Annotated in this window: 57 protein-coding genes, 2 tRNA genes and 1 other RNA gene (2 of these 60 only partly in view); 12 read left to right on the top strand and 48 right to left on the bottom strand. The window is 69.1% G+C overall.

Translation table 11 applies throughout. The features are described from left to right. The 9 genes from DC434_RS13345 to ffs all read right to left on the bottom strand — a co-directional run. Positions 1-709 carry the 5' portion of a DNA polymerase III subunit gamma and tau gene (locus DC434_RS13345; protein ID WP_116635768.1) on the bottom strand. It extends 1,550 nt beyond the left edge of the window, so the window shows 709 of its 2,259 coding nt (coding positions 1-709); the start codon lies at positions 707-709; its stop codon lies beyond the left edge, outside the window. A 46-nt stretch (positions 710-755) separates the two neighbouring features. After that, positions 756-3,269, bottom strand: a complete 2,514-nt coding sequence (locus DC434_RS13340; RefSeq protein WP_116635767.1) for a glycosyl hydrolase family 65 protein — start codon at positions 3,267-3,269, stop codon at positions 756-758. Then, positions 3,266-4,024, bottom strand: coding sequence for an HAD-IA family hydrolase (locus tag DC434_RS13335; RefSeq protein ID WP_116635766.1), 759 nt, complete (start codon positions 4,022-4,024; stop codon positions 3,266-3,268). Before DC434_RS13335 ends, DC434_RS13340 begins: the two co-directional genes overlap by 4 nt. A gap of 105 nt (positions 4,025-4,129) precedes the next feature. Next, entirely contained in the window at positions 4,130-5,350 is a 1,221-nt protein-coding gene (locus DC434_RS13330; protein WP_116635765.1) for an acetate kinase, read from the bottom strand. Continuing rightward, positions 5,347-7,473, bottom strand: a complete 2,127-nt coding sequence (gene pta, locus DC434_RS13325) for a phosphate acetyltransferase (RefSeq protein ID WP_116635764.1) — start codon at positions 7,471-7,473, stop codon at positions 5,347-5,349. Before pta ends, DC434_RS13330 begins: the two co-directional genes overlap by 4 nt. A gap of 9 nt (positions 7,474-7,482) precedes the next feature. Beyond that, positions 7,483-8,226, bottom strand: a complete 744-nt coding sequence (locus DC434_RS13320; RefSeq protein WP_243408929.1) for a hypothetical protein — start codon at positions 8,224-8,226, stop codon at positions 7,483-7,485. Continuing rightward, entirely contained in the window at positions 8,223-8,843 is a 621-nt protein-coding gene (locus DC434_RS13315) for a rhomboid family intramembrane serine protease (protein WP_116635956.1), read from the bottom strand. The genes DC434_RS13320 and DC434_RS13315 overlap by 4 nt, the downstream gene beginning before the upstream one ends. A gap of 120 nt (positions 8,844-8,963) precedes the next feature. Then, positions 8,964-10,454 carry an HNH endonuclease signature motif containing protein gene (locus DC434_RS13310; RefSeq protein ID WP_116635763.1) on the bottom strand — a complete coding sequence of 497 codons (1,491 nt, stop codon included), beginning with the start codon at positions 10,452-10,454 and terminating at the stop codon, positions 8,964-8,966. A 266-nt stretch (positions 10,455-10,720) separates the two neighbouring features. Continuing rightward, positions 10,721-10,817: signal recognition particle sRNA small type (gene ffs, locus DC434_RS13305), an RNA gene on the bottom strand. A gap of 144 nt (positions 10,818-10,961) precedes the next feature. On the opposite strand from ffs, the gene DC434_RS13300 reads away from it, so the two are divergent. The 4 genes from DC434_RS13300 (at position 10,962) to DC434_RS13285 (ending at position 15,735) form a co-directional block, all read left to right on the top strand. Continuing rightward, positions 10,962-11,951 (top strand): MoxR family ATPase, encoded by a 990-nt coding sequence (locus tag DC434_RS13300; protein ID WP_116635762.1) that lies wholly within the window; start codon positions 10,962-10,964, stop codon positions 11,949-11,951. Positions 11,952-11,963: 12 nt separating this feature from the next. Then, entirely contained in the window at positions 11,964-13,154 is a 1,191-nt protein-coding gene (locus DC434_RS13295; protein ID WP_116635761.1) for a DUF58 domain-containing protein, read from the top strand. Next, positions 13,141-15,405: a DUF3488 and transglutaminase-like domain-containing protein gene (locus DC434_RS13290; RefSeq protein ID WP_116635760.1), complete on the top strand. Its 2,265-nt coding sequence runs from the start codon at positions 13,141-13,143 to the stop codon at positions 15,403-15,405. Before DC434_RS13295 ends, DC434_RS13290 begins: the two co-directional genes overlap by 14 nt. 99 nt (positions 15,406-15,504) lie before the next feature. Then, positions 15,505-15,735 carry a hypothetical protein gene (locus tag DC434_RS13285; protein WP_133192804.1) on the top strand — a complete coding sequence of 77 codons (231 nt, stop codon included), beginning with the start codon at positions 15,505-15,507 and terminating at the stop codon, positions 15,733-15,735. Positions 15,736-15,792: 57 nt separating this feature from the next. Here the strand turns inward: DC434_RS13285 and DC434_RS13280 are convergent, their stop codons facing one another. From DC434_RS13280 to DC434_RS13235, 13 genes are all read right to left on the bottom strand, one after another. Next, positions 15,793-16,683 carry a rhodanese-related sulfurtransferase gene (locus DC434_RS13280; RefSeq protein ID WP_116635758.1) on the bottom strand — a complete coding sequence of 297 codons (891 nt, stop codon included), beginning with the start codon at positions 16,681-16,683 and terminating at the stop codon, positions 15,793-15,795. A 60-nt stretch (positions 16,684-16,743) separates the two neighbouring features. Then, complete coding sequence (locus DC434_RS13275; protein WP_116635757.1) at positions 16,744-17,478, bottom strand: hypothetical protein; 735 nt, start codon at positions 17,476-17,478, stop codon at positions 16,744-16,746. Next, positions 17,475-18,203, bottom strand: coding sequence for an ABC transporter permease (locus tag DC434_RS13270; protein ID WP_116635756.1), 729 nt, complete (start codon positions 18,201-18,203; stop codon positions 17,475-17,477). The genes DC434_RS13275 and DC434_RS13270 overlap by 4 nt, the downstream gene beginning before the upstream one ends. Beyond that, a complete protein-coding gene (locus DC434_RS13265) occupies positions 18,200-18,916 on the bottom strand; it encodes an ATP-binding cassette domain-containing protein (RefSeq protein WP_116635755.1) in 717 nt (238 codons plus the stop codon). Before DC434_RS13265 ends, DC434_RS13270 begins: the two co-directional genes overlap by 4 nt. A gap of 12 nt (positions 18,917-18,928) precedes the next feature. Further along, positions 18,929-20,602, bottom strand: coding sequence for a daptide biosynthesis intramembrane metalloprotease (gene mpaP / locus DC434_RS13260; protein WP_347707150.1), 1,674 nt, complete (start codon positions 20,600-20,602; stop codon positions 18,929-18,931). Then, a complete protein-coding gene (gene mpaM, locus DC434_RS13255; protein WP_243408928.1) occupies positions 20,589-21,374 on the bottom strand; it encodes a daptide-type RiPP biosynthesis methyltransferase in 786 nt (261 codons plus the stop codon). The genes mpaP and mpaM overlap by 14 nt, the downstream gene beginning before the upstream one ends. A gap of 106 nt (positions 21,375-21,480) precedes the next feature. Next, positions 21,481-21,600: an MpaA3 family daptide-type RiPP gene (gene mpaA3 / locus DC434_RS20455; RefSeq protein ID WP_341944813.1), complete on the bottom strand. Its 120-nt coding sequence runs from the start codon at positions 21,598-21,600 to the stop codon at positions 21,481-21,483. Positions 21,601-21,636: 36 nt separating this feature from the next. After that, positions 21,637-21,762: an MpaA2 family daptide-type RiPP gene (gene mpaA2, locus DC434_RS20430; RefSeq protein ID WP_279303212.1), complete on the bottom strand. Its 126-nt coding sequence runs from the start codon at positions 21,760-21,762 to the stop codon at positions 21,637-21,639. Between the two features lie 40 nt (positions 21,763-21,802). Further along, positions 21,803-21,937, bottom strand: coding sequence for an MpaA1 family daptide-type RiPP (gene mpaA1, locus DC434_RS20425; protein ID WP_279303211.1), 135 nt, complete (start codon positions 21,935-21,937; stop codon positions 21,803-21,805). Positions 21,938-21,942: 5 nt separating this feature from the next. Next, a complete protein-coding gene (mpaC, locus tag DC434_RS13250; protein WP_116635753.1) occupies positions 21,943-23,127 on the bottom strand; it encodes a daptide-type RiPP biosynthesis dehydogenase in 1,185 nt (394 codons plus the stop codon). Beyond that, a complete protein-coding gene (gene mpaD, locus DC434_RS13245) occupies positions 23,124-24,383 on the bottom strand; it encodes a daptide-type RiPP biosynthesis aminotransferase (RefSeq protein WP_116635752.1) in 1,260 nt (419 codons plus the stop codon). The genes mpaC and mpaD overlap by 4 nt, the downstream gene beginning before the upstream one ends. Then, entirely contained in the window at positions 24,380-25,429 is a 1,050-nt protein-coding gene (mpaB, locus tag DC434_RS13240) for a daptide biosynthesis RiPP recognition protein (RefSeq protein WP_116635751.1), read from the bottom strand. Before mpaB ends, mpaD begins: the two co-directional genes overlap by 4 nt. Before the next feature lie 366 nt (positions 25,430-25,795). After that, positions 25,796-26,539 (bottom strand): DeoR/GlpR family DNA-binding transcription regulator, encoded by a 744-nt coding sequence (locus DC434_RS13235; RefSeq protein WP_243408926.1) that lies wholly within the window; start codon positions 26,537-26,539, stop codon positions 25,796-25,798. A 32-nt stretch (positions 26,540-26,571) separates the two neighbouring features. Between DC434_RS13235 and DC434_RS13230 the strand changes: the two genes are divergently transcribed. Continuing rightward, entirely contained in the window at positions 26,572-26,928 is a 357-nt protein-coding gene (locus DC434_RS13230) for a DUF4406 domain-containing protein (RefSeq protein ID WP_165808068.1), read from the top strand. Positions 26,929-26,979: 51 nt separating this feature from the next. After that, positions 26,980-27,067, top strand: a tRNA-Ser gene (locus DC434_RS13225). 45 nt (positions 27,068-27,112) lie between these two features. Here the strand turns inward: DC434_RS13225 and DC434_RS13220 are convergent. From DC434_RS13220 to DC434_RS13185, 8 genes are all read right to left on the bottom strand, one after another. Continuing rightward, positions 27,113-27,721, bottom strand: a complete 609-nt coding sequence (locus DC434_RS13220) for a GNAT family N-acetyltransferase (protein ID WP_116635749.1) — start codon at positions 27,719-27,721, stop codon at positions 27,113-27,115. Positions 27,722-27,750: 29 nt separating this feature from the next. Beyond that, on the bottom strand, positions 27,751-28,383 hold the full coding sequence (locus DC434_RS13215) for a phosphatase PAP2 family protein (RefSeq protein ID WP_243408925.1): 633 nt from the start codon (positions 28,381-28,383) through the stop codon (positions 27,751-27,753). 31 nt (positions 28,384-28,414) lie between these two features. After that, positions 28,415-29,779 (bottom strand): multidrug effflux MFS transporter, encoded by a 1,365-nt coding sequence (locus tag DC434_RS13210; protein ID WP_243408924.1) that lies wholly within the window; start codon positions 29,777-29,779, stop codon positions 28,415-28,417. Positions 29,780-29,969: 190 nt separating this feature from the next. Continuing rightward, positions 29,970-31,124, bottom strand: coding sequence for a cystathionine gamma-synthase (locus DC434_RS13205; RefSeq protein ID WP_116635747.1), 1,155 nt, complete (start codon positions 31,122-31,124; stop codon positions 29,970-29,972). 54 nt (positions 31,125-31,178) lie between these two features. Beyond that, a complete protein-coding gene (locus tag DC434_RS13200) occupies positions 31,179-32,567 on the bottom strand; it encodes a cystathionine beta-synthase (protein ID WP_116635746.1) in 1,389 nt (462 codons plus the stop codon). 143 nt (positions 32,568-32,710) lie between these two features. Then, positions 32,711-33,697, bottom strand: coding sequence for a carbohydrate ABC transporter permease (locus DC434_RS13195; protein ID WP_116635745.1), 987 nt, complete (start codon positions 33,695-33,697; stop codon positions 32,711-32,713). Continuing rightward, positions 33,697-34,836, bottom strand: a complete 1,140-nt coding sequence (locus DC434_RS13190; protein ID WP_116635744.1) for a sugar ABC transporter permease — start codon at positions 34,834-34,836, stop codon at positions 33,697-33,699. Before DC434_RS13190 ends, DC434_RS13195 begins: the two co-directional genes overlap by 1 nt. 101 nt (positions 34,837-34,937) lie before the next feature. Next, on the bottom strand, positions 34,938-36,257 hold the full coding sequence (locus tag DC434_RS13185; protein WP_116635743.1) for an extracellular solute-binding protein: 1,320 nt from the start codon (positions 36,255-36,257) through the stop codon (positions 34,938-34,940). Between the two features lie 287 nt (positions 36,258-36,544). Between DC434_RS13185 and DC434_RS13180 the strand changes: the two genes are divergently transcribed. Continuing rightward, positions 36,545-37,549: a LacI family DNA-binding transcriptional regulator gene (locus DC434_RS13180; protein WP_116635742.1), complete on the top strand. Its 1,005-nt coding sequence runs from the start codon at positions 36,545-36,547 to the stop codon at positions 37,547-37,549. A gap of 69 nt (positions 37,550-37,618) precedes the next feature. On the opposite strand, the gene rplL is transcribed toward DC434_RS13180, so the two are convergent. The 3 genes from rplL to DC434_RS13165 all read right to left on the bottom strand — a co-directional run bounded on the left by rplL (position 37,619) and on the right by DC434_RS13165 (position 40,555). Further along, complete coding sequence (rplL, locus tag DC434_RS13175; protein ID WP_116635741.1) at positions 37,619-38,002, bottom strand: 50S ribosomal protein L7/L12; 384 nt, start codon at positions 38,000-38,002, stop codon at positions 37,619-37,621. Between the two features lie 47 nt (positions 38,003-38,049). Further along, positions 38,050-38,538 carry a 50S ribosomal protein L10 gene (gene rplJ / locus DC434_RS13170; protein WP_116635740.1) on the bottom strand — a complete coding sequence of 163 codons (489 nt, stop codon included), beginning with the start codon at positions 38,536-38,538 and terminating at the stop codon, positions 38,050-38,052. A gap of 226 nt (positions 38,539-38,764) precedes the next feature. Further along, positions 38,765-40,555, bottom strand: a complete 1,791-nt coding sequence (locus DC434_RS13165; RefSeq protein ID WP_116635739.1) for a glycoside hydrolase family 15 protein — start codon at positions 40,553-40,555, stop codon at positions 38,765-38,767. A 46-nt stretch (positions 40,556-40,601) separates the two neighbouring features. On the opposite strand from DC434_RS13165, the gene DC434_RS13160 reads away from it, so the two are divergent. Together DC434_RS13160 and DC434_RS13155 are read left to right on the top strand one after the other, a co-directional pair. After that, positions 40,602-41,963: a glucose-6-phosphate dehydrogenase gene (locus tag DC434_RS13160; protein WP_116635738.1), complete on the top strand. Its 1,362-nt coding sequence runs from the start codon at positions 40,602-40,604 to the stop codon at positions 41,961-41,963. A 73-nt stretch (positions 41,964-42,036) separates the two neighbouring features. Next, positions 42,037-42,717, top strand: coding sequence for a YqaJ viral recombinase family protein (locus DC434_RS13155; protein ID WP_116635737.1), 681 nt, complete (start codon positions 42,037-42,039; stop codon positions 42,715-42,717). A 10-nt stretch (positions 42,718-42,727) separates the two neighbouring features. Here DC434_RS13155 and DC434_RS13150 read toward each other — a convergent pair whose 3' ends face one another. From DC434_RS13150 to DC434_RS13125, 6 genes are all read right to left on the bottom strand, one after another. Further along, the gene (locus tag DC434_RS13150; protein ID WP_116635736.1) at positions 42,728-43,237 is read right to left on the bottom strand and encodes a hypothetical protein; all 510 of its coding nucleotides are present in this window, start codon (positions 43,235-43,237) and stop codon (positions 42,728-42,730) included. Next, the gene (locus DC434_RS13145; protein WP_116635735.1) at positions 43,234-43,875 is read right to left on the bottom strand and encodes a hypothetical protein; all 642 of its coding nucleotides are present in this window, start codon (positions 43,873-43,875) and stop codon (positions 43,234-43,236) included. Before DC434_RS13145 ends, DC434_RS13150 begins: the two co-directional genes overlap by 4 nt. Then, positions 43,872-44,489: a signal peptidase I gene (locus tag DC434_RS13140; protein ID WP_116635952.1), complete on the bottom strand. Its 618-nt coding sequence runs from the start codon at positions 44,487-44,489 to the stop codon at positions 43,872-43,874. The genes DC434_RS13145 and DC434_RS13140 overlap by 4 nt, the downstream gene beginning before the upstream one ends. Positions 44,490-44,522: 33 nt before the next feature. Further along, entirely contained in the window at positions 44,523-45,146 is a 624-nt protein-coding gene (locus DC434_RS13135) for a SipW-dependent-type signal peptide-containing protein (RefSeq protein ID WP_116635734.1), read from the bottom strand. A gap of 7 nt (positions 45,147-45,153) precedes the next feature. Next, positions 45,154-45,789, bottom strand: a complete 636-nt coding sequence (locus DC434_RS13130; protein WP_116635951.1) for a SipW-dependent-type signal peptide-containing protein — start codon at positions 45,787-45,789, stop codon at positions 45,154-45,156. 188 nt (positions 45,790-45,977) lie between these two features. Then, positions 45,978-46,856, bottom strand: a complete 879-nt coding sequence (locus DC434_RS13125; protein WP_116635733.1) for a LysR family transcriptional regulator ArgP — start codon at positions 46,854-46,856, stop codon at positions 45,978-45,980. A gap of 71 nt (positions 46,857-46,927) precedes the next feature. On the opposite strand from DC434_RS13125, the gene DC434_RS13120 reads away from it, so the two are divergent. Continuing rightward, entirely contained in the window at positions 46,928-47,596 is a 669-nt protein-coding gene (locus tag DC434_RS13120) for a LysE/ArgO family amino acid transporter (protein ID WP_116635732.1), read from the top strand. A 10-nt stretch (positions 47,597-47,606) separates the two neighbouring features. Here DC434_RS13120 and DC434_RS13115 read toward each other — a convergent pair whose 3' ends face one another. From DC434_RS13115 to DC434_RS13090, 6 genes are all read right to left on the bottom strand, one after another. Continuing rightward, positions 47,607-48,419 carry an amino acid ABC transporter ATP-binding protein gene (locus tag DC434_RS13115; protein ID WP_116635731.1) on the bottom strand — a complete coding sequence of 271 codons (813 nt, stop codon included), beginning with the start codon at positions 48,417-48,419 and terminating at the stop codon, positions 47,607-47,609. Further along, entirely contained in the window at positions 48,406-49,077 is a 672-nt protein-coding gene (locus tag DC434_RS13110) for an amino acid ABC transporter permease (protein WP_116635730.1), read from the bottom strand. Before DC434_RS13110 ends, DC434_RS13115 begins: the two co-directional genes overlap by 14 nt. A gap of 3 nt (positions 49,078-49,080) precedes the next feature. Continuing rightward, positions 49,081-49,902, bottom strand: a complete 822-nt coding sequence (locus tag DC434_RS13105) for an amino acid ABC transporter substrate-binding protein (RefSeq protein ID WP_116635729.1) — start codon at positions 49,900-49,902, stop codon at positions 49,081-49,083. A gap of 172 nt (positions 49,903-50,074) precedes the next feature. Beyond that, positions 50,075-50,761: a 50S ribosomal protein L1 gene (gene rplA / locus DC434_RS13100; RefSeq protein ID WP_116635728.1), complete on the bottom strand. Its 687-nt coding sequence runs from the start codon at positions 50,759-50,761 to the stop codon at positions 50,075-50,077. 11 nt (positions 50,762-50,772) lie between these two features. Then, entirely contained in the window at positions 50,773-51,204 is a 432-nt protein-coding gene (rplK, locus tag DC434_RS13095; RefSeq protein ID WP_116635727.1) for a 50S ribosomal protein L11, read from the bottom strand. Between the two features lie 191 nt (positions 51,205-51,395). Continuing rightward, entirely contained in the window at positions 51,396-52,403 is a 1,008-nt protein-coding gene (locus DC434_RS13090) for a WYL domain-containing protein (RefSeq protein ID WP_165808067.1), read from the bottom strand. 87 nt (positions 52,404-52,490) lie between these two features. Here DC434_RS13090 and DC434_RS13085 point away from each other — a divergent pair, with 87 nt between their 5' ends. Then, a complete protein-coding gene (locus tag DC434_RS13085; protein ID WP_116635950.1) occupies positions 52,491-52,886 on the top strand; it encodes a VOC family protein in 396 nt (131 codons plus the stop codon). An 82-nt stretch (positions 52,887-52,968) separates the two neighbouring features. Here DC434_RS13085 and nusG read toward each other — a convergent pair whose 3' ends face one another. The 3 genes from nusG to DC434_RS13070 form a co-directional block, all read right to left on the bottom strand. Then, positions 52,969-54,000, bottom strand: a complete 1,032-nt coding sequence (gene nusG / locus DC434_RS13080) for a transcription termination/antitermination protein NusG (RefSeq protein WP_116635725.1) — start codon at positions 53,998-54,000, stop codon at positions 52,969-52,971. Positions 54,001-54,042: 42 nt separating this feature from the next. Next, entirely contained in the window at positions 54,043-54,315 is a 273-nt protein-coding gene (gene secE / locus DC434_RS13075; protein WP_116635724.1) for a preprotein translocase subunit SecE, read from the bottom strand. 40 nt (positions 54,316-54,355) lie between these two features. Next, positions 54,356-54,428, bottom strand: a tRNA-Trp gene (locus tag DC434_RS13070). Positions 54,429-54,599: 171 nt separating this feature from the next. On the opposite strand from DC434_RS13070, the gene DC434_RS13065 reads away from it, so the two are divergent. Beyond that, positions 54,600-55,705, top strand: the 5' portion of a protein-coding gene (locus DC434_RS13065) for an HSP90 family protein (RefSeq protein WP_116635723.1). Its footprint extends 739 nt past the window's final position; 1,106 of the gene's 1,845 nt are visible here — the first part of the coding sequence; it begins with the start codon at positions 54,600-54,602; the stop codon falls past the right edge of the window.

The following is a 55,705-nucleotide window of genomic DNA, read 5'->3' as shown; positions in this document are numbered from 1 at the left end:
TCTCGGAGCCGGCCGGGGCGTCGGAGCCGGCGATCAGCTGGTCGAGCAGCGACAGGGTGTCTCGCGGAGACCCTCCGCCGGCACGGACCACGAGCGGGAGCACGCCCTGCTCGACGATCACGCCCTCTTCGCCGCAGAGCTTCGCGACGTACTCGAGCATCGCGGCGGGCGGGACGAGACGGAACGGGTAGTGGTGCGTGCGCGAGCGGATCGTGCCGAGCACCTTCTCGGGCTCGGTCGTCGCGAAGATGAACTTCACGTGCTCCGGCGGCTCCTCGACGAGCTTCAGCAGCGCGTTGAACCCCTGCGGCGTCACCATGTGCGCCTCGTCGAGGATGAAGATCTTGTAGCGGTCACGGCTCGGGGCGAACGTCGCCCGCTCGCGGAGGTCGCGCGCGTCGTCGACGCCGTTGTGACTCGCGGCGTCGATCTCGACGACGTCGAGCGATCCCCCGCCGGCGCGGGAGAGCTCGACGCAGCTGTCGCAGGTGCCGCAGGGCGTGTCGGTCGGCCCTGCCGCGCAGTTCAGGCAGCGGGCGAGGATGCGCGCCGAGGTCGTCTTGCCGCACCCGCGCGGCCCGGAGAACAGGTAGGCGTGCCCGACACGGTCTCCGCGCAGCGCGGTCATCAGCGGATCGGTCACCTGGGACTGCCCGATCATCTCGCCGAACGTCTCGGGTCGGTAGCGGCGGTAGAGGGCTGTGGTCACCTCAACAGCCTACGGCGTGCCACCGACACTTCGGCGGGTCACCTGATCAGTCGATCGGCTCGATGATCGGGATCGTCGTCGTGATGACCGGAACGGATGCCGAGAGCCTCGTGCCGTCCTCGCGCAGCGCGTCGGCGAACTGCCGCAGCGTCGGGCGTCCGGGGATCAGCGGCCCCTGGTCGGCGAGCGGGACCACGATGGCCTCGTCGGTCGTCGCGATGTAGGCGACGTCCCGCACGGTGAACGCGACGGGCGCCCCGCTGCGCACCCGCAGCCGGAGCTGATCCTTCGTCACCGTGACCTGCAGATCCGATCCCTGCCACTGCAGCGGGAACGACAGCGAGGGCCAGTCCGCCGGCAGGCGCGGATCGAAGCTGAGCTCGCCCGCGTAATCGCGCATGCCGCCGAAGCCGCAGACGAGCGCCGTCCACACCCCGCCGGCGGAGGCGACGTGCACACCGTCGGCGGCGTTGTGGTGCAGATCGTGCAGGTCGACGAACAGCGACTGCTCGAAGTACCGCTGGGCGAGGTCCTGATATCCCACCTCGGCGGCGAGGATGGACTGCACGACCGCCGACAGCGTGGAATCACCGGTCGTCAGCGGGTCGTAGTAGTCGAAGTCGGCCCGCTTCTCCTCCGGGGTGAAGTGGTTGCCCTGCAGGAACAGGGCGAGCACGACATCCGCCTGCTTCAGCACCTGGAACCGGTAGATCACCAGCGGGTGGAAGTGCAGCAGCAGCGGGCGCTGATCGGCCGGCGTCTGGGCGAGGTCCCAGACCTCGCGCTCGAGGAAGAGCGAATCCTGCGGGTGGATGCCGAGGCTCTCGCTGTACGGGATGAACATGGCCTCTGCGGCGCGCTCCCACGCCTCCGCCTCGCCCGAACCGAGACCCGTGCGCTCGACGAGCCGGGTGTAGTCCTCGGGATACGTCTCCTGGATCTCCCGCACGATCCGCGCCGCATAGCGGAGGTTGTACCGCGCCATCACATTCGTGTACAGATTGTCGTTCACGACCGTCGTGTACTCGTCGGGGCCGGTCACGCCGTGGATGTGGAAGGTCTCGATCGTCTCCCCCGCGCCGGGCTCCTCCATCAGCCGCGAGCCCCGCCAGAATCCGAGGGTCGCCCAGAGACGGGCCGTCTCGATCGCGATGTCCGCGCCCTCGCGACGCAGGAAGTCCTCGTCGCCCGTGGCGCGCACGTACTTGCCGAGCGCGAAGCTCACGTCGGCGTTGATGTGGTACTGCGCGGTGCCGGCGGCGTAGTAGGCCGATGCCTCCTCGCCGTTGATGGTCCGCCACGGGAACAGCGCGCCGGCCTCGTTCAGCTGCGCGGCCCTGCGGCGGGCGGCGGGCAGCATCTGCACGCGGGCGCGGAGGGCGTTGCGCGCCCACTGCGGCGACGTGTACGTGAGGAACGGCAGCACGTAGATCTCGGTGTCCCAGAAGTAGTGGCCGCTGTAACCCGAGCCCGAGACGCCCTTGGCCGGCACGCCGGTGCCGTCGGCGCGCGCGGATGCCTGCGCGAGCTGCAGCAGGCACCACCTGGTCGCCTGCTGGATGTCGTCGCGGCCGCCGATCTGCACGTCGCTGCGCTCCCAGAACGCGGCGAGCCATTCGGCCTGGCGGCGGAACTGCGTCTCGACGCCCTCCACCGCGACCCGGTCGAGCGAGCGCCGGCAGCGGTCGACGAGCTCGCGCGGCGGCACACCCCGCGAGGTGTGGTAGCTGACGAGCTTGGTGATCCGGATCGGGACGCCGGCCTTCGCCTGCACGCGGAACACGTTCTTGGCGATGTCGGGTTCGACGAGCTGACGGGCGCTGTACTCGTTGTCGGTCTCGATGATGTGGTCGGCGACCACCGCGACCGTCATGCCCGAGTCGGCCACCTGGTACGACAGCGTCGCGCGCAGGCCGTCCTGCCAGTACTCGGCGGGCTCGAGCACCCGATCCGCGATCTTCTCGGCCTTGCGAGGGTCGAAGCCGGCCTTCTTCTTCTGCGCCGCCACCGGCGTTCCGGCATAGACGTTGCCGCCGTCCTGCCGGTTGAGCAGCTGGCAGCTGATCGTCACCGGGGCGTCGGAGTTCTCGACCGTGACCTCGAGGCGGAGGATCGCCAGGTGCCGCTCCTCGAAGCTGACGATGCGCTCGTCGCGGATGCGCACGCGCTTGCCCGACGGGGTCTCCCAGACGACGAGTCGCTCCAGGACGCCGGTGCGCATGTCGAGGGTGCGCTGGTACTCGCGCACGTCGGCCTCGTCGAACGACATCGGCTCGTCGTCGACGTAGACGCGCATGATCTTCGCGTCGGGCGCGTTGACGATGGTCTGCCCCACCTCGGCGAAGCCGTAGGCCTGCTCGGCGTGGCGGATCGGCCAGGTCTCGTGGAGCCCGTTGATGAAGGTTCCGTGCTCGTGGGCGCCGCGGCCCTCGATGTGGTTGCCGCGGAGGCCGAGGTAGCCGTTGCCGACCGAGAACAGCGTCTCGCCCACGCCCTCCTCGGAGTAGCTCGTCTCGATGAGACGCCACGGGTCGACGGGGAAGCGGTCGCGGTCGATCATGCGGTCTCCGGGTTCTCGGTGCGGGTCTCGGAAAGGAAGACATCGAGGTCGTCGACGACGACGGTGGCCCCGGCGTCGCGCAGCGCGTCGGCGCCCGTGCCGCGATCGACGCCGACGACCGTGGCGAAGCCGGCTGCGGCGGCGGATGCGGCGCCCGACGTGGCGTCCTCGACGGCCACGGACCGGGCCGGGTCGACGCCGAGGGCGGCGGCGCCCGCGGCGAACATGTCGGCGGCGGGCTTGGAGGCGAGGCCGTCGCGCTCGGCGACGACGCCGTCGACGACGATCCGGAAGAAGTCACGGAGCCCTGCGGCCCCGAGCACCTCCTCGGCGTTCTTCGAGCTCGACACCACGCCGAGGGGCACACCGGCGGCGTGCAGCTTCTCGACGAGGGCGAGGGATCCGGGGTACGGCGCGATGCCCTCGCTGCGCAGCGAGACCGCGAAGGCGGCGTTCTTGCGGTTGCCGATGCCGCAGATCGTCTCGGCGGCGGGATCGTCGTCGACGTCGCCCCAGGGGACCTCGACGTTGCGGCTCTGCATCAGGCTGGCGACGCCGTCGTAGCGCTTCTTGCCGTCGACGAAGTCGAAGTAGTCGGCGTCGGTGTACGCAGGGGTGATGCCCCAGCGTGCGAAGACGTCGTCGAACACGACCTTCCATGCCCGCATGTGCACCTCCGCCGTCGGCGTCAGGACGCCGTCGAGGTCGAAGAGCACACCGTCGGCGTGGAGCAGATCGGGCAGGGCTTCTGGCACAGGAGCCTCCAGGAGAAGGGCGATGAGGGTTCGGCACCTCTCCGTGCCACTGTGCAAGCGTAATGCGGTGCGGCCCGGCGGGGTAACCCCTGACACGGCATCCGCTCAGAGGAGCCCTGCGGTCTGGCGGGCGATCTGCAGCTCCTCGTTCGTCGGGACCACGAGGACCGTGACGGGAGACGCATCGGCGGAGATGCGACGGATGCCGCGCTCGCGAGCCTCGTTGCGCGAGGGGTCGATCTCGACCCCGGCGAATCCGAGGGTCGCCAGGGCATCGGCTCTCACGCGCGCCGCGTTCTCTCCCACGCCCGCCGTGAAGGAGATGACGTCCACCCCGCTCAGCTGGGCGATGTAGGCGCCGGCGTACGCGCGGAGTCGATGGATGTAGACGTCGAAGGCGAGCGTCGCAGCATCGTCTCCCTCGTCCACACCGGCGAGGATGTCGCGCATGTCGCTGCGACCGGCGAGGCCGAGGAGCCCGCTGCGGCTGTTGAGCAGGCGGTCGAGGTCGTCGATCGACAGCCCGGCGCGCCGCGACAGGTGTACGAGGGCGGCGGGATCGAGGTCGCCGGATCGGGTGCCCATCACGAGGCCCTCGAGCGGGGTGAGGCCCATCGACGTCTCGACCGAGCGACCGCCGTCGATCGCGGTGACCGAGGCGCCGTTGCCGAGGTGGAAGACGATCTGCCGGAGGTCGGCGAGATCTCTGCCGAGGAACGCTGCCGCCTTCTCGCTCACGTACTGGTGGCTGGTGCCGTGGAAGCCGTAGCGGCGCACCCGGTGCTCGGCGGCGAGCGCGGCGTCGATCGCGTAGGTGAAGGCGGCCGGCGGCAGCGTCTGGTGGAAGGCGGTGTCGAACACGGCGACGTGCGGCACGGCGGTGAACACGGCCTTCGCCGCACGGATGCCGGCCAGGTTCGCCGGATTGTGCAGCGGCGCGAGCACCGCGAGCTCGTCGATCTGGCGTTCGACGTCGGCGTCGATCAGCGTCGGGGCGTAGAACCGGGCGCCGCCGTGCACCACGCGATGGCCGACGGCCACCGGCGGGCGCTCCTCCAGCGACGGGCCGTGCGCCGCGAACTGCTCCAGCATCACGGCGAAGGCGGCGTGGTGGTCGGCCACCGGCAGCTCGGACCGGTAGGTCGCATCGAGCACGGTCGGCACGGCATCCGCGGTCGTCTCCGGCCGGACCGTGTGCGAGACCGGGCTGGCGTCCTGGCCGATCCGCTCGATCAGGCCGTTCGCGAGCTCGCCCTCGGTCTCGACGTCGATCAGGCTGTACTTCAACGAGGAGGATCCGCTGTTGATCACCAGGATGGCGCTCATGCCGCGCCCTCGTCCGCGCTCTGGGCCTGGATGGCCGTGATCGCCACCGTGTTGACGATGTCGTCGACGAGAGCCCCGCGGGAGAGGTCGTTGATCGGCTTGTTGAGGCCCTGCAGCACCGGGCCGATGGCGACGGCGCCGGCGGAGCGCTGCACCGCCTTGTACGTGTTGTTGCCGGTGTTGAGGTCGGGGAAGACGAAGACGGTCGCCCGGCCCGCCACCGCGGAGTCGGGGAGCTTGGCTTTGGCGACGGCGGCGTCCGCCGCCGCGTCGTACTGGATCGGGCCTTCGACGAGCAGCTCGGGAGCCCGTTCGCGCACCAGGGCGGTGGCCGCACGGACCTTGTCGACGTCGGCTCCGGATCCCGACTCCCCCGTCGAATACGAGAGCATCGCGATGCGCGGCTCGATGCCGAACTGGCGGGCCGTCGCCGCCGAGGACACGGCGATGTCGGCGAGCTGCTCGCTCGTCGGGTCGGGGATCACGGCGCAGTCTCCGTAGACGAGCACGCGGTCGGCGAGCGCCATGAGGAAGACGCTGGAGACGACGTTCACGCCCGGCTTCGTCTTGATGATCTCGAACGACGGCCGGATCGTGTGCGCCGTCGTGTGCGCGGCGCCCGAGACCATGCCGTCGGCCAGGCCGAGGTGCACCATCATCGTGCCGAAGTACGAGACGTCGGTCACGGTGTCGGCCGCCTGCGCCAGGGTGATGCCCTTATGCGCCCGCAGGCGGGCGTACTCGGCGGCGAAGCGCTCGACCAGTTCGGGATCGGTGGTGCTGACGACCCGGGCCGCGGTGATGTCGACGCCGAGCTCGACGGCCCGCGCCCGCACCGACCCCTCGTCGCCGAGGATCGTGAGATCCGCGACCTCCCGGGCGAGCAGCGTGGCGGCGGCACGGAGGATGCGGTCGTCGTCGCCCTCGGGGAGGACGATGTGGCGCCGGTCGGCGCGCGCCCGCTCGATGAGGCCGTACTCGAACATGAGCGGCGTCACGACCCGCGATTCGGCGAGCCCGAGCTGCGTGGTCAGCTCGGCGATGTCGACGTGCGTCTGGAAGAGGCCGAGGGCGCGATCGTAGCGGGCTCGCGAGTCCGGCGAGATCACGCCGCGGGTGCCCATCACCCGCACCGCCGTGTCGTAGGTGCCGAGGTCGGTCGTGATGATCGGCACCGACGACGAGAAGCCGTCGAGGAGCTGCACGATCGGCTCCGGAAGAGGGAACGGTCCGTTGAGGATGATGCCGGCGATGCGCGGGAACGTGCCGGACGAATCGGCGAGCAGCGCCGCGAGGAGCACCTCGGTGCGATCCGCCGGGATCACCACGACCGCCTCCTCGGTCAGGCGCGGGAGCACGTTCACCATCGACATCCCGGCGACGACGATCGTGAGCGCCTCGCGTCCGAGCCTGTCGTCGTCGCCCTTGAGGAGCTTCCCGTCGACGGCGGCGAGGATGCTGCGGATCGAGGGCGCGACCAGCGCACGGTCCTCCGGGATCGCCCAGACGGGCGTCCCTGCCTCCGGAAGCGCTCCGGAGACGTCGGCGACGATGTCGTCGAGGGCGGCGGGATCGGCGCGGTTGACGACCACCGCGAACAGCTCGGCGCGCTCCTCGGCGAGCTCCGACAGCGCGAGGGCGGCGATCTGGCTGACGGCCGACGCGGTGCGCGCGGTCGTCGTGCCGAGCTGCTCGGCCTGACGCTGCTGATCGCGGCCGCTGAGCACGAGCAGCACGGGAGATCCGAGGTTCGCGGCGATCCGGGCGTTGTAGCCGAGTTCGGCCGGGCTCGCGACGTCGGTGTAGTCGCTGCCGATGATCACGACCGCGTCGCACTGCGCCTCGACCGCCTTGAAACGCGCGACGATGGTCGACAGCGCGGCGTCGGGATCGCCGCGGACGTCGTCGTAGGTGACGCCGATGCAGTCGTCGTAGTCGAGATGCACGCCGTCGTGGGCGAGCATCAGGTCGAGGATCTCGTCGCGCTCGGTGACCGACCGGGCGATCGGGCGGAACACGCCCACCCGCGGCGACACGCGCATCAAGGCGTCGAGCGCCCCGAGGGCGATCGTCGACTTTCCGGTATGGCCTTCGGCCGAGGTGATGTAGATGCTCCGCGCCACGGGTTCAGCTTAGGCGGGGTCTGCCGTGCACGCGCCGGACAGGGTGTCGACGATCGCAGTGGCGTCCTCCTGGAAGCGCGCGTAGTAGTCGCGGTCGGTGTTGATCTGCACGCGATGGATCGCGTGCGAGGGCGGCAGCTGCTGCCAGTCGGGCACTCGTCCGAGTCGCTCGTAGAACATCGTCGCCGCGGTGGCCGGATCCATCCGCGCCTCGACCGTGCCCCACCACTCCTGCTGCTGGAACAGGCCGATGCTGGTGGTGGGCGTGCCGTCGGGGTTGGTGAATCCGCGGGTCTCCCAGTCGCCGTAGTCGATGTTCTCGAGGCTGCTCTCCCCCATCGCCGTCATGACGCCGAGGATCTGCCCGTCGCGTCCGAACCCGAGGGCGGATGCCGTGCGCACGATGGTCGCGGCGTTCTCGAGCTGCTCGCCGCTCCAGCCTTCGATGCCCGCCTCCGGGAAGGTCTTCGGGTCGTCGAGGCAGATCGCCGCGGGATCGCGGGCGAGCCCGAGTGGGATCAGCACCAGGAGCGCGACGGCCGCCGCGACCGCTCCGGTCGAGATCAGGATGCGACGCAGCATCCGCCGACGACGCAGGCGGATCACCGCCTGACGGCGGGCTCCGGGCTTCCGATGCTTGGTCGCCCTCTTCCTCGTCGTTCCCCGCGCGGCGGTTCGCGCCGCGGCGGCGCGGGGCTTCGAGGTCTTCCGAGGTCGCGCCCTTCGCTGCGGGTTGGCCCGACCGCGGCTCATGGGGTCAGCATTTCGCGATCCGTTCGGCGACGCCGCCCGGCGAACGCGGCGACTCCTCCGCCGACGGCGCCGAACAGATGGCCCTGCCAGGACACGCCTTCCGCCGCCCCGAAGACACCGGCGAGCATCGATCCGCCGTAGAGGGCGATGACGATGAGCGCGATCACGGCGTAGAGGATGCGGTGCGCGACGCGGCCGGGAGCGAAGACGCGCATCACGACATAGCCGAAGTAGCCGAACACCAGGACGGAGGCGCCGACCGTCAGGGTGCCGGGCGCGTTGACGAGCCACGTGCCGAGTCCGCCGACGATCGCGACGATCGACGTGACCGCCCAGAACCGCCGTGCACCTTCGACGGCGACCAGGCAGCCGAGCACGAGGAAAGGCACGGAGTTGGCGATGAGGTGAGCCCAGTTCGCGTGCAGCAGCGGGCCGAGCACGATGCCGCCGAGACCGGTGACGTCCCAGGACCGCAGGCCGAATCCGGTGAAGGAGCCGGGCAGGATCGCGTCGAGGGTCTGGACGAGCCACATCAACGCGAGCAGCGCGACCGGCGACACGAAACGGCCGAGAGCGTTCGAGGTGCTCTGGGTGTTCGGGCTGTTGCGGGGCGGCATGACGGTCACCTGCTGATTGTCGCAGGCGTACCCCAGAGACGACTGGGCACGGCAAGCCGATCGGTCGCATCGCGGTCGAGCGCGCGGCAGCGACGTCGGGCGCGGATGCCAGGTTCGGGTTCAGCTGCCGGCGCGGATGTGGGTGAGGCGGGTGGGGATGCTCGGTCTCGGGGCGCGCCATCTCCCGTGGGGGTCCCACCAGGCCGGTCCGCGGATCTCGGGGACGCCGGCGTCCATCCGGATCTCCCACCCCGACGTGTCCAGCGACCGGTGATGCCACCAGCACAACGCGACCCCGTTATCGGTATGGGTCGGCCCACCCCGCGCATGCTCGACCACGTGATGGATCTCACACCACGACGCCGGGACATGACACCCGGGGATCAGGCACTCCTTGTCGCGAGCGAGGATCGCCCGCCGTTGATGCACCGGGAACACCCGATCGGTGACACTGATGCCCACGATCCGTCCCTCGTCGAAAAGGACACGTTGGATCGACCCGGCACAGGCCGTGTGCGCAGCAACATGCAGCCCGACCGGGGCGAGGGACCCGGCGATCCGCGCCCACCCGGTACCGGCCGCGACATCCTTCGCCTCCACGTGCACGACCAGCGTCGGCGACGCTCCACCCAGAGTGGGCATCTCCTCATGCCGCGCCGCGATCCCCAGCGCCGCAGCGAGCGCGTCGTGCCGCTTCTGTCCCGCACTGCGCCGATCAAACGCCTCCGGCTCATCGGCGGCCGAGTCATTCCGGTGCGGCTCATCCGTGCGCGCTGCGTCCCCTGGGGGCTGATCGGAGTCCTGGAACTGCACGCCGGGCATCGGGGGTCCGTCGGTCTTCGGGTTGCATTGCGCGTCGATGATCGCCTGCAACTGCGCCGCGACATCCGGGAGCAGATGCCCGCGGATCGCATGCAACCCGTCCTTCAACCGGCCGATCGTGAGGGACCGCTGATGCCGCGCGCCCTGCTCCGACGGCTCCGGACCGTCCGGGTCCAACACCATCGCCAACACCTGCGCGAACTGCCGCAGATCCTCCGGCGTCGCCGCGGGCGCGTCATCCGCCTCGGGTGCAGCGTCGATGTCGCTGTCATCCGCGTCGGTCTCGACATCCCGCTCCGCTGCACGGCACCCGCGGGCGTAATCCGCGAGCGCGGCATCCGCTTCCCAGAGAATTTCGCGCCCGAACCGGTGCGCGGCCCTGTCGATCGGCGTGATCGCCGCAAGGAAACCCGCGACCCCGACCACACCGTCGAGCAGCGCTTCCCGCAACGCCGGATACCGGGCAGGCAACCGCTCCCCTGACGACGGGCTCACGTCCCGGCGCACCGCATCCGCGACCTTCCCGACCCGCGTCGCCCCGGCCACATCCACCCGCAACACCCGCTGCAACAACTCGTTCTGCCCCCGACAGCCGAACGAGTGCGAGAAATCCGGATCCGCGGACGCGGTCGTCTCGACCACCACCGCCTCGATACGCCGGAACGCCGCTCCCGCGATACGCAGCACATCCATCCGCTCCGCGTCAGGCAGACCCGCCAACCCGTCACCGGACAGCACAGAATCGAGCTCGGCGACGACCCGATCCAAGATGTCCGTGCGGCTGTTCATAACCCCCAGTCAACCTGGGGCCACCGACATTCAGACCCATAAAAGACCCCGATCAGAATGCTTTTCCGGTATATCAGAATGCAGTTCCAGAGCCTTCGCTTCGTCTCCGCCCGAGCAGACGACCACCGCCGAAGCCGCGACAGCACAGACATGGCTCGTCGACGCATTCAAAGACCCACGACATCCGGCACCTCCACGATTTCGGAATCGGGGGAAGATGCCGCGGACGCAGGGACGCACATGGCATCGACCCGCTCGAGGGCAAAGAAAATGACCCTCCGCGCACCCAGCAGAGCCCGGTTACCCTTGCTGCGTTTCCGCCCTGGGGGAATTGGCCTGGATGCCGCCACGCGGAGAGCCGAGATCCATCCTAACCCGACGCGCACGAACCCCCGAATCGTGGGGCGACCGCGTCCGCATCCTCAGGGAAAGCTGCCAGAGCGCCGACCCCTCCGCAGGGTTACGATCGAGTAACGCGCACCGAGGCGCCAACGCGAGAGGGAACGCATGCCAGAGAACTCCCCCCGGATCCCGGCGATGATCGACGCCGACGCGTTCGCCGCGCAGACCTCGGCGATCCTGTCGTCGATCGGCCAGGTGATCGACGGGAAGCCGGATGCCGTGCGCAGCGCTCTCGTCTGTCTGCTGGCGGAGGGCCACCTTCTCATCGAGGACGTTCCCGGGGTCGGCAAGACCATGCTGGCTCGAGCCCTCGCTGCGAGCGTCGACGCGACGGTGCGCCGCATCCAGTTCACCCCCGACCTGCTCCCCGGCGACGTGACCGGCGTCTCGGTCTACAACCCGGTCGACCGCGAGTTCGAGTTCAAGCGCGGAGCGATCTTCGCGCACATCGTGATCGCCGACGAGATCAACCGCTCCTCCCCCAAGACGCAGTCCGCCCTGCTCGAGGCGATGGAGGAGGGCCAGGTCACGGTCGACGGCGCCACGCATCCGCTGCCGAAGCCGTTCCTCGTGGTCGCGACGCAGAATCCCCTGGAGATGGAGGGCACCTACGCGCTGCCGGAGGCCCAGCGCGACAGGTTCATGATGCGCATCTCGATGGGGTATCCGGATGCCGCCGCCGAAGCCCTCATGCTCCGCCAGCGCGATGTGGTGAATCCGCTGGCCGCGGTCTCGCCGGTGGCGAACGCGCTGTCGATCTCGCAGCTGATCGCCTGGGCCCGGTCGGTCCATGTCGCCCCGGCCCTCGAGGAGTACGCGGTCGCGCTCGCCCAGGCCACGCGCTCCGACCCGAACCTCCACCTCGGGGCGAGCCCCCGCGCCACGCTGCAGCTCGTCCGATCGGCCAAGGTCTGGGCAGCACTCGACGGGCGCGACTTCGTGATCCCGGACGACATCACCGCGCTGCTGATCCCGGTGCTCGCCCATCGACTTCTTCCCGCACGCGGTGCGCATCGCGCCGGCGCGCAGCCCGTCGAGGCCGCTCTCACCCAGATCGTGGAACGGGTGCGCGTCCCCGTCGCGACGCGCTCCTGACCGGGACCCCCGATGCGCCGCCGCCGAACACTCACCGCACGGGGCACGGGTGCGCTCGTCGCGGCGCTGGGGTGCATGATCGCCGCCAACCTCGTCGGCGCGCGCATCCTCCTCTATCTCGGCCTGCTGCTCGCGCTGCTGACGCTGTTCTCGGTCATCGCCGTCCGCGTGCCCCGTCGCTCCGGCACCGTGACGCGGCGCATCTCCACCGACCTGCTCACCGTGTCGGAGGCGTCTCGGGTGACCGTGCGCTTCACCCTCCGCGCTCTGCGGGTGCCGCGCGGACTCTGGCATGATGTGCTGCCCGATGCGGTGACCGGCGATTCCGGGGGCGAGTATCCGCCGGAGACGGGACAGCTCAGCTATCTGATCACCGGAGTGCGCCGCGGCGTCTGGCCTCTCGGACCGCTGATGCTGCGCACCGTCGACCCCTTCGGCCTGGCGCAGCGCGAGCAGTCGTTCGGCGACACCCGGAGCATCACCGTCGTGCCGGAGATCTTCACGCTCCCACCGCTCGCCGTGCGCGTGGGAGCCGCCGGCGGCACCGCGCACACGTCGTCGAGCCGTCTCGGTCAGGGCAGCGACAACCTCTCGCCGCGCGGCTACATCCCCGGCGACTCCATGCGCCGCATCCACTGGCGGGCGACCGCGCACCGCGGGCAGCTGATGGTGCGGCAGGAGGAAGAGGAGTCCAGCCCGGATGCCGTGGTCGTGCTCGACCGCAGCGGTCGACGGTGGGACACCCCGGGTGCGCACGCCGACCCGGCCTTCGAGACCGCGGTGTCGATGTGCGCGTCGACGGCCGTGCACCTGGCCGGCGAGGGATACAGCGTCGACGTGATCGACAGCGCCGGCGCGCTGCTCGGCACGCTGCGCGGCCACGAGGACGATCGCGACGGGCTGCTGGTGGCGCTGGCCATGGTCGCGCCGCGCGGAGAGAGCCGGGACCTCGCCACGCTCATCGGGGGAACGCCGCCGGGGCCGCTGGTGTACATCACGGGTCGCCTGGACGAGGAGGACGCCGCCCTGCTCCGTCCGTCCGGAGCGACAGCGCCGATGCTGTTCAGCACCGAGCTCCTCGACGGCGCCACGGCCGCCGCCACTCAGCACGGCTGGACCGTGTCGCCCCTGGGAGCCGACGTCGCCGAGGCCTGGGAAGACGCGGTCTCCGCGCGGATCGGTGTCGGTGATGTTCCGCGCTGAGCGAGCGGCGACGGCGAGCGCGCAGCCGACGACGCCGCCGCGCTGGCACCGCGAGCACGAGGACCCGGCGCGTGTGGTCGCCACGGGGGCACTCGCCGCAGTGGCCTCCTTCGTCGCCCTGTGGCCGTTCACCTCCGTCATCGATCCGGGCGCGTGGTCGTTCACCGTCGTCATCGTCGTCGTCGTGGTGGCGGGTACCGGGATGCTGATGCGCCACCTCCTGCGGCGGCGGCCGCCGTGGCTCGGCGACGTGCTGACATTCGCCGTCCAGCTGGTGGTGGCGGTCGCCGTGGTCACGCAGCTGGTCGCCGGCGACACCGCGTTCCTCGGCATCTTCCCGACCTCGACGACGCTGACCCTCTTCGGCGCCCTCGGCGCCGCCGCCTGGGAGCAGGTCGTCTTCGGAACAGCACCGCTCGACCCCTCACCCGGGCTCGCGGCGGCCATGGGCTCGGGGTTCGCTGTCATCGCGATCCTCCTGGATCACCTCGTCGCGCACCGCTCCGCCGTGATCGCGGCGCTGCTGACCGGAGTGGTCGGCGCGATCCCGATGATCGTCACGCTGGGCGAACCCCACGTCGTCTGGTTCGTGATGCTCGGCGTGCTGGTCCTCATCCTGTTCCGGTTCACCGCGCGGCGGCATCCGCTCTCCCCGAGCCGCTCGTCCACGTCGATCGCCGTCACCGTCGGCGCGGCGGCCCTGGCGGCGACCGTCGTGATCGCCCCCGCGCTCCCGGTGGCCGCGAACCTCGCGGGAACCGGGGTCGGCGTCACGGTCGACGCCTCCCTGCGGCTCGGCGACGATCTGCGCCAGCCGAACCCGGTCGAGGTGCTCACCGTGGCGGCGAAGGGCGAGATCGCCCCGTACCTGCGCCTCACCACCCTGTCGCGCTTCGACGGCCGCGTCTGGCAGCCGGATCGCGGCGATCTGCAGTCGCAGGACGAAGGCTTCGGCGACCCGGAGTGGAGCCCGGACGTCGCGACCGAGGAGCAGACGACCTCGATCCGCATCCTCCGCATGTCGAGTTCCTGGCTGCCCGTGCCCTATCCGGCCACCAGCGTGCAGGGTCTCACCGGCTCCTGGCGGGTGTCGGTCGACAACCGCACCCTCGTCTCGCGCAGCGCGGATGCCGCGGGCAACGACTACACGGTCGGATCGACGCGAGTGACCCCGACCCTCGAGCAGATCCGCGCCCTCGATGCCGCGCAGCCCGTCATCGATCCCGACGCGGAACCGGTCGAGCTGCCCGAGATCATCGCGGCTCTCGCAGACGAGGTCACAGCGGAGGCCGGCACCGACTACGACCGGCTCGTCGCCCTGCAGACCTGGTTCCGCTCCGAGTTCATCTACTCGCTGGAGACCCCGGTCGAAGAGGGCTTCGACGGCACCGGCGCGGAAGCGGTCGCCCAGTTCCTCGATGAGCGATCGGGTTACTGCGTGCACTTCGCGGGGGCGTTCGCGCTCATGGCGGAGAGCCTCGGGATGCAGACGCGCATCGTCGTCGGCTACCTGCCCGGAGCGCTGACCGACGAGAAGCGCGGCGAGGAGTCCGTGTTCTCGGTGTCCAGCGATCAGCTGCACTCCTGGCCGGAGGTGCTGTTCCCCGGCGTGGGGTGGGTGCCGTTCGAGCCCACCGCCTCGCTCGGTGTTCCGACGGCCTTCCGTGCCGGCGCGGTCGAGGGCGGCGGGACGGGCGGACCTTCCGCTCCCGCACCGACGACGGCTCCGCAGGCCGAGGAGTCCGCAGGACCCGAGATCGAACGCGGCGACGCGGCGGACGATGCCGGAACCGGCGGAGAGCTGCGCCGACTCGACCCGTTGCCCGTGGTGCTCACGGCGGTGGGAGCGATCGTGCTGCTGCTCCTCCCCGCTCTGATCCGCCGCATCGAGCGGGTGCTGCGTCTGCGCCGCGCGGCACGGGGCGACGCGGCGGCGGTGTGGGCCGAGCTGCGCGACACCCTGATCGATCTGCAGCTGCCGGTCTCGGATGCCGACACCCCGCGGATGCGTGCGGCTGACCTCATCCGGGACAGCGCCGTCGATCCGGAGGCGATGAGCCGGCTGACCGATGCCGTCGAACGGGCGAACTACGCGCGCACCGGTGCGGCGCCGATCGACCTCGCCGCCCCGTTGGGTGTCGTCCTCGGACGCCTGCGTCGCAGCGTCGATCGTCCGACGCAGGTGCGCGCCCTGCTCTTCCCCCGCTCGCTGTTCGCGACGAGGAGCACGGCGGGGGCGGTTGCGGCCTGAGAAGGAACAGTTCACAGACCGCTCTGTGCGCCGCGTCGGTCGAGCGCTCCGGCGCGATGTATGCCGAGATATCGCTGCGCGTTTCGTAGCCTCGCTCCTATGAAGAAAAACGGGAGATGGTCGCTGTTCGGTGGGCTCTTGTTCTTCGGCATCGGTGTCTACATGGTGATCCGGGGCGTCGGGCCCGAGGTGCACTCGTACGTCGCGGCCGTCCTCGTCTTCGTCGCGGCAGCCGCGTGGATCACGCGATTCATCGTCGACGTCCGAGAGGCGGAGAAGGCATCGAAGGCCGAGAAGGCGAGCGAGTCAGAGACGGCACGCGAACCGTAGAAGGTTGCGCGGCTGTCGCTGTCAGCGCGTGCCGGTGTGGACTGCCTGAGCGGTGCGTCAGGCCGCGTGCGCGGCGCAGGGCACGGACTCGCAGTCGGCGCAGACGACGAACTGGGCTCGGCAGGAGAGATCGGGGCAGTTGGCCGTGCGCTTGGTCGCTGCGCCGCAGCCGACGCATTCGCCGACGATCTGCGCATGCTCGGAGAAGTCGATCGAGCCACGCTTGTCGAAGACGTAGAGCGAGCCCTCCCACAGGCCTTCGTCGCCGTACTTCTCGCCGTAGCGGACGATCCCGCCTTCCAACTGATACACCTCGCCGAACCCGCGCGCCGTCATCAGGCTGGACAGCACTTCGCAGCGGATGCCACCGGTGCAGTACGTGACGACGGGCTTGCCCTTGAGATCGTCGTAGGCGCCGGAGTCGAGGAGCTCGACGAAGTCCCTCGTGGTCTCGGTGTCGGGAACGACCGCTCCTCGAAAGCGACCGATCTGCGCCTCGAGGGCGTTACGCCCATCGAAGAAGACGACGTCGTCACCACGCTCGTCCACGAGCTCGTGCAGCGCTTCGGGCGTGAGCCTCGTTCCTCCGCCGATCACGCCGCGCTCGTCGACCTTCAGCTCACCTGGGGCGCCGAAAGACACGATCTCGTCGCGCACCTTGACGCTGAGCTTGGGGAAGTCGACGCTGCGCCCCTCGGCATCCAGCCCGGTCCCCTCGCTCCACTTGATGTCGGCGCCCGTGAACGGCGCGTAGGAGCGGAAGGAGCGCGACCACTTCTTCAGCGCACGGACGTCGCCTCCGAGTGTGCCGTTCACGCCGTCCTTTGAGATGATGAGGCGCCCGCGCAGGCCGAGTGCCTCGCCGAGGTCGCGCTGCCAGAGGCGGATCGCCTCGGGGTCGGCGAGGGGCGTGAAGGCATAGAACAGGACGATCTTCGGGGTTGCCACCTAGGGATCCTACGTCGTGTCCCCCGGCCGGTCCGAACGCTGGGACGCTGCGCGGCTGCCTCATCTCACGTCACGGTTCATGAACGAGAGCCACCCTGCCAGGAGAGCCGCCGTCACCCATCCGGCCGTCACGAGGACGGCCGTGGAGCCGTCGAGACTCTCTCCCGGCATGATCCCCACGGCAGCGACGTCGAATCGAAGGGCCTGCAGCATCGCGAGAAGGGGCAGATAGACGGCCCCGGCCTTCCATAAGATCGCGACCAGAAGCCCAGCACCCATCGACAGGGACGCGGCGAACAGAGCCACGAGATGAGCCTGTACGACGATTCCGAGCCCCATCCCCCAGAGCCCGGCGATGGCGCCGAGCGCGAGCGTGGATCCGACCGCTGTCCCGTCCAGCGCGATGCCGCCGATCGCGAAGGCCAACGCCGCGTGACCGCCGGCGAGTCCCGCAAGAGCCACGACCGCCCCGCCGAGGGCAGAAGCGGGCGCCCTGACGAGGAGAGTCACCCACCGGGGCTGCAGCATCAGACGCTGGGCGACGACACCGTCGCGCCGATCAAGGGTGTAGCGGAAGGAACCGTAGACGGACGCGAGGACTGCGCCGTACGTCGCGAGCACGGCGGTGAACGGCGCGGTGAGTGCTGTCCGGACGTCGGCCGGCGCCTCGGCGAGTTCCGGCGGGATGCTGGTCGCCAAGGAGAGAGAGACCGCGAACGCCGCCACGACGACCCACAGCAGGACGATGTCGCCCGCGAAGGTGCGCGCGTGGGCTCGAAGAGCCTGGCCGATCACCCCACCCTCCTGCGGCCCCGGACCCACGCGATCGCGACCAGCCCGGCGGTCCACGCGAGGCCGACGCCGAGGGCCGGGAGGAACTCGAGCAGGCGGGCCTGATGTCCCGGCACACTCAAGGCGGCGATGGCCATCCCCGGCGAGAACCTCGCCACCTCGGGCGCGGTGCGCAGCAATGCGAATTCCACTGCCATCGGGAAGACCAGGACGATGGCGGCGGTGACGTAGTAGTTCCGGGTGATCCAGCCGACAGCTCCTCCGATGAGTGCACCGAGAATCGCACCGACCAGAGCACCCGCGTACACGCGCCACGCATCCTGTGTGAGAGTGAGCCCCAGCCCGTTCTGGGCCAGGATGAGCGATACACCTGCTGTCCAGATCACGAAGATACCCGCGGACAACGCGATGGCGATGGCGGCACCCGCCACGAGCTTTCCCGAGAAGGCGCGACGGAAGCCGACTCCGGTGAGCGTCCTTTCGATCGAGCCGTAGTAATACTCACGCGTGACCCCGTACGCACCTACGAACGCCGCGGAGATCCCGGACCAGGCGAGCGGCTCCAGAAGTCGAGCGGTGGCCGCGCCGGAGTCGAGCCCGGCGAGAGCCAGGCGCGAACCGTCGGAGAAGAGCACGAACGCCGGGATGAGGAGCGCGACAAAATAGACGGCCAGGATGGAGAGCCCGCTCAGGGAGCGCAGGACCTCGCTCTGGATCACACCTCTCATGCCGACACTCCTTCGACGAGATCGAAGTACTTGCTCTCCAGCGAGTCGGATTCGTTCGTGACGAGGTCTTCCAGTCGCCCGGCGAAGAGCGCACGTCGCTTGATGACGACGACCTCATCCACGACCTGTTCCAGCTCGGCGAGCTGATGGCTGGCGATCAGCACGGTGCCGCCGCGCGCGGCATAGCCGAGCAGGAATCTACGCAGCCAGCGGATTCCGTCGGGGTCCAGCCCGTTCGCCGGCTCGTCCAGAACGAGTGTGCGAGGCGAACCGATGAGAGCGGCGGCCAGACCGAGGCGCTGCGCCATCCCCGTCGAGAACGTCTTCACGCGACGACGGGCATCCGCGGCCAGTCCCACCTCCTCCAGCACCGTATCGACTCGGCCCCGAGGAACGCCCGCCGCGAGCCGGGTGATCTCCAGATGCCGGCGCGCCGTGATGCCTGCTTCGAAACCGAACCCGTCCATGTGGACACCGACGTGCGCTGCGGGGTTCTCGAGTGCGGCGAAGGGCGCGCCGTCGATCAGACTGTCGCCGATCGTCGGCTTGAGCAGGCCGACGATCGTCCGCAGCGTGGTCGACTTGCCGGCGCCGTTTGGCCCCAGCAGGCCGACGATCGACCCGCGCGGTACGACGAACGACAGCTCCTCCACTGCGACCCGCTGGCCGTACCTCTTTGTGAGTCCTCGGACTTCGATTGCGTTGTCGTTCATCTTCGCTCTCTCCTAGTTCTCGATCTGAAGGGCCGACAGCGGCCATATCACGCCCGTCACCCAGAGCGTCTGCCACAGGTTTCCCACGCCGAGGTCGACGCGCGCCTGTCCCGTCGAAGGCAAGCTCCCACTCCCCTCGGACACGTCCACCCCGGCGACGATCACCGCGGGGACCGACACAACCTGCGCCCTCACGGGAACCAGAGCGTCGAGCGGAACCTCGGTCGGTTGGGGTCGCCGGGGGCGGGTCGTTCCCGCGCCGATCTGCTCGTTCACGAGGAGACCGCTGCTCATGAGCTCCACACGGGATCCGGCGGGCACCTCCACCCCAGCCCTGTCGCCCGCGTGCACGAGGAGCACGCGGTCACCGTGTGCGGTGAAGCCGTACGTGGCCGTCATCGGCACGGGGATGAGGGCTCCGGCGATCGCGACGCTCGCGATGAGAGCGGCATTGACCGAGACGAAGCGGAGCCGTGAGACCCCCGACCTCAGGACGCGGTGCAGTGCCCGGAAGACGATCCCGATGCCGACGAGGACCACGACCGCTTCCAGCGCCACCACGAGCAGGCCGAGGACGGGTCCTCCTCCGGCGAGCGCCCGAACTGCGCGTGAGACCGCGAACAGCACCAGGAAGACCGGAGCCATGAGGCTCGCCAGGCCGAACGGCACGCTCCACCACCTCTCCAGGCATCTGCTCGTCCGCTGTCCGCCGAACAGGAGACGAGTCAGGAAGTCCGCGCCGTCCCGAATCGATCGATCTCTGAGGTTCGGCTCGTCCATCGCGCTCATGAGCGCGATGTACCCGTCGAATCGCACGAACGGAATCAGGTTGACCAGGACGATGCCCCCACACGCGACCGCGAGGAGCAGGAGCGTCTGCCTGACCCCCGGCTGCGGGAGAATGAGCGCGACGACGAGCGCGATCGCGGCGACGACAGCATGCACGGCAGGCCCCGCGAGCGCGACCGCGACACGTTGCCGACGATCAGGGAGGCGCCACCCGTCAGTGACATCCACGAAGAACGCGGGTGTGAGGTAGAACAGCATGAAACCCGCGCGGCGCGGGCTGCCGCCGAACCTCGTGAGCGTGAGTCCGTGGGCGCTCTCGTGGAGCAATGTCAGGATCGAGAGTGCCGCGAGAAGACTCACGAGACCGAGCAACGGTACCGGCGCGGACAGAACGTCCAGCAGCTCGCTCGCCTGCAGGATCGCGGCGACCAGTCCCAGGCAGAACAGCACGGCACCTGATATCAGAGCCGTCCGGCGGGAGACCGGCACCATCGATCGGTCGAGGCGGTCGAAGATGCCCGGCGCACGAAGCGTCGCGAGTTGCAGGGTGAGCGGGGGCCGGTAGGTGATTCGGCCCGGCGGGAGCTTCGTGTCTCCTTCGAGGAGCCCGTTGGCGCGGAAGCGTCGGACCAGCTCGAGGAAGCTCTCCAGCGACTCGGATGCGGCGAAGCGCTGGTGCAGATCATGGAGCGCCGTTTCGCCGTCCATCGCTGTCAACAGTTCGGCGACCGTCCGGGAGACCCTCGACGTCGGCACTCCATGCAACACCGTGATCCGCACCGCTTCATCGGGCGCTCCCTCGAAGACGACACCGGAAGCGAGCCGCGGCCGAGCGTCGGCAGCGAGCGGGGCCGCTTCCGGTGAGTTCCGTCGGTGAGTGAACCTAGTGAGCGGCATCGTCATCCACCACTTCCGGCGGTCCCGCCCACGACGTCGTGAGAAGGAGGATGTCCGCTCCGTGGTGCGTTCGCACCGGAGAGACGGCAGGTGGGTCGAAGCCGGCTTCGATGAGCTCCTGCGAGAGGATATCGTGGTCGAGCACCCGCAGTCGGCTGGTGAGGACGGTGACTTCGCCGCCCTCCGTCACGTCGGAGGCCCGCACCCAGTTGACGACGCGCACCGCGCCGCCGTCTTCGATCTGCTGGGAGAAGAGGTAGATCTCGTCTCCGTCAGGCCCGGGCACCCTGATCTCCTGGTCTCTGGACTCCGAGAGGCCCTCCGCAGAGATACCTCCCGCGATGGTGAAGGCGAAGACGCCGTCGGCCGCGAGGTGGCGCCGCACGTTCGCGTAGAGACGCGATCTCCCTATGCGATCGAGCAGGGTGATCGACGTCGCACCGATGATGATGAGCCCGAATCGACCCGCCAACGCGAAGTCGCGCATGTCCGCGACAGCACAATCCAGCATCGGGTGGTCGGGCAATGCGCGTCGAAGGTGGCGGAGCATGTCGTCGGAAAGATCGATCGCGGTCACCCGTCGTCCGGATCTCACGAGCGGGACGGTCAATCTCCCGGTACCCGCCGCGATATCGAGAATCGGATCCGCGGAGTTTCTCGCAAGCGCCAACACTTCTCGAATCTCTGCTCGGTCGGGCCCGACCAGCCGTTCATAGAAGTCGGTGCCGGTACCCGCGTACAGGTCCTGCTCCTTGGGGACCGCACCGGCCATGTCGAGTCGCGCCGCCATGGCATCGGTAATCAGTCGTGACATGCACACCTCACCTTTCAATGGGAAGGATCGGGTGCGGGCGCGGTGTTGCGCCCGCACCCGATGTTCAGGTCGCGATCGCTGCGGCACCGCCGATGATGGCGATGATGTAGCTCGCGTGCTCCCACCATTCGAGAGGTGCGTCAAGCTGTTCGAGTTCGATGAAGTCCAGCGTCTCTGTCTGCAATTCCTACCTCCTGGGTCAACCTTGTGAATGCTCTTCCTACGTCAGAGCGAGAATCCCGATGATGACGCCCACGGCGAAGCCGCGCATGAAGTCATCGGTGTCATTCAGCGCCTCCATGGCCTCGAGCTCCGTGAACTCGAGCTTCGGTGCTGCAGTTCGCATGCTCATTCCTTTCCTCGTTCGAATCCTTCGATCGCCGAGATCATGTCGCGATGGCCGCGGCGGCGCCGATGAGAACCAGCGCACTGATCGTGCCCTTGTAGAAGCTCTCCCAGCTCGGGGCCTCCATCTCGTCCAGTTCCTGGAAATGGATCTGCATTTCAACGTTGCTGTTCATTCAATTCACCTCCTCCGAAGTGGTTCCGAAGGTCGGCATGCGTTGCCGACCGGCTGAGCACTCCAGCGGGAATCGCGGAGCACATCGCGGAAGTCGTCTGACGCGAGATCGCGAAGCATCGGCTGGCGAGACCCCCATGACTTCTCTGTGGCGGAGGAGATGCGGCTGAGGACGTCCGCGGTCGGAGTCGGCGGAAGCGGGATCTCCCACTGGTCGACGAGGGATGCGATTCCGGCCACCGGTTCGCGCGGCAGTCCCGACCCGCTCGTGCCCCTCTCCCAGAAGTCCTCAAGACTCTCCCGGTCTCCCCATCGGGAGTCGCCCGCGCAGATTCGACGCCATACCGCGGCGATGACCGCCGCCGTGGCGACCATCTTGCGAGCCCCGAGCGCGAAGGCGACCTCGTTCGCCAGGTACCAGTGACGGGCGCCGAACGGGTCGTCGCCACGGAGTGCGGCGCTGCGCTGCGTGGCCGCGCTCAATCGGGCGAGACGCAGCCGTCCCGCAGCGGAGCCCTCGTCGTACGAGGCCGTCTCGAGAAGCGCCCGGGCGAGAAGGACAGCGTCGCCTTTCGCCCTGGTGCTGCGCCGCTCGCTCGTCGACACTCCGGCCAGACGGAGGAATGCCTCGATCGCCCCCTCTCTCACTGCGGCACGCGTGAGAGAGCTCAGATTGTCCGGATCGATGATGGCGTGGCGCGGTCGCAGGAGGCGCCCGACGATGAGCCGGTAGCCGCTGTCGTTCCTGAGGATGCCGACGCTGTTCGTCTCCGACGACGTGCCGATGGTCGTCGGCACGGCGACGATCTCGATGGGAGGTGGCGCATCGGGCAGCAGTGTTAGCGCGAACCTCGACGCGTGCCCGACCGCATAATCGAAGACGCGCCCCCCGGCGAGCGCCAGAGCGGCGATCTTGGTGGCGTCGAGGATGCTGCCTCCACCGATCGCCACGATGATGCTCGGTGGCCGACGTACGATCTCCTGCGCGATCGTGACGACAGTGGTGACGTCGATCGAGCGCGCGTCCAGCCTCACCATCCTCGCCGAGCCGGCGATCAGGACGGGGACCGTGATCGCGGAATCTGCGATCACGAGGGTCTCACGCCCGGCGGTCAGGCGTCTCGTCACCTGACGCGCGACCCCTCGCCCGTGCCAGAGCGTCGGAACCCGACCCGTGAACTCGGGGGTCATGCTGCCGACTCCGCTGCGCGCGCCAGCCCCGCGCGCACAGCCGCATCCGTCTGGAGGAGCTCCGCGGCTGTGAATCCGTACGCCGGGATCAGCTCGACGGAACTGGGCCCGGGCTGAACCAGAACGCCGCTCTCTGCGATGGCGGAGACGACTCGAAGGACCTCATTCGCCGAGAGGAGGCTGTCATCGGGGTTGCGAAGCCCGAGTCCCACGAAGCAACCGCGGCCCGTCACCTCAGCGACCAGACCCTCGGCCTTCAACGACGTCGCCATCTCCCACAGGCCCGTCGCGAGCGCCCGCGCGGTCGACTGCACGTCGATGCGGCGCAGTTCCTCGATCACCGCGATGATGGCCGCGGCGCACGCCGGCGTTCCCGCCTGCGTCTCACCGTGGACGAAGGTCCACCCGCCGCGCGCGAACTCGGATGCGACACGAGAACCCACCAGGAGCGCCGCGGCGCCCATGGCGCCGTTCGTCAACGCCTTCGAGAGCAGGAGAACGTCGGGAGCGGCGGCCCACACATCGGTGGCGAGCATCGTGCCTGTGCGACCGAAACCCGTGGCGACCTCATCCGCGACGATCAGGAACCCGTACTCCTCTCGTAGAGCCAGCAGACGATCCACGAACGCATCGGACAGCGCGTGCGCTCCGCTGCCCAGGACCGGCTCGACGACGACAGACGCGACCCTGGCCCCCTCACGCTTCAGCAGCGTTTCGAGTTCCTCTCCGTCATCGGAGTGAGCGACATGTCTCACCGATCTACGGTCGACGGCGTAGGCGGATTGAAGGAGATCGTCGCCGCTCAGCGCATGGCTGCCGTACATCGTGCCGTGATAGCTGCCCTTCAGACCCACGACGAGCGAGCGGGACCGAGCCGCTTTCTGCGCCCAGTACTGACGCGCCAGCTTCATCGCGGCGTCATTCGCCGCTCCGCCCGACGTGGAGAAGATGACGCGGCTGTACCTCGTCGGGTTCGCGAGCTCCACGAGTGCCTCAGCGGCGGCCTCCGCGTACTGATGCGACGCGCGGAACAGAGTCAGGTAGGACGCGTCGTGGGCGGCCCTGCTCACGGCATCGGCGACCGCCGGATTGCCGAAACCGAGCGGAACGTTCCATAGTCCGCTCGTCGCGCAGAGGCGCGAGGAGCCGTCGGCGAAGTCGATCCGATGCCCAGCGGCGCCGACAGCGACTCGATCTTGCGTGAAGGTCGTGTCGGCTGGGAGCATCGAGGCCCAGAGCGCATGCAGGGCGCTCACCCGCGCGTTCCCGATGTCGGAATCGACGAGTCGGCTCGCCTGCCGAAGTGGACGTCGAGCGCGCCGACGGCATCGATGCACAGCCTGCTCGCGTCAGAGGCTGTCGTACCCAGCAGTCGCGTGATGCGCTCTGCCGCGACCTCGGGCGCGCTCGAGGTCTGGAGGATGGCGACCACCGTGGCCGTGACCGGCGAGAGCAGCTGACGGCGCAGGGTTCCGGTGTCGGCGAGAAGGAAGCCGTCGCTGGTCTCCAGCAGGAACGGATCCGACATCAGCGGTTCGGCGTCGGCGCGTCCGTCCTCGACGAGCTCCCAGCCGAAGCCCGCCATCTTGGCGCCCCCGTTTCCGAGCTGGAGCATTTTGATGAGATCCGTCGCGTCGAGGTAGCGTCCGATCCAGCCGCGGCTGGTCAGGTCGGCCGTGAGCTCATCGCGCGGCGCGATGCCTCCCAGCGCCGCGATGCGAGGCAGAGGGACGGAGAGCAGGGCACGAAGATCGTCGACGCTGCCGATGACCTCACCCCGGAGACCGACGCTGACTCTGCCGTCCGAGCGCACTCTGAGGGCGCTCGGAGCCGCCCGCTCATCGGGCTTCGCCAGGGCAGTGCGATCCCCGAGGATCACGCGAGGATCGATCAACGCAGACGGAAAGACCCCGGTCTCCCGAGCGATTTCCGCATCAGCCAGGAAGGCGTACCAGCCGGGCAGGTCGACGAGGCACACCGCCGTCGGTCCGAGAATCTGGACGAACGCCGCGGAGACGTAGTCCTGAAGCTCGACCGAACGCTCTCCGAAGAACAGCTCGTCGCCGATCTCGTCCAACGCTCCGCTGTAGCGAACGGCGCGGGCCCGTCCGTTGTACGGTTCGCCGGCCATCGGCAGAAGGACCACATCATCGCGGCCGGCCACGTCGTCGATGTCCGCTGCGGCGGCTCCGCGCTCCACGAGGATTACCTGCGAGTACTCCTCACAGCGTCCGGTGATCCATTCGCGAAGCGCCCGTGCCCCGACGACTTCCAGGTCAGTCACCCTTTCGTCACTTCGCATCAGACGCCTCCTCGCGGTGTGCTCCGGCCGACCTGTCGGAGTGCGCCGTCGGGAAGGAGTCGACCGGAGGATCCTGCGGTGGTACCGGCGCTGTGACGAAGTCGACCACCGGCCGTCGGCCGTTCAGGTCCGGCGCGACAGCTGTCGCGGTACGTTGACGACGCCCCGTCGACCACGCTGATCCCATGTCCATTCGTCCCCCAGAAGATGCACCGAGGAGGCAGTGAAGACATCATCCGGTCGACTCTTTTGCATCCCCATGCGAGGACCTTATGTCCTCACCTGAGGGTAAGCGGATTACTCCACCGAGTGCAATATTTCAGCCGTGCCCCCGCTGTGGAGGAAAAGTGAGCGTTTGAATCAGCCTCAGACGGCGCGGAATCCCGGGCCCTGCGGGTCGACGATCACCCCGGAGATCTCGTCGATCCCGAGCACCGGGAAGCGCGACACCGCGCCGATCTTCTCTGCGCTGCCGAGCACGAAGACCTCTGCGCTGCGAACGGCGAGAGCCCGCTTCGTCACCGCATCGTCGAGTTCGCCGGTCGTCAAGCCGTGCGTCTCGTGGATCCCCGTGACGCCGAGGAAGAAGATGTCGGCGGCGAGCCGGGCGATCGCCTCCTGGGCGAGAGCGCCGCCGGCCACCGCCGAGTGCCGGCTGAGCTCCCCACCGACCATCAGCACGCGAGCGCTCGAATGCTCCAGCGCCGCCAGCGCCACGGCGGGACTCGGAGTGATCACGGTCAGGCTCGCACCGTGCGGAAGCATGCGCGCCATCGCCAAGGTCGTCGTCCCGGCATCCAGGATGATCGTCGACGTCGGGCGGATCAACGCGACAGCCGCCCTGGCGACCCGCTCCTTGCTCTCGCTCGCCACACCCAGACGCTGGGCCACGGGCGCGTCGGCCGCCGGCACGGGCAGCGCTCCGCCGTAGACGCGGATGCACTGCCCCGCGTCGGCGAGCTCGCGGAGATCTCGCCGGATCGAATCCTCGGACACTCCCAGCTCGGCCGCCGCCGTCTTCGCGACGACACGCCCCTCAGCGGCGAGGAGTCCGAGGAGATGTTCCTTGCGCTGCGCACCCAGCATCCGCACTTCTTCCTGTTGTTGCATGATCTTGCACAGTTAACGCTACAGTGTCCCCCATGAAGAAGCCACTCCTGATCCTGATCGCCGGTCCCTACCGATCCGGCACCGACGGCGACCCCGCCGCGATCGCTCGCAACCTCGAACGCCTGGAGACCGCCGCCGCTCCCATCCACCGCCTCGGCCACGTGCCGATGATCGGCGAATGGGTCGCCCTCCCGACCCTGCGCGGCCTCGACGAGGCGGAGACAGCGCAGCACGACGTGATGTACGAGACGGCCGCACGACTGCTCGATCACTGCGATGCGGTGCTGCGGCTTCCGGGGGAATCCGCCGGCGCCGACAACGACGTCGCCATCGCCCTCGAGCGCGGCCTGCCCGTCTATCACCGCATCGAGGAGATCCCCGCCGCATAGACGCGGTCACTCGGCACCCGGCCGATCGGATAAGATGAACAGGTTGTTCCTGGTGACGTGTCCGAGCGGCCGAAGGAGCACGCTTGGAAAGCGTGTGTTGTGCAAGCAACCGCGGGTTCGAATCCCGCCGTCACCGCCAAAACGCATGAAGGGTCTCCGCGCCAGCGGGGGCCCTTCATGCGTTTTATCGAGCGGCCGTGCCGAACGTCACTCCGTACCTGTGCGCCTCGCCGGGCAGACGCGTCATGCCGAGTCGCTCGTAGAACGCGGCCGCGGCCGAGTTCTGGGGATCGATGCCCAGGTGCAGCCCGCGCACGCCACGCCGGGTCAGCTCGGCGAACAGCGTCTCCATGAGGCGGCGCCCGAGGCCCTGCCCCTGAGTCTCGGGGAGGAGGTCGATGTGCAGGTGAGCCGGGTAGTCGGAGACCTCGGCGTCGACGCCCGGTGCTCGCTCGTATCCGTACTCGATCATGCGGTCCTCGCGGGTGACGACCTGCTGCGGTCGCGGGAAGCGCTCCCGGAAGGCCGGCCACCACTCGTCGCGGAACCACGTGTAGAACGCATCGGTGTCATCGGTCCCGACGATGTATCCGATCGTGCGCCCGTCGTCCGTCTCCACGACCCAGGCGAGATCCGGATGCCGCTCCACATACGGGACCGCGAACAGCTCGCCCCACAGGTCGTCATCCGAGAGGATGCCCGTCGCGTCCGCTCCCGCATCGGCCGTCTTCGTGCAGATCTCGTAGATCGCGGCACGATCCGATGGACGGTAGGGACGGATGCTGCTCGGCACGAGGACTCCTCTGAACGATCGGGGTCCCGTCAGCCTACCGGCGCCTCGACGGGCTCTTCGCGACGGTGTCGCACCCACGGCAGCAGCCAGGCGGCGAGCACGAGCACCACTCCCGCCCCGACGAGTGCTCCGCCGAGAGTGTCGCTCGCCCAGTGCACCGAGAGGAACGTGCGCGAGAGCGCCATCGCGAGCACCCAGAGCGCGCCGAGGAGCGCGGTCCAAGCCTTCGGGAACAGCACCCAGATGACCAGGGCGATCGTCGCGGCGTTCGCGGTGTGACCCGAGGGGAACGACCCGTAGTCGCTCACCACGAGCATGTCCTCCGGCCGGGCTCGCCCGAACAGCTGTTTGAGCAGCTGCACGGCTCCCGCGCTCGCAGCGAAGCAGATCGCCGCGAAGAGGGCACTGCGCCAGCGGCGTGCGAGCAGCAGCGCGACGATCGCGAGGAGCGGCACCCCAAGGATCGCGACCCATCCGCCGCCGACCCAGTTCAGCGCCAGCGCGAACGAGTACATCCAGTCACCGCGGACGCTCGCGATGAGCTCGTTCCACCACCGGTCGAACCCCGGCGTCTCGGAGTACCCGAAGACCACGAACGCACCCAGAGCCGTCGCGAGGACGAGACACCCCACGCCCCACCACAACAGCATCCGTCTGCTCATCGTCCCATCATGGCCGATGAACCCTGTGCACTCAGGGAGTGAGCATCGCCACGGTGCGCGGACGCACGATGAGCCACAGCGACAGGATGCCGATCACGGCGCAGCCGACCATGACCGACGCCATCGTCGTCGCCGTGATCCCGGCGTCCTTCGAGATCCACCCGACGATCGGCGAGATGAGCCCGGCGACGCCGAAGTTGACCGCGCCGAGGATCGACGCGGCTGTGCCGGCCGCCTTGCCGTGCCGGTCGAGCGCCAGGACCTGCACGTTCGGGAACGTGAACCCGCAGGCGGTCATGAACACGAACAGCGGAATGACCGTGCCCCAGAGTCCGAGGCCGAGCTGGTCGGTCACGATGATCGCCGTGCCCGCCAGCAGCAGGATCGCGGTCGAGTACGCCAGGACCCACTGGGGACCGAATCGTGCAGCGAGGCGCGAGGCGACCTGCACGCCTGTGACCACGCCGAGAGAGTTCACCGCGAACAGCAGACCGTACTGCTGCGCGTCGAGGCCGTGCGTCTCCTGGAAGAGGAACGGCGAGGCCGACAGGTAGGAGAACAGTCCGGAGAAGCTCATGCCGCCGATGATCAGCACGCCGATGAACACGCGATCCGAGAGCACGGACTTGTACCGCTGCAGCATGGTCGCGCCGCCGCGTCCCTGACGCCGCGCGACGGGCAGCGTCTCGGGGATGAACAGGATCGCCGAGAGCAGCATGATCACGCCGTAGGCGGCGAGCACGACGAAGATCCCGCGCCAGGGCATGAGCGTCAGCAGCCACGAGCCGATCAGGGGCGCGACCACGGGGGCGACCCCGGACACGAGCGCGAGCCGCGACAGCATCACGACCAGCCGACGCCCGCCGAAGAGGTCGCGGACGATGGCCATGGCCACGACACCGCCGGCGGCGGCGCCGATGCCCATGAGCACGCGGGCGGCGCTCAGCAGGCCGAGGTCGGGTGCGAACGCCGCGGCGACGCTCGCGAGCACGTGCAGGGCGGTGACGGCGATCAGCGGGAACCGTCGCCCGACCTTGTCGCTGAGCGGCCCGACGACGAGCTGACCGAGCGCGAAGCCGATCATGGTGCCGGTGAGCGTCAGCTGGATGGCGGCGGCCGTCGTCTGGAAGTCCTCCTCCAGCACAGGGAAGGCAGGCAGGTAGAGGTCGATCGTGAACGGTCCGAGCGCCGTGAGGGCGCCGAGCAGCACGATGTACAGGGTTCGCCGGCCGAGCGAGATCGCGTCTCCCGGGTGCAGCATGATCGGCGCGGTCGCCGGATTGCTGCCCAGGGTGCGGATCGCGCCGGTGGCGCTGGACGTGCGGATGCTGCCCGTCGGGGTGCGCTCGGGCTGCGGAGTCGTCGGGATGGAGTCAGTGCGTGGAGCGTCGGACACGACGGTCCTTCCGGAGGTCAGGCGGGGGCGCGCGAGATCGAAACGATTCGACCGGGGAAAGCACCCATGCTATCGCTTCGACGGGCTCAGCGACCCATCCCGGAGGATCAACGACCGCCCCGGATGCTCAGCGACCCATCCCGGATGCTCAGCGACCCAGCCGCCGAGATCCCGCGACGCCGCCGATCCCTCAGCGGCCCAGGCGCGCGAGCGCCTGCTCGAGGTCCGTGATCAGGTCGTCGACGTCCTCGATGCCGACCGAGAGGCGCACGACGTTCTCCGGCACGGCGAGCGCGGTGCCGCGCACCGATGCGTGCGTCATGTCCGACGGGTACCCGATGAGCGACTCGACGCCGCCGAGCGATTCGGCGAGCTGGAAGAGCTCGGTGCTCTCGGCGAAGGTGCGCGCCGCGTCCGCTCCGCCGGCGAGGCCGAACGACAGCATGCCGCCGAACCCGCTCATCTGCTTCGCCGCGATCTCGTGCCCCGGGTGCGAGGCGAGGCCGGGGAAGAACACCTGCGCGAACTCGGAACGCCTCGCCGCCCACTCGGCGATCGCCTGCGCGTTCTCGGAGTGCTGCCGCATCCGCACGGCGAGCGTCTTGATGCCGCGGGTGGTCAGCCAGGCATCGAGCGGGGCGGAGACCGCACCGACGGCGAACTGCTGGAACTTGACCTGCTCGAAGAAGCGGTCGTCACCGAAGACGACCGCGCCGCCGAGCACGTCGGAGTGCCCGCCGAGGTACTTGGTGGTCGAGTGCACGACGAGATCCGCGCCGAGCGCCAGCGGCTGCTGCAGCGCCGGCGAGGCGAAGGTGTTGTCCACGACGACGATCGCCCCGGCCGCATGCCCGATCTCGGCGATCTGCGCGATGTCGACGATCTTCAGCAGCGGATTGCTCGGCGTCTCCAGCCACACGATCTTCGTCTCCGGCCGGATCGCCTCGCGGATCGCCTCGACGTCGGCGAGCTCGACCGTCGTGGTCTCGATACCCCAGGGCGCGAGCACCTTGGTCAGCAGACGGTACGTGCCGCCGTAGACGTCGTTACCGAGCAGCACATGATCGCCGGGCTTCAGGATGCCGCGCAGCAGCGCGTCCTCCGCCGCAAGGCCCGAGGCGAACGAGAGCGCGTTCGCGCCGGCTTCCAGCGAGGCGAGCTGCGTCTCCAGAGAAAATCTCGTCGGGTTGCCCGCGCGGTTGTACTCGAAGCCCTCCCGGAACCCTCCGATGCCGTCCTGCACATGTGTGGAGGCCTGGTAGATCGGTGGGATGATCGCGCCCGTGCGGGGGTCGGGCTCTTGGCCCGCGTGGATGGCTCGGGTGGCGAAGGAGTGCTCGGACATGCTCCCCAGCCTACGTCCGCGGTCTGCGCGGCAGCCCTCCCGTTACGCCACGCGTCAGCGTGAGAGGTACGACAGCAGGTCCTGCCGGGTGAGCACGGTGTGCGGCTTGCCGTCCTCGGTGACCAGCAGCGCATCGGCCTCGGCGAGCGCGGCGCGCGCCTGCGCCACGGAGGCGTGGATGCCGACGAGCGGAAGCCGCTCGCCCACGTGCGCGCCCACGGCATCCGTCGGATTCGCCTCGCCGCGGAACAGCAGGTCGAGCAGACCCTTCTCGTCGACGGTGCCGACGACCTCGCCCATCATGACCGGCGGCTCCGCACTGAGCACGACGAGCTGGGAGATGCCGTACTCCGTCATCATCCCGATCGCCTCGAGCACGGTGTCGGTCGGGTGCGCGTGCACCAGATCCGGGATACCGGAGCCGGATGCCGTCGTCTGACGGGCTGTGCGGGCCGCGAGCACATCGGCCACGGTCTCCCCCTCCTCCACGTCGCTGAAGCCGTAGGAGCGCATCCACCCGTCGTTGAAGATCTTGCCCAGGTAGCCGCGCCCGCCGTCCGGGAGGAGCACCACCATCACGGCATCCGCTGGCAGCTCACGGGCCACCCGCAGGGCGCCGACGACGGCCATCCCGCTGGACCCGCCGACCAGGATGCCCTCCTCCCTGGCCAGGCGCCTGGTCATCGCGAACGCGTCGGCGTCGCCGACCGCCACGATCTCGTGCGGCACGGAGGGGTCGTACGCTCCCGGCCAGATGTCCTCGCCCACGCCCTCGACGAGATACGGGCGTCCGGTTCCGCCGCTGTAGACGCTGCCCTCGGGATCGACGCCGACGATGCGCACACGACCGTCGGAGACCTCGCGGAGGAATCGGCCCGTCCCGGTGATCGTTCCTCCGGTGCCGACGCCGGCGACGAAGTGCGTCACGGCTCCGTCGGTGTCGCGCCAGATCTCGGGCCCGGTCGTCTCGTAGTGGCTGCGCGGACCGTTCGGGTTCTCGTACTGGTTCGGCTTGAACGCGCCGGGGATCTCGCGCGTGAGCCGGTCGCTCACGCTGTAGTAGGACTCCGGGCTGTCGGGCGCGACCGACGTCGGCGTCACCACGACCTCTGCTCCGTAGGCGCGCAGCACGTCGATCTTGTCCTCGCCCACCTTGTCGGGGAGCACGAAGACGCACTTGTACCCGCGCTGCTGCGCGACCAGCGCGAGTCCGACGCCGGTGTTGCCGCTGGTGGGCTCCACGATCGTGCCGCCGGGCTTCAGGTCGCCGGCGGCCTCGGCCGCGTCGATGATCCGCGAGGCGATGCGGTCCTTCGAGGAGCCACCGGGGTTCATGTACTCGAGCTTGACGAGCACCGTGCACGCGACGCCCTCGGTGACGTGCTGGAGCTTCACGAGGGGCGTGTCGCCGACGAGGTCGACGATGGAGTCTGCGTACTTCATGACTTCAGGGTACGGGGAGGGATGCCGCGGGTGGGGCTGTGTTGCACGCATGCCCGCGGCGCTTCGACAGGCTCAGGGATCCGAGTGGGTCCCTGACCCGAGTGGGTCCCTGACCCGAGTGGGTCCCTGAGCCTGTCGAAGGGTCAGCCCTTGGTCGACCCCGCCAGGAGACCGCGGACGAAGTACCGCTGCAGGGCGAAGAAGACGATCAACGGGATGATGATCGACACGAAGGCTCCGGCCGTGAGCAGGTACCAGTCGTTTCCACGCGTGCCGGTGATCTCGGCGAGGAGCTTCGTGATCGGCGCCGCAGCCCCGTCGGCGAAGACGAGAGCGACGAGCAGGTCGTTCCAGACCCACAGGAACTGGAAGATCGCGACCGAGGCGATCGCGGGCATCGTCAGCGGCAGCACGATCCGGAAGAAGATCTGCCCGCGCGATGCGCCGTCGACGCGCGCGGCCTCGATGATCTCGCCGGGGATCTCCGACATGAAGTTGTGCAGCAGGTAGATCGCCAGCGGCAGGGCGAACATCGTGTGCGCGATCCACACCTGGGCGTACCCCTGCGAGGCATCGAGCGGGAGCGTGACCTGCAGTCCGAAGAGGTTGATGCCCCGGGAGAAGGAGCTCAGCAGCGGCACGAGGGCCATCTGGATGGGCACGATCTGCAGGGCGAACACGAAGATGAACAGCGCGTTCCGGCCCTTGAAGTCGATCCAGGCGAACGCGTACGCCGCCATCGCCGCGATCATCAGCGGGATCACGGTCGCCGGGATGGTGATGGCGATCGAGTTGACGAAGGACTCGAGGATCGTCAGCTGCGTCGTGCCGGACTGCAGCACGTCGACGTAGTTCTCCAGCGTGATCTGCGGGTTGGCGAAGAACTCCCACCATCCGCTCGACTGGATCTGGTCGCGAGGACGGAACGAGGAGATGAACAGCCCCAGCGTCGGGATCGTCCACAGGACCGCGATGATGATCGATCCGACCGAGGCCCACGGCCGGGAGAGCTTCTTGCGCGCCCGCCCTGCGGCGCCGTCGAGGCCGCCGCCCGTCGTGATCGCCCGCGTGCTGGTCGCGCCGGTGGGGGTCTTCTGCTCCGCGGATCCGGAGCTCGTGGAAATGGTCATCAGCGCACCTCCCGCTGCTTCTTGATCTGTCTCGCGTTGTAGATGACGATCGGCAGCACCAGGATGAACAGGATGACCGACAGCGCAGCGCTGCGGCCGGCCTCGAACTTCGAGAACTGCGTGTACATCTCGTTCGCGAGCACCGATGTGCCGTAGTTTCCTGCGGTCATCGTGCGGACGATGTCGAAGACCTTGAGCGAGGCGATCGAGATGGTGGTGAGGACGACGATGAGCGCCGGTCGGATCGACGGGACGGTCACGGAGCGGAAACGCTGCCAGGCGTTCGCGCCGTCGAGCTCCGCGGCCTCCAGCAGCTCGGCCGGGACGCCCTTGATCGATGCCGACAGCACGACCATCGCGAATCCGGTCTGCACCCAGATCAGCACCACGATCAGGAACAGGTTGTTCCACGGCTCGTTCAGGAGCCACTGCTGCGGCTCGCCGCCGAACCAGACCAGGATCTGGTTGAGCAGACCGATCTGCTTGAACTCGCCGCCGCGGTACTCGTACATGAACCGCCAGATGATGCTGGCGCCGACGAACGAGATCGCCATCGGCATGAACACGAGCACCTTGTAGATCTTCTCGCCGCGCGTGCGGTCGATGAAGACGGCGTAGGCGAGTCCGACGATCGTCGACACGGTCGGCACGAGCAGCACCCACACGATCGAATTGATGACAGAGGTGATGCCGTCGGACTGCGTGAAGATCCAGAGGTAGTTCGCGAACCCGACGAAGTCCTTGCCGGAGGAGTTCAGGAACGAGGAGTACATCGTCTGGATCGACGGCAGGATGAGCCCGACGAGCAGGAGCAGCAGGGCCGGGGCCATGAAGGCCACCAGCTGGATCAGGTAGCCCGCGCCATCCCGGGACCGGTAGTCCAGAAGAAAGAACAGCGCACCCACGACGACGGCGACGCCCATCGCCCAGTAGTAGGAGCTGAAGAAGAACATCACGGCGAGCGGGATGAGCAGGCACATCGCCAGCCGCACCCAGGTGTAGATCGCTCCTCGGCGCGGAGCGACGTCCACGAGGAGCAGGATGACGGCCACGACCACCGCGAACGCGGTGACCACGATGACGGCCTGCAGGATCGGCGGGAGCGTCCCGATCCACTGGAAGAATACTGTCGCGTTCACGGAATCCCCTTCGTCACGCGTTGCGGATCAGCGGCGCGCACGTCGGTGTGCGCGCCGTGAGAATGGGAGGACCGTCCGCGAGGACGGCCCTCCCACACCGATCAGCTCGAAGGCCAGCCGGTCTCGATCTGCGTGAGCACCTCATCGGTGGAGGCGCCGTTGACCCAGTCGACCATTCCCTTCCAGAACGTTCCGGCGCCGACGGCACCGGGCATCAGGTCGGACGCGTCGAAGCGGAACGTCGTGTCCGGGTCCTGCAGGATCTTGATGGTCTCCTGGAGGATCGGGTCCTTCGCGTTCGCCGGGTCGAGCCCGTTGTTCGCGGAGGTGACGCCGCCGAGGCTGACGCGGCTGTTGGCCCACTCGGGGCTGGAGAGGTACGCGAGCACCTTCTGCGTGGCCTCGGACTCGCTGAACGCTCCGACGATCTCGCCGGCACCGGTCACCGCGTTCTCGTCGGCGGACTCACCCGGGAGCATGAACGCCCAGACGTCGCCGTCCTCGGCGATGTTCGTGCCCTCGGGGTAGAAGCCCGAGAGGAACGACGCCTGGTGGGTCAGCGCGCAGCTGCCGCTGGCGAGTGCCGGGGCGACGTCGCCGAACGCGGTCGAGTTGATCGAGCGCACATCGCCGAAGCCGGCGTTGACGTTCGCCGGGTTCAGCAGGATCTCGCCGACCGAGTCGAACGCGGTCTTGATCTGCGGGTCGGTGAAGGGGATCTCGTTCGTGACCCACTGGTCGTAGACCTCGGGACCGGCCTGGCGCAGCACGTAGTCCTCGACCCAGTCGGTGCCCGGCCAGCCGGTCGCCGTTCCGGATTCGAATCCGGCGCACCATGCCGGGGTGCCCGTGGCGGCCTGGATCGACTCGGTCAGCGCGGTCAGCTCGTCGAGAGTCGTCGGAACCTCGACGCCCCACTCGGCGAACTTCGCCGGCGAGTACCAGATCCATCCCTTGACGTTCGCCATCAGCGGCGCACCGTAGAAGGTGTCGTCGACCGTGCCGTAGTTCACCCAGTCCTCGGTCCAGTACTCGTTGGCGTTCTTCTCGACCTCTTCGGGCGCCGGCTTCAGGTAGTCGCGCTTGGCGAAGTCCGCGAAGAGTCCGGGCTGCGGGAAGATCGCGATGTCGGGCGGGTTGCCGCCCTGCGCGCGCGTGCCGAGCTGCGTCTCGAAGTCCTGGCTGCCCTCGTACTTGATCGTGATGCCGTTCTCGTCGGCCCAGTCCTTCCAGGACTCCTGGAGGAGTTCCGCCTCCGCGTCGACGATCGTTCCGTAGATCGTGACGGTGGCGTCTCCGCCGTCATCGCCGCCGCCTCCTCCGGGCGCACCGCCCGGAGCCCCGCAACCGGCGAGCGCGATGCCCGCGACCCCCAGCAGGGCGAGCGGTACGAGCCGCCGTGAACGCTGTGACAGAGCCATGTGAATTCTCCTCTTCGAGTACAGGGTCCCGCTTCGCCCGACGCCACCCCCGGCGTCGTTCGGGAACCGATTCCAGGCCAACCTACTGGCCTTCCGCTCCCCGGCACAATAAGCAACGGTCACAAGCTCGCAACCTTTCACAGCTCTGCCTGGCGTGTGATGGGAGCGCTCCCTCGATTCCGTTGTGGAACCGGTTCCCTTTCCGCTGCCGAACGACTACGCTGTCACCCGGCACGCGCCGGTCGCGTCGCCGCACGCATCGCCGCGTGACAGGTCGAGGAGGACCGATGAGCACGATCGCGGACGTCGCCGCTCGTGCCGGCGTGTCGAAGGCGACGGCGAGCCGCGCGCTCACCGGACGCGGATACGTCTCGGACGAGACGCGTCAGCGGGTGGCGGATGCCGCGCACGAGCTCTCCTACGTCGCCCACTCCTCCGCGACGAGCCTGGCGACCGGACGCACGCAGACGGTCGGCGTCGTCATGCCGCCCGTCGATCGCTGGTTCTTCGCCGAGCTGCTCGCCGGCATCCAGGAATCCTTGTTCGCGCTCGACTACGACCTCTCGCTCTACGGCGTGCCGGAGGGCTCGCGCACCAGGGAGCGGCTGTTCGAGCACGTGCTCCCCCGCCGGAGGTTCGACGGCATCATCGCGGTGGGGATCCAGCCCAGCGCGAGGGAGCTGGAACGACTGCAGCGCGCGGAGCGCGCCCTCGTCAGCGTCGGACCGTACAGCGAGGGGTCGAGCGCCGTGTCGATCGACGACACGGATGCCGCGCGCATCGCCACCGAGCACCTGATCGAGCTGGGCCACCAGGACATCGCGTTCGTGGGCGGGTCGACGGATGCGGCAGAGCTGAGCTATGGCGACGCGCGACGCCTCGACGGCTACCGCGACGCCCTCCGGACCGCCGGCCTCGCGGACCGCGCGCGCGTCGTCGGCGCGACCCCGACCATGCCCGGCGGATACACCGCGGCAGCCGGCCTGCTCGGCGACCGCCGGCATCGTCCGACCGCCATCGTCGGCGTCTGCGACGAAGCCGCGATCGGCGCCGTGATCGCGGCGCGACGCCTCGGCATCGCCGTGCCGACCGAGCTGAGCGTCGTCGGAATCGACGATCACGAGCACGCCGAGATGTTCGCCCTCACGACGATCGGCCAGTCGCCCAGGGAACAGGGGCATGAGGCCGTGCGACTGCTCACCCGGAGGATGAGCCGACCCGACGATCCGCTCGAGCACGTCGCCGCGGCATCCGCTCTCGTGGTGCGCAGCTCCACGGCCCCGCCGCGCTGAACCGCGGCAGGGACGCACGAAGGCCCCGGGCGGACCCGGGGCCTTCGATGAAGCGTGGAGACGCGGTGATTACTTGAGGGTAACCGTGGCGCCTGCCTCTTCGAGAGCAGCCTTGGCCTTCTCGGCGGCTTCCTTGTTCGCGCCCTCGAGCACGGCCTTGGGAGCACCGTCGACGACGGCCTTGGCCTCGCCGAGACCCAGCGAGGTGAGCTCGCGGACCGTCTTGATGACCTGGATCTTCTTGTCGCCGGCAGCCTCGAGGATGACGTCGAACGAGTCCTTCTCCTCCTCGGCCTCGGCAGCGCCACCCGCGCCCGCAGCGCCGGCAACGGCGACGGGTGCAGCAGCGGTGACCTCGAACTTCTCCTCGAACGCCTTCACGAAGTCGTTGAGCTCGACGAGGGTCAGGCCAGCGAACTGCTCGAGCAGCTCCTCAGTGGAAAGCTTCGCCATGATGTATCTCCTAATAGATGGGGTTTGTGAAAAAGATCGCCGGACGCTTACGCGGCCTCAGCGGTCTCCAGCTTTTCGCGAAGCGCGTCGATGGTGGCGGCAGCCTTGCCCATCGTCGCCTTCATCATGCCCGCAGCCTTCGCCAGCAGAACCTCACGGCTCTCCAGCGCGGCGTACTTGTTGACCTCGTCGGCGGAGAGGGCGTTGCCCTCGAAGACGCCGGACTTGATCACGAGAAGCGGGTTGGCCTTGGCGAAGTCACGCAGAGCCTTGGCGGTGGCGACGAAGTCACCGTGCACGAAAGCGACAGCCGACGGACCCTTGAGGTCGTCGTCCAGCGCAGTGATCCCGGCCTTGTTGGCAGCGATCTTGGTCAGCGTGTTCTTCACCACGGCGTACTCGGCGTCCTGACGGATGCTGTTGCGCAGCTCCTTGAGCTGGGCAACCGTCAGACCGCGGTACTCGGTCAGCAGGACGGCGTTCGAGTTCTCGAATGACTTCGTGAGCTCGGCGACCGATGCATCCTTCTGCGCCATGGTCACTCCTTGGTGTGTACGTGGCGCCGCACGGTGGTGGGGCGCCGGCCTCGGACCCCCTGCAAAAGAAAGAAGCTCCGGCGCAAGCGCACGGAGCTTCGAGAAGTTCGTGTCCTGCGCGGGCCCCTGCTGAGCAGAGCTTCGATCGCCTCGCGTTCGCACGCACGACGATGACCAGCGGTCTTCGGTTACGACAAGGCTACCTCACCGGCCGCCGTCCCCCAAATCAGCGGCGATCGGCCGCACGTCCGCGATGTCCGGCCAGGGCGTCGGCGGCGCGGATGAGGCTGAGGTGCGAGAGCGCCTGCGGCGTGTTCCCGGCCTGGCGCGCGTTCGTCACGTCGTACTCCTCCGAGAGGAGTCCGAGGTCGTTCGTCATCGTGAGCAGACGCTCCATCAGCGCACCCGCCTCGTCGATGCGCCCGGTCGCGGCGTACTGCTCGACGAGCCAGAAGCTGCAGGCGAGGAACGGATGCTCCCCGCCGGCGAGGCCGTCGACTCCGGACTCCGTGCGGTAGCGCAGCAGCAGCCCGTCCTCGAGCAGGGTGCGCTCGATCTGCTCCACGGTCCGCAGCATCCGCGGGTCGTCGGGCGCGCAGTATCCGACCTGCGGGAGCACCAGGAGCGAGGCGTCGACCTCGGCCGAGTCGTAGTGCTGCACGAAGTGGCCGTCGGCATGCACCCCGCGACGGTCGATCTCGCTTCGCAGATCGTCGCGGGTCCGCTCCCACCGGTCCGCGTCGCCGGAGAGGCCGTGCTCCCGCACGGCGCGGACGCCCCTGTCCACGGCCGCCCACATCATGACGCGCGAGTGGGTGAACCACCGTGGTTCGCCGCGGATCTCCCAGATTCCGTTGTCCGGACGATCGAGCGACGCGATCACGTGCTCGATGAGCGCCCGCTGCAGCGGCCAGGAGAAGTCTCCCTCACCGAGTCCGGCGATCCTCGCCGCTTCCAGGGCGACCAGCACCTCGCCGACGACGTCACCCTGGTACTGATCGACGGCGCCGTTCCCGATGCGCACAGGGGCAGCGCCGTCGTAGCCGGGAAGACTCGGCATCTCGCGTTCCATCAGGTCGCGCTCCCCCGCGATCCCGTACATGATCTGCACCTCGGCCGGCTCGCCGGCGACCGCGCGGAGCAGCCAGCGCCGCCAGTCGTGCGCCTCGTCGAGGAATCCGTGGGCGATGAGCGCCTCCAGCGTCAGCGCGGCATCCCTCAGCCAGACGAAGCGGTAATCCCAGTTGCGCGAGCCGCCGAACTGCTCGGGAAGCGAGGTCGTGGCCGCGGCGACGATGCCGCCGGTGTCCCTGTTCGTCAGCGCGCGGAGGACCAGCAGCGATCGGACGACCTCCGCGCGATACGGACCGTCGTGCTCGATGCCGCTCGCCCATCCCTGCCACCAGGCGCGGGTGCCGGCGATCGCGTCCTCGACGTCGAGCGGTCGGGGCGGATGCTCGTGCGAGGGGAACCAGCTGAGCACCAGGTCCCGGTGCTCCCCCGCGCCGAGCGTCACCGTCCCTCGGTGCACGTGATCCTCGGCGACGAGCTGCAGACCCCGCACGATCACGGCCTCCGGCCCCGCGGTCGCGCGGAGTGCCGGCTCCTCGCGCGTTCCGACCTGGCGCACCCAGGGCAGACGCCGGGAGTAGTCGAAGTGCAGCCGCAACTCGGTGGCGAACTCGACCTGCCCGGAGATGCCGACGATCCGTCGCACGACATCCGTGCGCGTCGGGTGGAGCGGCAGGAACTCCTGCACCTCCGCGACGCCGCTCGCCGTCTCCCAGCGGGTGACGAGGAGGAACGTGTCGGAGATGTAGTGCCGATGCGGCACGGCCGTGTCGTCGGTGGGACGGAGGCTCCAGCGTCCGTTGCCCGGCTCCCCGAGGAGCGCTCCGAACAGCGACGGCGCATCGAAGCGGGGAAGGCAGAGCCAGTCGATGCTCCCGTCGCGGGAGACCAGCGCGCCGGTGCGGCAGTCGCTGAGAAGGGCGTAGTCCTCGATCGGAGCAGGCATCGCCCGAGTCTGACATGGCCGGCTGTGGAGCGGTTACGGTGGGACCATGACCGATGCGACGACGCTGGTGATCTTCGGGGCCGGCGGCGATCTCGCCTCCCGCCTCCTGCTGCCCGCCCTCGGGCAGCTGCTCGTCCGCGAGCCCTCCCGCGTGGTCCATCTCATCGGCGCCGACCGGGAGGACTGGACGGATGCCGACCTCGAGGACGTCGTCCGGAAGTCGTTCGCGACGATGGACGCCGAGGATGCGGCATCCCGCGTCGACTTGACGTATCGCAAGACCGACATCACGCAGCCCGACGACCTGCGCGCACTGCTGAAGGAGTGCTCAGGCCAGGTCGCCCTCTACTTCGCCGTGCCGCCGTCGATCGCCGCGGCATCCGTGGCGGCGATGACGCCCGACATGCTGCCGACCGGCGCGATGCTGGTGATGGAGAAGCCCTTCGGCACCGATGAGGCCGGCGCCCGCGCACTGAACCGCACGCTGACGGCGCTCGTACCGGAGAGTCAGGTGTTCCGGGTCGACCACTTCCTCGGCCGGTCGACGACGCTGAACCTGCTGGGCGCTCGCTTCGCCAACCGCATCCTCGAACCGCTCTGGTCCGCCGAGAGCATCGAATCGGTGAGCATCGTCTACGACGAGCGGCTCGCACTGGAAGGCCGCGCCGGGTACTACGACTCCGCCGGCGCCCTGGTCGATATGATCCAGAGCCACCTGCTGCAGGTCCTCGCCGTGCTCGCCATGGAGGAGCCCGCCACGCTCGACGAGGTCGACTTCCGCGAGGCGACCGGGGCGGTGCTGCGGGCGACCTTCGTCTGGGACGACGATCCCGTGGCCGCGACGCGCCGCGCCCGCTACACGGCAGGAAGCGTCGACGGCGTGGACAAGCCCTCGTACGTCGACGAGCCCGGAGTGGACCCGGCCAGGGAGACCGAGACGCTCGCCGAGGCGACCTTCGAGGTGCGCAACTCCCGCTGGGCCGGCGTGCCGTTCCGGCTCCGCTCGGGCAAGGCGCTCGGCGAGCCCGCGACCGAGATCGTGGTGCGGTTCCGGCCGGTGCGGCACGTGCCCGCCGGTCTCACCGGAACGGCCGACGGCGCGATCCTGCGCTTCTCCCTCGGTCCCGATCGCATGTCTCTCGAGCTGAATCTCAACGCGGCGGAGGATCCCTTCGAGCTGGAGCGGGCGACGCTCTCGGCGGAGCTCGGCGAGGGCGCCCTCAAGGCCTACGCCGAGGTGCTGTCCGGCGTCCTCGACGGCGATCCCCTGCTGGCCGTCCGCGGAGACGCGGCCGAGCAGTGCTGGCGCATCGTCGCTCCGATCCTGCAGGCGTGGCGCGATGGCGACGTGCCGCTCGAGGAGTACGTCGCCGGCTCCTCCGGTCCCGCCTCCTGGCCCTCGCACTGACGCAATCCCGCCGAGCGACCGCGGTGCGGCGTGTACGGACCGCAGCGTCGGCGGACGGGGTTAGGGTCGAGGAGTGAACCCCGAACTCGCCGCACGCATCGTCGCGGACTCGCGCGACAGGGTGGCGTGGATGCGAGCACGGTCCCGCGGCATCACCGCGACCGACGTCGCCGGGCTCACCAGCGAGAAGTCGATCTCGCGCGCCGCCGACGCCAAGCTCGGGGGCGGTCCCCGCTTCGGCGGCAACGCCTACACCGACCACGGGCGCCGTCGCGAGCCCGAGATCGCCGCCTGGGTCGCAGCGACCCACGGCATCCTCCCCTCGTCGGCGCTGTTCCGCGCCGAGGTCGAGCACCGGCACCTGGCCACGCCGGACGGCATCGCCGTCGACGCCGCCGGGCGGGTGAAGCTCGCCGAGATCAAGACGACCAACAAGCCGTGGAGCGGCATCCCTCGCACCTACCTGCGACAGGTGTGGTGGCAGCAGCACGTGCTGGGCGCGGAGCGCACGCTGTTCGTCTGGGAGCAGCACGAGGACTTCTCGCCCATCCACGATGAGCCCCGCTGCGTCTGGATCGATCGGGACGACCGCGAGATCGCGAAGCTCATCGGACTCGCGACCGACCTGATCGACGAGCTCTACCGACGCACCACCGGACAGCAGCCGCCGACCCGCATCGCGGATGCCGCGGCCAGCCGCCGCGAGCAGCTGCGCGAGCGCGACGCGTTCCGCGCCCTGGCACTGGCGGACTGACGCCCGCGACTCACACGGTGCAGGCGGCGTTGAGGCCGAGGAGTGCGATCGTGAGCTTCCTCGTCGCACCCGGCGAGACCCACGTCGTCGACGGGATCAGGCTCGTGACCGTCAGGGTGGTCGTGCTGCCGAGCAGGTTGCTCACCAGGCTCGTCAGCAGCGCCTGACTGAGGGTGGCCGAGTAGGAGTAGACGCCGGCGACGGGTCCGCTCGCGGTGATGTTGGCGGGCGCCACGGTGCCGGTGGTCGTTCCGGACGTGGCTGTCAGTCGCACGCTCGCCAGCGGGTACAGCGCGGTCCAGGTGATCGTGACGCTCTGGAAGACACCCAGGCCGTTGTTCGCGACCGTGCAGCCCGTGATGACGGGTGTCACCAGGGTCTGGGCGGTGAACGTCGACGAGCCGAAGTCGGGGTCGGTGAACTGCGCCTCCGTGACCTGAGCCGGCGGAAGGGCGGCGACTCCGGCCAGCAGCGAGAGGCCGGCCAGCCCGGCCAGCATCCGGCGCGTGCGCGGTGTCATGCTGTCCCCCCTCCCGCGTCCTGCCCGGCACGTCGACGACGGGCGATCACGATCACGCCGCCCGACACGACCAGAAGCGCACCGGCTCCGAGAACCCAGGGCAGCAGCGGGGAAGGACCCGTCGTCGCAAGGCCACCGTCGGGTCCGACGACCGCGGACTCTCCCGCCCCTTGCGCGTGCACGCGGATGTCGGTGCTGCCCTCGACATCCGCCGGATCGAGCGTGATCGCGAGCCGGAGATACGCGATCTCCGTGTCGGTGATCTCGGTGAGCCCGACCTGCGCACCGTCGCGGGGAATGCTCCAGTCGGTCCTCAGAACGGTCGCGCCTCCCGGGCAGCCTCCGGCACCCCAGGCGGTCGCGCAGAGGGAGACGTCGAGCAGCAGCGTCGCCGATCCGGTCGCGCTCACGCCGATCCGGACGATGCCGGGGTCGGGCGCATCCGCGCTCACCTCGACGTCCCACTGCACCGGCACACCAGGCAGCAGACTCGAGGCGGCGTCCCAGTCCGCGACCGACACGAGACGGAGAACGTCGCCCTGGATCACCTGGGTGGTCGGAGCCGCCCATGCCGCCGTCGGTGCCAGGAGCACCGCCGCGGCGATCGCGCCTAGAACGGCGAGGAGCCTCTTCCTCATATGACGCCCCCCGCTCGGCGGCGTCGCGATCCTCCGCCCGAACGCGGCCAGAACGCCCAGACGACGAGGGCGGTGGCGGCGAGGGTGAGTCCGCCCAACACGACGGGGCTGCCCATACCCGCGACCAGCAGCGCGATACCGGGGACCGAGAACAGGACGATCCGCACCGAGGTCACGGTGTACGGGAACGGGTCCTCGGAGGCGTTCGCATCGCCGCGCATCGTGATGACGCGCTCCTGCGCGCTCGCCCCCGGCTCGATCGAGGTCACGCGGTGCGTCACGGGGAGCTCACCGGGGCGGTCGACGGTCACGACGTCGCCGATCTCGATCTCGCCGGCCGGGATGCGCTGCACGATCGAGACGGAGCCGGCCGGGATGGTCGGCGACATCGAGCCGGTGCGGAACATGATCAGGGTGATCTGCGCCGTGAACGCGAGAACGACGAGCACGATGCAGATCACGCCGCCGGCGGCCGCGATCCACAGCAGCAGATCGCCGATGGCTCGGCCCGGCCCGCGACGAGACGGCCGTCCCACCGGGGAGAGGGCGGGCGCGGGCGCGCCGGACGCGGCGGGCTGCTCGCGCAGACTCCGTCGCGTCTCCGACGTCGTCATCTCGTCCTCCATCCGTCTGCGGCCGTCGACCCGCTACGGGGCCGACGAGGTGCCGAGCACCTGCCACGTCTGCGACATCGTCAGCGACTGCGCCGCGTTCGGGGCCGTGAGCGGCAGCGTGACGGCGACGCAGTAGTTGATCTGGTTGCCGCCGTTCGCCGACACCGTCTGCGTCGTCGTTCCGTTCGCGGTCAAGGCGGAGCCGTCGGCGACCAGCGCGGTGCCCAGCGGGTAGGTCGTCGAATTGCAGGCGGTGCCGTTGATCGTCCGGACGCCGTACGTCAGATAGGTCGCGAGTCCGGTGCCGCCCGGAGTGCCCGCCGACCACTGCAGGGTCCCTGCGATCGACGGATTCGCGGTCTTCACGCTGTACAGCGCATAGGTGGTCGTCCCCGGAGCCATGGCCGTCGGCGCCGCGACGAAGGTCAGCGCGGCCGCCGTGCCCGTGGTGGCATGACTGGCGAACGTGGTGCCGTCGGCGGCACCGACGATGTCGAACTTGCCGGCGGTGAACGTCGCGGTGGCGTACTCCGAGTCGTTCCACGCCGCGAGTGTCATCGTCGCGCCGACGCCCAGCACCAGCCCTCCCGCCAGGACAGCACGGATACGGCGGGAGCGGAGTCGCTTCGCCTCCCGCACGTCTCTGCGGGTGTCCATCAGGTGCTCAGTCCGTCGAGGTCGCCGTGAACTCCCACGTCGCCGTGGTCTCGAGACCCTGTTCGAGGCTCGCGTCCGCGGTCACGGCGAAGCACAGCTGCACGGCGGTTCCCGCCACAGCGGCCGTCGCTCCTTCGAGAAGCGGCACGGTCGTGACGCCGGCCTGGGCATCGAGCGTCGCGCCGGTCGCGATCGGGGTGCCCACCGCGGATGCCGCGTTGCAGGTGGCCCCGGGGGCGAGGGCGTAGATCGCATAGCCGAGGTGGTCGGTGTTCGACGTCGCTGCCGGATCGGCCGTGGTCCCGGCGGCGACGAGGTCGGCTCCGGTGGTCGTTCCTGCGGCGAGGCGCACCCAGAAGCCGGCATACACCGCGTCGTCGGGGGACATGTTGTCGACGATGTCCGCCGGGAGGTCGAAGGCGAGCGTGGCGGCGGTGTCTCCGTCGTCGACGTTGTGGTCGCTGTAGTTCGCATCGACGTCACCGGCTGTGGATCCCTCGAGGTTGAAGGATCCGGCGGTGAAGGTGCCGGTCGCGAACTCGGAATCGTTCCAGGCGGCGAGCGTCACCGCGACGCCGACACCGAGCACGAGTCCGCCCGCGAGCACCGCGAGCACCTTCCGCTGATTCTGCTTCTTGACCATGTTCGTCCCCCTCAGGATTCGGTCGATGGCGTGAACCACCGGTCCCTCCTCCGAGACCTACGGTTCCGCCGGTTTCAGTCTTTCAGCCAAATCCCAGGTGACAAGCCGTTTCCGTGCAGGAAGAACGCACATCGCGCGCAGAAGGGTCTTCCGCGGCTCACCGCTCTCAGCGCCGAGCGCCGATCGGATCACGCCTGCAGCACGCGTCTCGCCTCGTCGGCGACCTCGGCCGCGATGGTGTCGAGGAGGTCGGAGCGCAGGTTCCACTGCTGCCAGTAGAGCTTCACCCGCAGCGACGGGCCGCCGAGGCTCACCAGCCCCGGCGCCTCCTGCAGCCGAGGGAGCATGCCCCACCCCAGGCCGAGCTGCACGGCCAGCGCGTAGTCGTGCGACGCCGGGACGTACTGCCGGGGCACCCCCTGATGTGACACGCCCTGTGCGCGCAGCCAGTCGTGCTGCAGCGTGTCGCGCCGGTCGAAGTCGACGAACGGGGCGTCCGCCAGGGCCGCGCGGTCGACGCCGTCGGCGAACCAGCGCTCCGCGAATGCGGGCGCGGCCACGGCTCGGTACTCGATCATGCCCAGCGGTGCGACCGAGCATCCCGCGACGGGGTTCTCCTCGCTCGTGACCGCCGCCATGACGGTGCCGGACTCGAGCAGCCGCGCCGTGAAGTTCTGATCGTCCCGGTGCAGGTCGAAGTCGATGTCGTGTCGTGCGGACAGCCGGGCGAGCGGAGCCAGGAACCAGGTCGCCATCGAGTCGGCGTTCACCGCGAGCGGGATGCTGGTGCGCCGGGCACCGGCGCCGTCGTCGATGCCGACGCCGGCGAGCGCATCGTGCTCGAGCAGGGCGATCTGTCTCGCCAGCCGCACGACCGCCTCCCCCGCCTCGGTCAGCGTCGCGGGCTTCGTCCGGACGACGAGGATGCGGCCGAGCTGCTGTTCCAGAGCCTTCAGGCGCTGGCTGACAGCCGACGGGGTGATGCGCAGGCGCCGCGAGGCCGCGTCGAGCGTGCCCTCGTCGGCCACGGCGGCGACGGTGGCGGCGAGTTCTGGATCGATCTTCACATTAGCCAGGCTAATGGTTCGGAAGGAATCATCGCTGGTGCTGTTGAGTGACGAAATCTAGTCTGAGACACATGCTCCCCGTGCTCGCCGGCCTCGGTCTCGGCCTCTCCCTCATCGTCGCCATCGGCGCGCAGAACGTCTTCGTCCTGCGGCAGGGCATCCGCCGCGAGCACGTGCTGGCCGTGGTCGTGATCTGCGCGGTGTCCGATGCCGTGCTCATCATCGCCGGCGTCGCGGGCCTCGGCTTCGTCGTCTCGGCGGCGCCGTGGCTCGTGGTGGTCGCACGGTGGGCCGGTGCGCTCTTCCTGCTGACGTACGGCGTGCTGGCCGCCCGGCGCGCGTGGAAGGGCGGCGAAGCGGGCCTCGAGCCGGGCGGGACGGATGCCGCGCCGCCCACGGCATCCGCTGCGGGCGATGGCGCGACCGCGACGCTCACGCGCACCCGTCTCGCGCCCGTGATCCTCACCGTGCTCGCGCTGACGTGGCTCAACCCGCACGTGTATCTCGACACCGTCCTCATGCTCGGCTCGATCGCCGCCACGCACGGCGAGGACCGATGGCTGTTCGCCGCGGGGGCCGTCGCGGCCAGCATCCTCTGGTTCACCGCGCTGGGATTCGGCGCCCGCTACGTCGGCCGCTGGCTGCGCACGCCGCTCTCGTGGCGCATCCTCGACGCGGCGATCGCCGTGGTGATGATCGTCATCGCCGTCAGCCTCGTGCTGCCGGTCCTCGGGGGCTGAGACTTCGCTCTCAGGCGCCGTCGAGCGGGCGCATGATGCGCGTCAGGAACCTCTGCGTGCGCTCGTGCTGCGGAGCGCTGAACAACCGATCCGGCGTCCCCTGCTCGACGACGACCCCGCCGTCCATGAACAGCACGTGGTCCGCCGCCTCACGGGCGAAGCTCAGCTCGTGGGTGACCACGGCCATGGTCCACCCCTCGTCGGCGAGCTCCTTGATCACGACGAGCACGTCGCCGACGAGCTCGGGGTCGAGAGCACTGGTCGGCTCGTCGAACAGCAGCAGATCCGGCTTCAGCGCGAGCGCGCGGACGATGCCGACCCGCTGCTGCTGCCCGCCGGAGAGCTGATGCGGTCGCGCGTCCGCCTTGTCGCTCAGACCGACCCGGTCGAGCAGCACCCGCGCTTCGGCGACCACCTCGTCCTTCGGCCGGCCCTGCACACGCCAGGGTCCTTCGATGACGTTCTGCAGCACGGTGAAGTGCGGGAACAGGTTGTGGTGCTGGAACACCATCGCCGAGCGGTCGCGCAGAGCGAGGCGCTGCTGCTTCGCGATGCGCGCGGGTACTCCCGACGCCGCGAAGTCGATGTCCGGCCCTCCGTCGACCTCGATGGTGCCGGCATCCGGCGTCTCGAGGCCGTTCAGCGCCCGCAGCACGGTGGTCTTGCCGGAGCCGCTCGGCCCGATCAGCACCAGCACCTCACCGCGGTGCAGCGTCAGGTCGATGCCGCGGAGCACCTCGTTGTCGCCGAAGCTCTTGCGGACGCCTCGGGCGGTGAGCAGCGGCGCTGCCGCGGGCGGGAGAGCGGGGTCAGTGAGCGACACGGCTGTCGAGCCTCCTCTCCAGTGCGCTCTGGCCGGCGGAGAGCACCAGGCAGAACACCCAGTAGACCAGTGCCGCCGTCAGATACAGGATCATGAACTCGTAGGTGGTGGACGCGATCTGCTGCGCCACCTTGAACAGCTCCGTCACCAGGATCAGCGACGTCAGCGACGTGTCCTTCACGAGTGAGATGAACGTGTTGGACAGCGGCGGAACCGACACCCGTGCCGCCTGCGGCAGGATGACGCGCGTGAGCGTGCGGGTGCGGTTCATGCCGACGGTGTACGCCGCCTCCCACTGCCCCTGGGGCACCGAGAGGATGGCCGCGCGCACCACCTCCGCCCCGTAGCCGCCCACGTTGAGCGAGAGCGCGATGATCGCGCTCGGCCACGGGTCGATCGTGATGCCGATCGAGGGCATGCCGTAGAAGATCACGAACAGCTGCACGAGCAGCGGCGTTCCGCGGATGACCGAGATGTAGAACCGGGCGATCCCCGACAGGACCGGGTTGACCGAGATGCGCATCAGCGCGATGCCGACCGCGATCACGAGGCCCAGGGCGAACGACGCCAGGGCGAGCGGGACCGTCGCCGTCAGCCCCGCCAGAGCGATGGGGCCGAGCGAGTCGAGGAACAGCTGCCAGGGCGAGGTCGGTTCCATGGGTTACTGCGTGACGTCTTCGCCGAAGTACTTCTCGCTGATCTCCGCGAGCGTGCCGTCGGCGCGCAGCTCGTCGAGCGCGGCGTCCACGGCCTCGACCAGGCTCTTCTTGTCCTTCGTGAACACGAAGGCCTGCTCGCCGGCCTCGTCGGTCTCGGCGGCGATCTTCAGACCCGAGGGGCTGTTGGTCGTCTCGTAATCGAGGAAGGTGAGCTTGTCGTTGATCGTCGCATCCACGCGCCCCTGACGCAGCAGCTCGACGGCCTGGGCCCAGCCCTCGACGCCCTCGACCTTCGCGCCGGACTCGGTGGCGAGGTCGTTCCAGTTGCTGGTGAGCGACTGCGCGGTGGTCTTCCCGTCGAGGTCGGCGAACGACGAGATCGAGTCGTCATCCTCGTTCACGACGATCACGCCGGGCGAGACGGTGTACGCCTCGCTGAAGAGGTACTTCGCGGTGCGCTCGTCGTTGATCGTGACCTGGTTCGCGATGACGTCGAAGCGACCGGCGTCGAGGCCCGCGAAGATCGCGTCCCACTGCGTCTCCTCGAACGCGACCTCGAGGTCGAGCTTGTCGGCCACGGCCTGGATGATCTCGACGTCGTATCCGGTCAGCGCACCGGCGCCGTTGTCGTCGTGGAAGCTGAACGGGCGGTACGTGCCCTCGGTCGCGACGGTCAGTGTGCCGTCCTTCACGAGACCGAAGTCGGATGCCGAGCCGCTGTCACCGCTCGCGCTCGACTCCTCCGGTGCGCTCGAGCCGCTGCACGCGGTGAGCGCGGCGGCGGTGAGAACGAGTGCCGTGACGGCGATCAGGCGACGAGACATGGGACCCTCCTGGGGTGCGGTGTGCGCGCGTGCTGTGGCGCGGGGACGGAACCCATCCACAGTACGCGCCCGTGCGAGCCGGTGCCGCATCCGATGACGTCGGGTTTCGGTCGGCGAACGCAGGAATGCCCCCGCCGAAGGCGGGGGCATTCCTCTGTGACGGGTCGAAGCGTCAGATGGCGTTGACGTCCAGCGGGATGCCGGGGCCGAACGTGGTCGACACCGCACCCTTCTGGATGTAGCGGCCCTTCGAGCTCGACGGCTTGAGGCGCACGATCTCCTCGAGCGCTGCGTCGATGTTCTCGTTCAGCTGCTCGGCGGTGAAGGAGGCCTTGCCGACGACGAAGTGCACGTTGGCGTGCTTGTCGACGCGGAACTCGATCTTTCCGCCCTTGATCTCCTCGACGGCCTTGGCCGTGTTCGGGGTGACGGTGCCGGTCTTCGGGTTCGGCATCAGGCCACGCGGACCCAGGACCTTACCGAGACGACCGACCTGACCCATGAGCTCCGGGGTCGAGACCGCGGCGTCGAAGTTGGTCCAGCCGTCGGCGACCTTCTGGATGAGCTCGGCGCCACCGACCTCGTCGGCGCCTGCGGCGATCGCGGCCTCAGCGGCCGGACCCGTCGCGAACACGATGACGCGGGCGGTCTTGCCGGTGCCGTGGGGCAGGATGACGGTGCCGCGCACCATCTGGTCGGCCTTGCGGGGGTCGACGGCGAGCTTCAGCGCGACCTCGACGGTCGAGTCGAACTTCGCGGAGCCGGTCTCCTTCGCGAGGGCGACTGCCTCGGACGGGGTGTAGAAGCGGTCTGCCTCGATCTTCTCGGCAGCAGCGTTGTAAGCCTTGGACTTAGCCATGATTATTCTCCTCAGCCCTCGACCGTGATGCCCATGGAACGGGCGGTGCCGGCGATGATCTTGGCGGCGGCCTCGATGTCGTTGGCGTTCAGGTCGGCCTGCTTGGTCTCTGCGATCTGACGGACCTGGTCCTTGGTGATCTTCGCGACCTTGACCGTGTGCGGGGTCGACGACCCCTTCTGCACGCCGGCGGCCTTCTTGATGAGCTCCGCAGCCGGCGGGGTCTTCAGGATGAACGTGAAGCTGCGGTCCTCGTAGACGGTGATCTCGACGGGGATGACGTTGCCGCGCTGCGACTCGGTCGCGGCGTTGTACGCCTTGCAGAACTCCATGATGTTGACGCCATGCTGACCGAGCGCGGGGCCGATCGGCGGCGCCGGGTTGGCTGCACCGGCGTTGATCTGAAGCTTGATCAGGCCGGTCACCTTCTTCTTCGGTGCCATTCTCTTTCCTTTCATCGAACCGGATGCCATCGGCATCCGTTTCTCCCACGGACCCGGCATCTCCGGGTCGTGGTCGTCTGCGCGCGTCGAAACGCCGCACAAACCACACAAGTCTACCCGATCAGCGGAGCCGCCGTGTTCGGCATCCGGCGGCCGCGGATGCCGGATCAGAAACGCATCGGAGCGAGCGGCTAGAGAGTCGTTTCTGATCCATCCTGCGCCGATGGGGCTCCGTAGAGGGCCGCCATCCGCTCGCCGAGGTCACGGAGCGCGCTGCGCACGGACTGCGGCTCCACCACCTCGGCGACCCCGGTCCACCCCGCGAGCTGCTCGGCCAGCGCGTCGACACGGTGGGCGCTGACCTCCATCCGCACGCGACCTGCGCCGTCGGGCTGTTCGTCGAGCATCCGCGCCTGCACCCCGAACCGGTCGCTGATCGCCTTCACCGCCCACGGCTCGACGTGCACGACCGCGCGGACAGCCCCGCGGAACGCTTCGACCCGCTCGACCATCTCGGCCCAGGCGAGCGCCCCGTCGAACTCGACAGGGGCAGTCCCGCGCACCCCCAGCAGGCGCAGCCCGAGGATCCGATCCGCCCGATACGTCCGCAGCCGCCCGGCGTCCGCGGCATCCGTCCCCTCGACGACCGGCGCGGCTATGAGGTACCAGCGCGGGCCCCTGCTGCCGACCATCAGCGGCACGACCTCCGCCTCGCTCGGACCGGACGAGCCGTCGTACTGCAGCGCGACCTGCACGGAGCCGGCGATCGCCCGCTGCAGCTCCGCCACGACCGGGGGAGGCGAGTCGTCTTCGGTGACGCCCCAGGGCGCGTCGCGCACCGTCGAGACCGCGACGCGCTGCGCGCCCTCCCGGAACGGCTCGGGAACCGCGCGGACGAGCTTCCGCATCGCCGCGATCCGCTCCGGCGTCGCCGCGCCGCTCTGCGTGAGCGCCACGAGCAGCGAGTTCACCTCGCCCTGAGTGAGCCCGGTGAGGTCGGTGCGTGCGCCCCCGATCAGTCGCCAGCCGCCGCCTCTCCCCCGCGTCGGGTAGATCGGGACGCCCGACATCGCGAGCGCCTCCAGGTCCCGCCGCGCTGTCGGCACCGACACCTCGAGTTCGGCGGCGAGCTCGGATGCCGTCACCTGCGGCCGCCCCTGGAGGAACAGGAGGGCCTGGATGAGACGGTCGGCGCGCATCTCCGAACTCTTTTCTGAAGTGATCATTCGGTGATCACTTCACCGGGAAGCATAGAAGAAACAGCCCCACCGATGAAGGAGAACGACATGTTCCGTGGACTCGCCAATCTCAACCTCGTCGCCGAGGACATGACGGCAGCCGTCGCCTGGTACGCCGAGGTCTTCGACACTCCCCCGTACTTCGTCCGCCCCGAGCAGGGCCCCGTGCAGTACGCGGAGTGGCGCTTCGGCGACGACGAAGACGAATTCGCTCTCATGGACGCGCGATTCCGCCCGGCGCTCGCACAGCCGGGCGGCGCGCTGATGAGCATCCACGTCGACGACGTCCGGTCGAGCGTCGACCGGCTCATCGAGCTCGGCGCGACGGTCTTCGATCCGGTGACCCAGCGCGGAGAGGGCTGGTGGTCGGCATCCGTCAGCGATCCCTTCGGCAACCTGCTCGGCCTGATCCAGAGCCCGCACTGGGCGGCCCAGCACGCCTGACCGCCGGCAGACGCGAGAACGGCCGCCCCCGACAGGGGACGGCCGTTCTCGTACGCTTCGACTGGTTCAGCGACCCAGAGGGTCAGACCATCTTGGTGACCTGGTCGAACGACAGCTCGACCGGGGTCTCGCGCTCGAAGAGCGAGACGAGGACCGTGAGCTTGCCGCTCTCGGGCTTGATCTCGCTGATCGAACCGGGAAGACCCGCGAACGAGCCCTCCTTGATCGTGATGGTCTCGCCGACCTCGAAGTCGACCTCGGCCGGCAGCGGACGAGCGACGGCGACGCCGCCCTTCGACGCGATGTTCTTGGCCGTGGGGACGTCCTTGACCTCGACGAGGGACTTCAGCATGTTGAAGGCCTCTTCGAAGCGCAGCGGCGTCGGGTTGTGGGCGTTGCCCACGAAGCCGGTGACGCCCGGCGTGTGACGGACGACCGACCAGGTGTCTTCGGTGAGCTCCATGCGCACCAGCACGTAGCCGGGGATGCGCACGCGGGTGACCATCTTGCGCTGGCCGTTCTTGATCTCGACGACGTCCTCCATCGGGACCTCGATCTGGTAGATCTCGTCCTCGACCTCGAGCGTCGACTTGCGCTGCTCGATGTTCGCCTTCACCTTGCGCTCGAAGCCGGCGTAGGAGTGGATGACGTACCACTTGCCGGGGAGCATGCGCAGGTCCAGACGGAAGGCCTCGTAGGGGTCCTCCTCGGCGTCGTCGTCCTCGTCGTCCTCGGACGGACGGTCGTCTTCGCCGTTCACGTCGGGGCCGTCGTAGGGGGTGACCTCGTCGGCCGCCGCCGCTTCCTGCTCTGCGGTCTCCTCTGCGACGGAATCGTTGAGCACCTCGGCAGCAGCCTCGGTCTCCGCCGTCTCGTCCAAGTTCAGAGCGTCGTTCACGATCGCGTCCGCCTCCGGGTCGTCGATGTCGATGTCGATGTCTTCCGTGCTGTCCTCGTCTTCGTCCTCGTCTTCGACGTGGACGGCGACGTGCTCGGCCGAGGTGACCGAGAGCTCCTCCGCGGCGAGGACGTTGCCCTCCTGGGCCTCGTCCTCCTCGCTGGACTGCTCTGCGGCGGTCGCCCAGTCGGCGTCGTCGGAATATCGTTCAGACACGTTGCTTCTTCTCCATAGCTGCGGCGCGAGCCGCGGGCGTCATCAGTCGGGGATTCCGAAAACCCAGTGCGTCACGTACGCGAACAGAGTGTCCAAGCCGTAGACGATGCCCATGACGATCAGAACGAAGACGAGCACCACACCGGTGAACTTGAACAGCTCCTTGCGAGTCGGTGTGACGACCTTGCGCAGTTCGGAGATGACCTGACGGATGAACAGGGCGATTCCCCCGAAGAACCGGGAGAAGGGGTTGCCCTTCTTCTCACGGGTGGCGCCGGCCGCGACCAGCTCGCCGCGCGGTTCGTCCTGATCCATCCTGAATGTACCTTTCGTGTGTCAGCGTTGCGCTGACGCGCAGGGCGGACAGGAATCGAACCTGCAACCTGCGGTTTTGGAGACCGCTGCTCTGCCAATTGAGCTACCGCCCTAGAGGCCTGGAGGCCTCGGGGTGTTCTCCCCACTCTGCCACCGAACTGTGATCGGGAGATCCCAGGCACGGCGAAAGAATGCAGACAACAACTGCTCACCCAGCATACGGCATCCTCCGAGGGAAGCCGAACCGAGGAGAGCCCGGTGTTGTTGTTAGGCTCGGCGAGCGGATGCAGTGGGAGGGAGCGCCGGTGAGCGCTGATGTGCAGCAGTTCCAGGTGGACCTGCGCGGAGTCGTCGACCTGCTCAGCAGGCACATCTACTCCAGTCCTCGCGTGTATCTGCGCGAACTCCTGCAGAACGCCCGCGACGCCATCACGGCGCGTCGCGAGGTGGACGGCGGGGGCGGCCGTATCCGGATCACGCCCCTCACAGCCGAGACCGGCGAGTTCGTCCTGCGCGACGACGGCGTCGGGCTGACGGCGTCCGAGGTCGCCGATCTCCTCGCCACCGTCGGTCGGAGCTCCAAGCGCGACATCTTCGACCTGCCCCGCAGCGACTACCTCGGCCAGTTCGGGATCGGACTGCTCAGCTGCTTCATGGTCGCCGACACGATCGTGATCCGCTCCCGGAGCGCCAGAGGCGGCGCCTCGGTCGAGTGGACCGGCAGCGCCGACGGCACCTTCCAGGTCGCCGAGATCGACGAGGAGCTCCCCATCGGCACCAGCGTGCATCTCGTGCCGCGCTTCGACGCCGACGAGCTTCTGCGCCCCGCGGCCGTGCACGAGCTGGCCACGACCTTCGGCGAGTTCCTCCCTGTGCGGGTGACCGTCGACGCGGCCGGCGGGGACGTCGACATCACCCGGGATGCGCCGTTCCTCGACCCGGCGGACGACCTCGAGGCCGCCGCCGTCTACGGGCGCGACCTCCTCGGCGCCGCCCCGCTGGACGTGATCGAGCTCGCCGAGCCCGCGACCGGAACCCGCGGCCTCGCCTACGTGCTCCCCTACGCTCCCCCGCCCGGCGCGCGCCAGGCGACCCGGATGTATCTCGGCCGGATGCTGCTCTCCGAGCGCGTGGACGACGTGCTCCCGGACTGGGCGTTCTTCGTACGCGCGGTCGTCGACTCCACCGGGCTCGCCCCCACCGCGAGCCGGGAGTCGCTGGTCGAGGATGCGGCACTGGAGCGGGTCCGCGAGCAGCTCGGCGCCGGCATCCGCCGCTGGGTGCTGGAGCTCGGCCTGCGCGAGCCGCACCGTCTCGCGCAGTTCGTCGCCGTGCACGAGGTCGGCCTCAAATCGCTCGTCCGCCACGACGAGGAGCTCGCGCGTTTCAT

The organism is Microbacterium sp. TPD7012 (assembly GCF_003075395.1).
GTDB lineage: Bacteria > Actinomycetota > Actinomycetes > Actinomycetales > Microbacteriaceae > Microbacterium.
The sequence above is the reverse complement of the archived record's forward strand: the minus strand, read 5'-3'. Positions and strand labels throughout refer to the sequence as shown.

Coding starts and splice junctions, on each gene's coding strand:
- DC434_RS13340 (WP_116635767.1), bottom strand. CDS start 3,269: ATGATCGACCGCGACCGCTTCCCCGTCGACCCGTGGCGTCTCATCGAG.
- DC434_RS13330 (WP_116635765.1), bottom strand. CDS start 5,350: ATGAGCGCCATCCTGGTGATCAACAGCGGATCCTCCTCGTTGAAGTAC.
- DC434_RS13320 (WP_243408929.1), bottom strand. CDS start 8,226: ATGAGCCGCGGTCGGGCCAACCCGCAGCGAAGGGCGCGACCTCGGAAG.
- DC434_RS13315 (WP_116635956.1), bottom strand. CDS start 8,843: ATGCCGCCCCGCAACAGCCCGAACACCCAGAGCACCTCGAACGCTCTC.
- DC434_RS13310 (WP_116635763.1), bottom strand. CDS start 10,454: ATGAACAGCCGCACGGACATCTTGGATCGGGTCGTCGCCGAGCTCGAT.
- DC434_RS13300 (WP_116635762.1), top strand. CDS start 10,962: ATGCCAGAGAACTCCCCCCGGATCCCGGCGATGATCGACGCCGACGCG.
- DC434_RS13295 (WP_116635761.1), top strand. CDS start 11,964: ATGCGCCGCCGCCGAACACTCACCGCACGGGGCACGGGTGCGCTCGTC.
- DC434_RS13290 (WP_116635760.1), top strand. CDS start 13,141: ATGTTCCGCGCTGAGCGAGCGGCGACGGCGAGCGCGCAGCCGACGACG.
- DC434_RS13285 (WP_133192804.1), top strand. CDS start 15,505: ATGAAGAAAAACGGGAGATGGTCGCTGTTCGGTGGGCTCTTGTTCTTC.
- DC434_RS13270 (WP_116635756.1), bottom strand. CDS start 18,203: ATGAGAGGTGTGATCCAGAGCGAGGTCCTGCGCTCCCTGAGCGGGCTC.
- DC434_RS13265 (WP_116635755.1), bottom strand. CDS start 18,916: ATGAACGACAACGCAATCGAAGTCCGAGGACTCACAAAGAGGTACGGC.
- mpaP (WP_347707150.1), bottom strand. CDS start 20,602: ATGCCGCTCACTAGGTTCACTCACCGACGGAACTCACCGGAAGCGGCC.
- mpaM (WP_243408928.1), bottom strand. CDS start 21,374: ATGGCCGGTGCGGTCCCCAAGGAGCAGGACCTGTACGCGGGTACCGGC.
- mpaA2 (WP_279303212.1), bottom strand. CDS start 21,762: ATGCGAACTGCAGCACCGAAGCTCGAGTTCACGGAGCTCGAGGCCATG.
- mpaA1 (WP_279303211.1), bottom strand. CDS start 21,937: ATGAACAGCAACGTTGAAATGCAGATCCATTTCCAGGAACTGGACGAG.
- mpaC (WP_116635753.1), bottom strand. CDS start 23,127: ATGACCCCCGAGTTCACGGGTCGGGTTCCGACGCTCTGGCACGGGCGA.
- mpaB (WP_116635751.1), bottom strand. CDS start 25,429: ATGCGAAGTGACGAAAGGGTGACTGACCTGGAAGTCGTCGGGGCACGG.
- DC434_RS13235 (WP_243408926.1), bottom strand. CDS start 26,539: ATGCAACAACAGGAAGAAGTGCGGATGCTGGGTGCGCAGCGCAAGGAA.
- DC434_RS13230 (WP_165808068.1), top strand. CDS start 26,572: ATGAAGAAGCCACTCCTGATCCTGATCGCCGGTCCCTACCGATCCGGC.
- DC434_RS13215 (WP_243408925.1), bottom strand. CDS start 28,383: ATGAGCAGACGGATGCTGTTGTGGTGGGGCGTGGGGTGTCTCGTCCTC.
- DC434_RS13205 (WP_116635747.1), bottom strand. CDS start 31,124: ATGTCCGAGCACTCCTTCGCCACCCGAGCCATCCACGCGGGCCAAGAG.
- DC434_RS13200 (WP_116635746.1), bottom strand. CDS start 32,567: ATGAAGTACGCAGACTCCATCGTCGACCTCGTCGGCGACACGCCCCTC.
- DC434_RS13195 (WP_116635745.1), bottom strand. CDS start 33,697: ATGACCATTTCCACGAGCTCCGGATCCGCGGAGCAGAAGACCCCCACC.
- DC434_RS13185 (WP_116635743.1), bottom strand. CDS start 36,257: ATGGCTCTGTCACAGCGTTCACGGCGGCTCGTACCGCTCGCCCTGCTG.
- DC434_RS13180 (WP_116635742.1), top strand. CDS start 36,545: ATGAGCACGATCGCGGACGTCGCCGCTCGTGCCGGCGTGTCGAAGGCG.
- rplL (WP_116635741.1), bottom strand. CDS start 38,002: ATGGCGAAGCTTTCCACTGAGGAGCTGCTCGAGCAGTTCGCTGGCCTG.
- rplJ (WP_116635740.1), bottom strand. CDS start 38,538: ATGGCGCAGAAGGATGCATCGGTCGCCGAGCTCACGAAGTCATTCGAG.
- DC434_RS13165 (WP_116635739.1), bottom strand. CDS start 40,555: ATGCCTGCTCCGATCGAGGACTACGCCCTTCTCAGCGACTGCCGCACC.
- DC434_RS13160 (WP_116635738.1), top strand. CDS start 40,602: ATGACCGATGCGACGACGCTGGTGATCTTCGGGGCCGGCGGCGATCTC.
- DC434_RS13150 (WP_116635736.1), bottom strand. CDS start 43,237: ATGACACCGCGCACGCGCCGGATGCTGGCCGGGCTGGCCGGCCTCTCG.
- DC434_RS13145 (WP_116635735.1), bottom strand. CDS start 43,875: ATGAGGAAGAGGCTCCTCGCCGTTCTAGGCGCGATCGCCGCGGCGGTG.
- DC434_RS13140 (WP_116635952.1), bottom strand. CDS start 44,489: ATGACGACGTCGGAGACGCGACGGAGTCTGCGCGAGCAGCCCGCCGCG.
- DC434_RS13135 (WP_116635734.1), bottom strand. CDS start 45,146: ATGGACACCCGCAGAGACGTGCGGGAGGCGAAGCGACTCCGCTCCCGC.
- DC434_RS13130 (WP_116635951.1), bottom strand. CDS start 45,789: ATGGTCAAGAAGCAGAATCAGCGGAAGGTGCTCGCGGTGCTCGCGGGC.
- DC434_RS13120 (WP_116635732.1), top strand. CDS start 46,928: ATGCTCCCCGTGCTCGCCGGCCTCGGTCTCGGCCTCTCCCTCATCGTC.
- DC434_RS13110 (WP_116635730.1), bottom strand. CDS start 49,077: ATGGAACCGACCTCGCCCTGGCAGCTGTTCCTCGACTCGCTCGGCCCC.
- DC434_RS13105 (WP_116635729.1), bottom strand. CDS start 49,902: ATGTCTCGTCGCCTGATCGCCGTCACGGCACTCGTTCTCACCGCCGCC.
- rplA (WP_116635728.1), bottom strand. CDS start 50,761: ATGGCTAAGTCCAAGGCTTACAACGCTGCTGCCGAGAAGATCGAGGCA.
- rplK (WP_116635727.1), bottom strand. CDS start 51,204: ATGGCACCGAAGAAGAAGGTGACCGGCCTGATCAAGCTTCAGATCAAC.
- DC434_RS13090 (WP_165808067.1), bottom strand. CDS start 52,403: ATGCGCGCCGACCGTCTCATCCAGGCCCTCCTGTTCCTCCAGGGGCGG.
- DC434_RS13085 (WP_116635950.1), top strand. CDS start 52,491: ATGTTCCGTGGACTCGCCAATCTCAACCTCGTCGCCGAGGACATGACG.
- secE (WP_116635724.1), bottom strand. CDS start 54,315: ATGGATCAGGACGAACCGCGCGGCGAGCTGGTCGCGGCCGGCGCCACC.